The organism is Halosimplex rarum, assembly GCF_047715405.1.
Taxonomy (GTDB): Archaea; Halobacteriota; Halobacteria; order Halobacteriales; family Haloarculaceae; genus Halosimplex; species Halosimplex rarum.
Window position 1 is genome coordinate 3,964,699 of the sequence record NZ_CP180412.1, and the last position, 57,671, is coordinate 4,022,369.

Here is a 57,671-nt window from a genome sequence, read left to right on the forward strand (position 1 = left end):
CGAGAAGTGCCCGTGGACTTCGGGTTCGATACGGTCGATACGCGCTTCCGGATGGACAGCTATGCGAGCGTCTGGCATACGACTGTACCCTCCAGTGACGACCCAATAAAACAATCGGTGGGAGCGGATCTGATCCACCCGTCTCGTTCGCCCTGCCGGAGTACCCCGATGGCCTGCTATCGCGGTCTGGAGTGACTTCACTGCCCGTCGCGATGGTCCACGAAGTATCCGTCCACAGCGTGGCGCTCCAGCGTAGTTCCGAGATGGCCGGAACGCTGCTCGACTCGCTCAGGCGGCCATCTGCGTCTCTGCGAACAGAAATTACCAATCGAGTGCCTGGTCACACGTCTCTCCACCACCACTGTGGTACATCATGAACGAGCATTATAGACAACCTCGACTCGGTTCTCTGGAGTTGTGTTTCCCTTTGTCAATCACAAAAGATAGTGTTAGTTTTGGAGAATTACAATTATAATACTGTAATTGACGAGGCTGACAGCGAGTGGTCGATCCCGAATCGACGTTCCGACTATCTCGAAACGTCGTCGTCACACCGGGAACGGTGTCGACGCCACCGAGACGAAGTCACCGCACCAGGGGGTCGCGGATCCCGTCGATAGCCGGAAACCAGCGATACCGGTACGTACGGGTCGCCGCGCCGGTCATCCGCGATCTGGCGGGGTCGGGGCAATCTATTTATCTCGGACAGCGAATATCGGAACTGGACGAATGAGATACTTCCAGACTATCGACGGAGCGGACACGGCCGTTGTCGTCGAGCGCGGCGACGAGCTGTACGACCTGAGCGAGACCGACGCTCGGGTCGACTCGTTCAGAGAACTCGCGCGGTCGGCGGTCATCGCGGACCGACCGCTCGCGGACTTGACGGCCGCACTGTGCGACGATGCACCGACGATCGAGCGGTCCGAACTGCGAAGCGATCTGGGGATGCCGGTCCGGGCCGACGAGATATGGGGGGCGGGCGTGACCTACGCCATCAGCCAGGAGGACCGCCAGGAAGAGGGGGGACTCGGGGAGACGTACCTCGACGCCTACGAGGCCGAGCGCCCCGAAGTGTACTTCAAGGCCACCCCAACCCGAACGGTCGGGCCGGGGGAGGCGGTCGGTATCAGGGGCGACTCGGAGTGGAACGCGCCCGAGCCCGAGCTCTCGCTGGTGCTCCTGGACGGCGAAATCGTCGGATACACGGTCGGCAACGACATGTGCAGTCGGTCGATCGAGCGCGATAACCTGCTGTATCTCCCGCAGAGCAAGATCTACGACCGGAGCTGCGCTGTCGGACCGGCCGTCGCGCTGGTCGACGACCCGCACGACCTCGAGATGACGATGAGCATCGAGCGCGACGGCGAGTCGGTGTTCGAGGAGTCGACCTCGACGTCGGAGATGGTCCGCACCTGCGAGGAACTGGCCTCGTACTTCAGACGCCACAACTACGTCCCGGAACTGACCGTCCTGCTAACCGGCACCTCCATCATCCCACCGGCCGACGTGACCCTCCACGAGGGGGACACGGTGAAGATCACCATCGAGGACATCGGGACGCTCGAAAACGACGTCGTCGAGGTCTGACTCTCGGTCGAGACGAACAAATCTCGTTTTCACGGGATCGGCCTGTTCGGTCGCACCCGATTCCGAAATGGCCGGAACTATTAAACGTTGTCAATTCGACTGATCAGGTATGGATGTCCGCCGCGAACCCAAGATACGCGCCACCGCGGTGAGCTTCCGCATCTTCGATAGCATCAAAGATAACGACGGGCTGACGCTGACCGAACTCGTCGAGGAACTCGACAAACCGACCAGCACCGTCCACGACCACCTGCAGACGCTGACGAACCTGGGGTATCTGATTCGCGAGGGCGACGAGTACGTGCTCAGTATGAAGTTCCTCGAACTGGGCGGACACGCTCGCACGCGGTCGCAGCTCTGCCGGATCGCCGAGTCGGAGATTCAGGACCTCGCGCTCGACGTCGGCGACCACGCGAACCTCATGGTCGAGGAGAACGGGCTCGGGGTCTTCCTCCTCAAGCGCAAGGGCGACCAGGCGCTCTCGCTCGACACCTTCGAGGGCAAGCGCGTCCACCTCCACACCACCGCGCTGGGGAAGTCGATGCTGGCCTACATGGACGAGGACCGACTCGACGGCATCATCGAGGAACACGGGCTTCCCGGGGTGACGGAGAACACGATCACGGACGAAGCCGAACTGCGCGCGGAGCTCGAAGCGATCCGCGAGCGCGGGTACGCGACCGACGACGAGGAACGCCTGGCGGGGATCCGCTGTATCGCCGCCCCCATTCGGACGTCCGGGGACGAGGTCGTCGGCGCCGTCAGCGTCTCCGGTATCAAGAGCCGGATGCGAGGCGACCACTTCCACGAGCGGATTCCGCAGAAAGTTGAGAGCACCGTCAACGTCATCGAAGTCAACATGCGCCACCAGTGACACGGCGACAGCTCGCTGTGAGTCCCGGGGACCGAGAGGAACTCGCCGTCAGCGATTCCCGGTGCGGACGAAGGTGACGGGACAGGGCGCGTCGAGCATGACCGACTGGGCGGTCGATCCGAAGACGGCCTTCCCCGTCGGCGACCGCTTGCGCCCGCCGATAAGTATCCGGTCGGCGTCGATCTCCTCGGCGGTCGCGACGATGCGCTCGGCTGCGTCGCCGACCTCGCCCAGAACGTCGTACCGGACGTCGGCGTCCGCGAGTTGCGACGTCACTTCCCGGAGGGGAGCGAAGCGGTCGGCGACCACGTCCGGGGTAGCGGCCTCGCTGCCGCGTTCGATATCCAGTCTGTCGATGGCGTTTTCCAGTTCGGACTCGCTGAACACGTGCAGGACCGAGACGGTCGCGCCTGCCGGTTTCGCGACGGCGATCGCCTCCGCGACGAGTCGGTCGACGCGCTCGCTGTCGTCCAGTCCCACGGGTAACAGTACTGATTCGATCGGCATTCTGCCTCTATCGTTTCACCCGATCCATCATAAAATGAGGGTGTGATCGGGGACGTTAGGTGGATCCGGTCCCACTGGCCCGTATGTCCGAGACAGTGGCAGTCACGGGCGCCCTGGGTGGCGCCGGCAGCTGGATCGTCGACGAACTCCGCCACGAGTACGAGGTGGTCGCGATCGACCTGTCGCTCCCGGAGACGAGCGACATCGACGGCGTCGACTTCAGAGCCGTCGATCTGACCGACCAGGGGCCGACGTGGGAGACCATCGTCGACGCCGACCCCACGGCCGTCGTCCACTTCGGCAACATCCCGCACGAGGAGGACAACGCGGGCGGCGACGTGTACGAGAACAACGTCCTGAGCACCTACCACACGCTGGAGGCGGCCGGCCGCGCGGGCGCCGACGTCGTCTGGGCCTCCAGCGAGACGGTGTACGGGACCCACTGGGACGAGCCGGAACTCCCCGAATACCTCCCCGTCGACGTGGATCACCCGGTCAGACCCTGGAACGGCTACGAGACGTCGAAACTCGCGGGCGAGGCGGCGGCCGAGCGCGTCGTCAACCGGTTCGGCGTCTCGGTCGCCTCGATCCGCCCCTCGTGGATCCAGTACCCCGGGCGCTACCAGATCACGGCCATCCGCGAGGCGTTCGACTTCGACAGCGCGGGCCGGTTCGGCAACTACTGGTCGTACATCGACATCCGCGACGTGGTCTCGCTCGTCACGGCCGCGCTCGACGCCGACTTCGAGGGTCACGAGGTGTTCAACGCCTTCGCCGCGGACAACTTCCTCGGCGTCGACACCACCGACGCGATCGAGGCCGGCTTCGGCGACCTGCCGACCGACTGCGACCTCGACGGCGACGAGTCGGCGTTCTCGACCGAGAACGCGCGCGACCTGCTCGGGTGGGAGCCGAAACACTCCTGGAAGACCGCCGAGGACGAGTCCGTCGAGGGCCCGTCGTTCGTCTGACCGAGCGCGGACACTGACGACCGCGTCCCCGTCACACCGCCGAGCGGGACCGCTACTGCAACCCGCCGAGCGGGACCGCTACTGCAACCCGCCGAGCGGGACCGCTACTGCAACCCGCCGAGCGTTTCGATACCGTTCAGCCGTTCCATCTCGGCGTCGGTCAACGCCAGGTCCAGCGCCGCGAGGTTCTCGTCGAGCTGTTCGACCGAGCTACAGCCGATGACCGGGATCGTCGGCGGGTCCCGTTGGGTCAGCCACGCGAGGACGACCTGGTTGCCCGAGGCGTCCTTCCGCTCGGCAACGTCCTGCACCGCCTCCATCTTCAGGCGGTTCTCCGTCGTGACGTACCCCTCGGGGATCCGGCGGTCGTCGCGGCCGTAACAGCCCTGCAACAGCGGCGAGTACGGCAGCATCGTCAGGTCGTGGTCGTCGCAGTACGTGACGAGTTCGTCGGTGGCCGGCCGCTGCGGGGCGAAGTCCGCGTCGCGATGGGGTACGAGATACGAGAACCGCGGCTGGACGCAGCTGAACTGCGTCAGCCCGCGCTCCTCGGCGAGCGTGTTCGCACGGGCGAGCCGCCAGCCGTGATAGTTACTGGCGCCGATGTGGTCGACTTTTCCCGACTCGACCAGGCGATCGAAGGCCTCCATCGTCTCAGCGAGGGGCCTCTCCCTGTCGTCGACGTGGGCGTACAGCAGGTCGACGTAGTCGGTGCCGAGCCGGTCGAGGCTCTTCTCGACCTCTCGCTCTACCAGGTCGGGGTCCAGCGACTGGGGAACGTCGCCGTAGTCGAACCCGACCTTGGTCGCGACGAACATCTCGTCGCGGTTGCCCCGGTCGGCGAGCCACTCGCCGAGGAACGGTTCGCTCGCGGGCTCGTCGTGGCCGTCGACCCACGTCGCGTAGATGTTGGCCGTGTCGAGGAAGCGGCCGCCCGCCTCGTAGTAGCGGTCGAGGATCGCTCGCGAGGTCTCCGGGTCCGTCCGACTGCCGAAGTACATCGCGCCGAGACAGAGCGGGCTGACCGTCTCTCCGGTCGTTCCGAGTGGGAGTTCGTCCATACCCCATCTGTCGGCGCTGGGGGCAAAAGCACCCGTGGTCCGTCGGGAAGGAGTGGGGGTGCAGCGCAGTGTAGCGCAGAACAGGGCCGGGTCGCGGTGAAACAGTCGGCCCCGCCGACTCAGGGCAGGTCCGAGCGGTGCCAGACCTGCATGTCGCCGGCCTCGCGGTTGTCCCAGGCGTAGTACGGGACGAGCGTGAGGTCGGCGTCCTCGGATTCGACCTCGCTCGCCGATCGGTACAGCGACCCGTCCCAGCCGTCGAGGTCGGGCACCGTCGCGCCGATTTCGAGCGTCGTCACGCCCTCTAGCAACGAGGACTGGTGGGTCGCCTCGGCTTCGGCCTCGGTCGGCACGGCGTACTGGTGGAGCGGGCGGTCGTTGTCGACCGCCTCGGCGGCGTAGACGAGCGGCGCGCGCTCGACCGCGACGCGGCCGGCGTCGGCCTCGACGGCCGGGTGGGCGGCGACCAGTTCGGTCTCCCGGTCGAACGCGAGTTCGACCGTCTCGCCGTCCCACTCGCGGTCGAGGCGGACGAATCCCGCGCCGTCGTGGGTGACTTCCTCACCGTCGACGGCGACCGTCGCGCCGGTTGCCCACTCGGGGATCCGGACGTTGACCGGGACCTGTCCGTCCGAGTCGATTTCGAGCGTCGCCGCTGGCTCCCAGGGGAGCGAACTCGACTGCTCGACGGTCACGTTGACGCCGTCGACCGTCGTGTCGAGCCGACTGCCGACGAACTGGTCGACGTAGAGTTCGCCGTCGCGTTTCGAGTAGAGGTACTGCCCGAGCGAGGCGAACAGCCGCGCAGCGTTGGGCGGGCAGCAGGCGCAGGTGAACCAGCCTTTCCGGTGGTGGTCGCCCGAACTCGCCAGCGGGTTCACGTAGAAGAAGCGCTTGCCGTCGAGGCCGACGCCCGCGAGGAAGCCGTTGTACAGCGTTCGCTCGATGAGGTCGGCGTACTTCGCCTCGCCCGTTCGGTCGAGCAGCCGCTGGTTCCAGAAGATGCTCCCGATGGCCGCGCACGTCTCCGCGTAGGCCGTCTCGTTCGGCAGGTCGTAGTCTTCGGTGAACCCCTCGTGTTCGTGGGCCGGGCCGATGCCGCCGGTGACGTACATCCGCTTCGTGGTCATGTTCTCCCAGAGGCGCTCCATCGCGGCCCACAGCTCCTCGTCGCCGGTCTCCTCGACGAGGTCGGTGACCGCCGCGAAGAGGTACATCGCGCGGACCGAGTGGCCCTCGACGGTGTCCTGCTCGCGAACGGGCGCGTGGTCCTGGGCGTAGCTCCCGTCGTACTCGCCGTCGTCGTCGAGGAAGACCGCCCTCGCGCCCTCGGCGGCCCCGTCGCCGTCGTTGTACTCGTGGCCGGCGACCTCGTCGAGGTGCTCGAACTCCCAGGCGAGGCGGTCGTCGTGGCCGCGACGGTCGACGAAGTACTTCGCGCGGTCGAGGTAGCGCTCCTCGCCCGTCACCCGGTAGAGCTTGACGAGTGCGAGTTCGATCTCCTCGTGACCGGGGACGCCGTCGATCTCGTCGCCGAAGACGTCGTCGACGTGGTCGGCGAAGCCGATTCCCACGTCGAGCAGCGTCCGGTCGCCGGTGGCCCGATAGTGGGCGACCGCCGCCTCGATGAGGTGGCCGCCGCAGTAGAGTTCGTGCAGCATGTTGAGGTTCGTCCACTGCGTGTCGGGCTCGACGAGCTGGAAGTAGGTGTTGACGTAGCCGTCCTCGCGCTGGGCGCCGGCGACCAGGTCGATCACCTCGTCGACGCGCTCGCGTAAGTCGGAGTCGTCGGCCTTGGCGAGTTCGTAGCTCGCCGCCTCGATCCACTTGTACGCGTCGCTGTCCTGGAACCACATCCCGCTGAAGCCCCCCTCTTTCCCGTCGATGACCCGCCGGAAGTTCTCCAGCGACCCCGACTCCTCCAACTGCTCGTACTGGTACTCGATGGTCTCGGTCCGGTTGCGCCGGATCCACGGCGACCAGAACGCGTCGTCGATTTCGACCTCGTCGACGTCGACCGAATACTGCGGGACTGTCATGTATCGACTCCCACATCGCCCGACGGGGGAATAACGATACTGGTCGACGCCCGCGGAGACTCCGGAATCACCGGAGGCGTCGGCGTTTCCCTCGGCTCAGAGGGATCGGAGGAGTCGGTCGACCAGCGCCGTCGCGGTCGGATGCTCGCCGTAGCGGTCGGTGACGCGGAACGTGCAGCTACAGAGCCGGCCGTCGCCGCGGTCGCGGACCACGAGCGGGCTGCCCCAGTTGGCGATCCAGCCCTCGACGGACCCGACGTGGATCTCGTCGGCCGACGCGTCCAGGTCTTCGACCAGGTCGTGCGGGAAGAGATCCTCGAACGCCCAGCCGACGCGGGCGTCGGAACACAGGTCCCCGAGGAGGTCGCTGTCCTGATAGAGGAGCGACGAGACGAGGTTCCAGCTCTCGCCCGCGGGGAGGTTCCGGTAGTCGAAGGCGTCGGACTCGGCCATCCGCCCATCGACTTCGGGGACGACCAGCGCCGCGCCGCCCGCCTCGACGAACTCGGAGACGTCCGCGTCGACAGCGGTGACCGCCGCCACGTCCGCCTCGTCGAGGTCGTCGGTGACGGCGACGCCTTCGGTTTCCAGTGCAGCGGCCAGCGGCTCGTCGGCGTAGACCGTTCGATCGGGCGTCTCTCCGGCGACCACAAATACCGGTTCCTCGTTCGAGATCTCCCGGTCGCCGGCGTCGAGCGTCACGTCGAGCGTGTGGGCACCGGTCGCAGCGTCGGCCGACGGAGCGAGCGTGATAGCGTCCTCGATGGTCGTCGTCCCGAAGCCGTCGACGGACACCGACTGCTCGCCCTCGGCACCCGGGCCGCTCCACCGGAGCTCGCCGTCCAGCGACTCGGTCGTGTCGTTGACGACGTGGACGTCCGCGGTGACTTCGTCGCCGGGCGCGAGAGCGTGCCTCTCGGGGTCGATCGCGACCAGCACCTCGCTGTTGACGGTGGCGAACTCGTCGGCGAGGTGCTCTTTCGGATCGCGGAGGTAGTCGAGGATCCCGTTGAACTCCCACTCGATGTCGGAGAACTCCGTGACGACGTAGCCGGCGACGGCCTCGTGGGTCCGCATCTCCTCGACGACGCCGTGGAGCGAGACGGCCTCCCGGCGCTGCCACGCCTCCGCGAGGTCGTCGTAGTCGTCGAAGACCTCCGGGAGGTCGGTCGCCTCGTAGCGCTCGTCGACGCCCTCGGGTCGTTTGAGCGGGCTGTCGAGGAAGTCGTGGGAGAACCACGACGGGTCGCCGTCGTAGTGCTCGCGGAGCTTCGGCAAGTCGGGAAAACCCCACGTCCCGAACTCGGAGATCAGGATGGGCGCGTCTTCGGCCGGCGTGTTCTCCGTCGCGTAGTTGTCTCCGGGATTCGCCGCGATATCGTCGAGGGCGTCGGCCCACGGCTCCGCGCGGTCGGGGCTGACGTAGTATTCGTGATAGTCGTTGATCTCCGTGGCGACGTGGGCCCACCCGGAGTTGTCGCAGACGAGTCGCGTCGGGTCCCACTCCTTGGTCTCGTGGAAGAGTTCGGTCAGGTACTCCTGTTTCTCCTCGTCGTTCCAGAGGCGCCCGTCGTGCATGGAGTAGTCCTCCTGGTCGAGACCGATGCCCCACTCCTCGTTGTAGAGACTCCAGGCGACGACGCTCGGGCTGTTGTAGTCGCGGTCGATCATCCCCCGCAACTGCTCGCGGACCTCCCGCTTCGAGCGCTCGGTGTAGATGGTCGGGTTCGCCGGCTCCTCCCAGACGAGGATCCCGAGGCGGTCGGCGGCCTCGACGAAGTCGGGGTGGGCCGGCTTGATGTGCTTGCGGAGCATGTTGAACCCGAGTTCCTTCGCGGTCCGGACCTCGTACTCGAACAGGTCGTCGTCGAAGGGCCGATAGAGCGTGTCCGGGTAGTACGCCTGGTCGAGCGCGCCGCGGACGTAGAACGGCTCGCCGTTGAGATAGATGCGGTCGCCGTCTGTGCTGACGCTGCGCATCCCGAAGTACGTCTCCGTGGCGTCGATCGCGTCGTCGCCGTCCCGGAGTTCGACGGTCACGTCGTACAGCGCCGGATCGTCGGGCGTCCAGTAGTCGGCGTCGGGGATCGAGACCGTGCACGTCCCCTCGCCGTCTCCGATCTCGCAGGTCGCTGCGGCGACCTCGCCGCCGTCTCGGGAGACGGTGATTGCGGCGTCGAGGCCGCGTCCGTCCTCCCCTTGATCGCTGGCATCGTCGTCCACGGTCACCTCGACGGTCGCAGTGTCGTCGTCCAGATCCGGCGTGACCTTCACGTCCTCGACGAACCGCTCGGGTCGGGCTTCGAGCGTGACGGACTGCCAGATACCGCTGACCCGCGTGTACCACGGGGCGCCCTGCTTGCCGTGGGGGATCTCCGAGAGGTCCTCGGGGTCGGTCACTTCGACGACTACCACTGTCTCGCCCGGCGAGACGGCGTCGGTCACTTCCACCTCGAAGGGGAGATACCCCTCGCGGTTGGTCCCGACCTCCCGGCCGTCGACGTAGACCGTCGCCTCGTAGTCGACGGCCCCGAATCGCAGGAACACGCGGTCGCCGGCCCCGTCGTACTCGACCGTCGTCCGGTACCACGCCGTCCCGGTGTACTCCCGATAGGTCTCGTCTTCCTGCCAGGCGTGCGGGACGGTCACCCGCTCGGCGTCGACGTCCGACCAGTCCGTCTCTGGGTCGGCGAGCGCCCGTTGCTCCTCGTCTGGGTCCGTCACGAACAGCCACTCGCCGTCGAGCGATTCCGTTACGCGACCCTCGTCACTCGGTGACTCCATAGCGACCTGATTCCGGCCGACGGGTCAAAATACTACCGTCGACATCGGGGATGGTGGTCGATTTCGCGTGCGAATCGACAACCGAATATCCCGCAGATACCGACGAATCCATCTCGGATAGTCAGGGCAGCCGTCCGACTTCGGCAGAATCTCCCTACGCACTCGCCAGCGTCCAGCAGGTCTTCGAGAGGAGACTGTCGTCGATGTGGCTGCGTAACTCTCGGAGCATCCGTTCTTCGGTGAGTCGATACACCGCGTGGTGAGAATACGCATCGACCGGAAGCGGCGTCGGCGTTGCCCCGTCCGAGTCGGGCGTCGGCGTCGCCGGCACCGCGTCGAAGGAGAGACTGACAACGTATCGCTGGCCGACGTGCTCGACGGAGCGGATCTGGAGCGACTCGACGCCCCCGTACTCGTCGGTGGTCGCGACGGCGTACACGCGTTCGAAGTCCCCGACGAACGTCTCGACCGACGCTTCGGTCAGTTCCGACGGCGGTGTCGGCAGTCCGTCGATATCCGGCAGTTCCGCACACGTGTCGGGGAATGGTACCGGCGTCTCGACTGGTGTCTGCGGTGACGAGGTCGTCCCCGCCTCCGAAGGTGGGTCGTGCGTCGGCGTCGATCGAGGGTCGGTTTCGCCGTTTGCGCCCGATGGCTGGTCGCCCGTACACCCGCTCAGGCCGGTGACGCCGACCAGGCCAATTGCGGCTGTGAGGACATCTCGGCGATGCATACCGGGGGAGTAGCGCAGTGCGACAAAAATAGCCGACGGTCCCGAGGGACCGTTTCCATCGTCGGTGTCGACGGCCGCTCCGAGGTAGGGCGACGGCCAGAACACCCTTACCAGAGACTGCCGTAGACAGCCGCGTGGACGGCGATACCGCACAGCGGATCGTAGTCGCTGTCACCGGCACGCTTGCCGTGGCGCTCTCGGCGGCGACGCTCTCGTCGACAGTGTCGTCCAGCGGAAGCGACGGCCCGGGCGTCGCCGGGAGCGGTAGCGGGAGCGGCACGGGCGGGCCCGGCGTTGGCCTCGTCGGGGAGCTGGGTTCGGGCGGCGGCGTGTTCCCCGTGATACCGTATTTCCGAGAGGTCGTGCTCGCGTTGCTGTTCGTCACGCTCGTCGCCGTCCTCTGGTACGCGATCCGGAACTGGCGTGACACACTCCGATTCGTCGCGGCGGTCGCGGTCCTCGTGGTCGCGTCGATCGCGTTCCTGACGCTGCTCCCGCCGTGGCTGCTCGGCGGCTCCCAGCCCGTCGTCGAGGTCGTGATCCCCCCCGCTTCCGGTGGAGGCGGTGGCGACGCCGGCGCGACGACGCCCGTCCCACCCCTGCTCGTCGTCCTCGTGCTCGCCGGGGTCGGGCTGTTCGCCGGGGCGGTCGTGGCAACGCGACGCCGCTCGGAGTCGACCACGGCGGAGCCCGAGCCGGACGAACCGGCAGACGACTCGACCGACGCCGAGGTCATCGCGCAGGCGGCGGGTCGGGCGGCCGACCGCATCGAGTCCGCCGACTCGGCAGCGGCCGTCGACAACGAGATCTATCGGGCCTGGCGGGAGATGACGACCCGGGTCGACGTAACCGACCCCGAGACGACGACGCCCGGCGAGTTCGCCGACGTCGCGGTCGGCGCCGGACTGGCCCGCGAGGACGTTCGAGAGCTGACGACGCTGTTCGAGGAGGTCCGGTACGGCAGCCACGAGCCGACCGACGAAGACGAGCGCCGAAGCGCGGCGCTCCTCCGACGGATCGAGGGCGAACGAACGGCTGACTCCGGGGGTGACGAGTGAGATGGCCGACGTGAAACGGAGAGCGCTCCTCGTCGCGGGCGAGGGAGTGCTCGCGGTCGGACTCGCCCTTTCGGTCGCACCCGGCCTCGCCGGGTTCGGCGCGGGGGACGCCATCGTCACGGCGTTCGGTGTGGTCGCGCTCGTCCAGGCCGTCCGGATCGGCCGCGCCCGCAAGCGCGGGGAACTCACCTGGGCCGAGACGCCGGATCCGGAACTGGCCGGTGGCTCGCCACCGCCCGGCGAAGACGTCGACGACGTGCTCGAATCGGTCGCCGGCGACGCGGCCCACGGCCTCCGGATGCGGACGCGGCACGCGCTCGGAGCCGTCGCTGTGGCTGCACTGTCGGCCTACGGCGGCTGGGACCGCGAGGAAGCCCGCGACCGAGTCGAACGGGGGACGTGGACCGACGACCCCTACGCGGCCGCGTATCTCGCTGATGGGAGAGCGCCCGCGGCCTCGCTCCGCGAGCGACTCCGACGGCGCCTGGGCGGTCCTTCGGTGTTCGACCGCAACCTCGCCCACACGGTCGACGCTATCGCCGAGGTCGCACGGCGTTCGTCACCGTCTGCGGTCGTCGCCGGGGACATTTCGGACAGCGACCGACCGAGGACGGTCACGGACGTGAACCGGAGCGCCCGGGCCGGTGCGGGGAGCCGAGCCGATGGAGGAAGCAGGGTCGACAGAGAGAACCGGGACGAACACGAGACGGGTCACTGGCTCGGCGTCAGCGCGATCGCGCTCGTCTGTCTCGGGGCCGGCGCGCTCACCGGGACGCCCGCGGTGTTGCTGTGCGGCGTCGTCGGCCTGGGCTACGGCGCCTTCGCGCGCTCGGGACCTGGGCCGGAGCCGTCGCTGTCGGTCGAGCGCGAGGTGTCCGACGCGCGGCCGGACCCCGGCGACGAGGTCCGCGTGACGGTCACGGTCAGAAACGACGGCGCAGAGACGCTGCCCGACGTTCGACTGGTCGACGGCGTCCCGGAATCGCTGGCCGTGAGAGACGGCTCGCCGCGGTCGGGAACGTCGCTCCGGTCCGGGGAGGAAGCGACGTTCTCGTACGCGGTGGCCGCACGTCGCGGTGTGCACGAGTTCAGTCCATTGCTGGCGCTCACGCGGGACCTCGCCGGGACGGTCGAGCGGGAGACGCGGGTCGGCGACGAGACGACGATCACGTGCGTCCCTCGCCTCCGCCCGACGGAGACGGCGGTCCCGCTTCGCCGGCAGGTCACGGGGTACACCGGGCGGGTCGCGGCCCCGACGGGCGGCGACGGGGTGACGTTCCACGCCACCCGCGAGTACCGCACCGGCGACCCGCTGAGCCGGGTCGACTGGAACCGTCGAGCGCGGACGGGTGAGTTCGCGACGCTAGAGTTCCGCGAGGAGCGGTCGGCGACGGTCGCGCTCGTCGTCGACGCCACTGCGACGGCCGACGTCGCCCCGACTCCGGACGGACCCAACGCGATCGACCGGGGCGTCGAGGCCGCCGGCCGACTCTACGCCGGCCTGTCCGACGCCGGCAACCGCGTCGGCGTGGCCGCACTGGGCGACCGCGACTGCTGGCTCGCGCCCGGGTCCGGCGCCGACCACCGCGCTCGCGCCCGCGAACTGCTCGCCTGCCACCCAGCGCTGCAGTCGCGGCCTCGCGACGAGCGGGCGCAACTGGCGGGCTGGAAGCGTCAGTTCCGCCGCCGGCTGACGGGCGACGCGCAACTGATCGTCCTGTCGCCGCTCGTCGACGACGCCGTCGCGCGCGTCGCCCGGCACCTCCACGCCGACGGCTACCCGGTCACCGTCGTGAGCCCGGACCCGACGACTGACCGACGCCCGGGACATCGGCTGGCCGGCGTCGTCAGGAAACTCCGCATCACGGACCTGCGGCGGGCGGGCGTCCGCGTCGTCGACTGGGCCTGGGACGAACCGCTCGGCGTCGCGCTCTCGCGGTACGAGGGCGGGAGGGCGCCGTGACACGGATCGACCGCTCGCCCACGGCCGTCTCCGGGAGCGCCGCGGTCGCCATCGGCCTGCTCGCCCTCGCGCCCGGCGTCTACGATCTGACGGCGCTGCTGGCTGGCGTCGTCGGATTCGTCGCGCTCGCGGTCGGGGTGACCCGCGGCGTCACCGGCGCGGTGACGATCGGCGCGACGGCGCTGCTCCTCGCATCGGTCCTCGCGGGCATCGACGGCGCGCCGGTCGAAGCGCTCCTGGTCGGCGTCACCGCGACCGTGATCGCGTGGGACGCCGGCGGTACGGCGATCACCCTCGGCGACCAGCTCGGGAGCGACGCCGACACCGTCCGTCTCGAAGCCGTGCGGTTGGGTGCGAGCGCGCTCGTCGGGACGGTCACCGCTGTCGGTGGGTACGCCGTCTACCGGACGGCGGGCGGCGGTGTCCCGTCTCTCGCGCTCCTCTGTCTGCTGGTGGCGGCCGCGCTGCTGGCGTCGGCCCTCCGCTGAGCGCACCGGGCGAGGGATTGACGCGCTGTGCCTCCTCAGTCCGATATCGTTCCAATCCCAGCGCTGAACTCCCCGCTACCCGCTCGGGTCGCTGGACGGTGATCGGGATCGGACTTTCATCATACTAACTACATTCATGCGCTGCTGACTATACTGGCCAGGTATCGCAGCGTAGTCGCATGGCGCGCGGCGCCGTGAAAGAGCGACCGAACCGTACACGACGAGCCGAATTCGGGATACATCGCCACTCTATCGGCGATCGTTCCCCTGTTGACCGGTATTGTCTCCCCATTGACCGCTTTTCGAGTCGAGGGACGATCGTGGAGCCGTCATGGATCGAAAACTGGAGATAGATGCCGCATGGTTTCCGCTGATATCGCTCTGAGAATCGCACCCGCGTCTGATGGGACGGACTTCGATCGACTGTGAAACTTCCGTATCCGTGCCCCTCCAAAATATATCTCTAATCTGTGGGGACGTGTGAAATACGGAATATAGAACATACGTTCGTCGAGACAGCAACCGGGCAGTTAGGTGCTCACCAGCGAAGGGTGGAGACGGTCTACTCGCACTCGAGACTCGTTGCGCTACAACCAGTCACGAACGACCCGATCGACCGGGAGACCGATGACGGAGCGGAGCGAGCGGCGTCAGAAACCTCTTTGGGGGCGCTCGGAGACTACTGACCCGTGACAGAGATCGCGTTCATCGGCGCGGGAAGCATCGTCTTCGCGAAGAACCTGATGACGGACATTCTCTCGTTCGAGGAGCTACAGGACGCCACGATAACGCTGATGGACATCGACGAGCGACGGCTCGACCGGACGGCAGCGGTCGGCGAGGCGCTCGTCCGCGAACACGACCTCTCGGCCGAGATACGCGCGACGACCGACCGCCGGGAAGCCCTGGACGGTGCCGACTACGTGCTGAACATGGTCAATGTCGGCGGCGAGGAACCCTTCGAGAACGAGGTCCGCATCCCGCAGGAACACGGCGTCGAGCAGGCCGTCGGCGACACGCTCGGCCCGGGCGGCGTCTTCCGGGCGCTCCGGACGATGCCGATGCTGCTGGAGATGGCCCGCGAGATGGAGGAGCTCTGTCCCGACGCCGTCCTGCTGAACTACACGAACCCGATGGCGATCCTGTGCTGGGCCGTCGACGAGGCGACCGATATCGAGGTGGTCGGCCTCTGCCACAGCGTCCAGCACACGACCGCCGCTATCGGCCGCTATCTGGACGTCCCAGCGGACGAAATCGAACACCAGGTCGCCGGGATCAACCACATGGCGTGGTATCTCGACCTCACGCACGACGGCGAGGACCTCTACCCCGCGCTCCGCGATGCGGCCGATGACCCCGAGATCCGCGAGCAGGACCCCGTGCGCTTCGACGTCATGGAGCACTTCGGCGCGTTCATCACCGAGTCGAGTCACCACCTCAGCGAGTACCTCCCCTATTTCCGGACCGACCAGGGGATCATCGACGACTACACGCCCGACGAGGAGTTCGGCCACTACACGATCGAGTGGATGCCGACCGGTCGGTACTTCGAGCACTGGCAGTCCTACCAGCCCGACCTGGACGCTGAGTTCGACCCCACCGAGGAGGACCTCTCGCTGGAGCGCTCCTCCGAGTACGGGTCGCACATCATCCACTCGCGGGAGACGGACACGGTCCGGCGGATGAATCTCAACGTCCGCAACGACACCGGCGCGATCGCCAACCTCCCGGACGACGCCTGCGTCGAAGTCCCCTGTCTCGTCGACGGCACCGGCATCCATCCGACGACGGTCGGCGACCTCCCCGGCCAGCTAGCGTCGCTCAATCGGACGAACATCAACGTCCAGGAGCAGGCGGTCCGCGCCGGTCTCGACGACGACGAGGACGCGCTCCGGCGGGCTATCAAACTCGATCCCCTGACCGCCGCGGCGCTGGACCTGGACGCGATCGACGAGATGATCGACGACCTGCTGGACGCGAACGCTGACTACCTTCCCGACCTGCACTGATCGGCCCGGTGATCGGTGATTTCTAGTTGATGCCGAAACCGGGACACAGCTATCCGATACCGATAGTCGTGGAACTCCCGTCCTCGAACGTCAGCGTGACGACGAGGTCCGCGTCCGGACCGGACGGATCGACGAACTCGCTCACGCCGAGGTTGCCGCTCCCGCTGATGTCACGGAGGGCGACCGAGAACTCCCCGGAGACCGGGGATGGGGGCGCCGAACCGCCGACGGTGGTGTCCCTGTCCGTGTACTGCCGGTCGACGAGGTCGTTCCGCGTCGCGACCGATATCCCGGTGACCGTGACCGAGCGGTCGGCCCGGAGCGCGAACGTCACCTCGCGGCCGCGGCCCTGGCCGCCGACGTTGCTGCTCCCGACGGTCCCGTCGACCGTGCTGACCGCCGCGGCGCTCGTCGACTCGTCACCTCCGTCTCCGCCGGCGCCGGGGTCCGCCTCGCCTCCTCCCGGTTCGGCCGTCCCCCCGCCTCTGTCGACGAGTCGCAGGTCGAACGGCACGGTGCGCCGGGCGTCGCCGGCGCCGAACTGCGCGGTGACGGTGACCGGCTGCGTCTCCTCGACGTCGTCCATGCCCTCCGCCTCGACCGCCTCGCGGGACGCCGTCGCCCCGCCCGCGCCGCCGTCGAGCGTGTGGTCGATCGCTTCTTCGGTGACCGCCTCGTCGATGTCGTCGAGGACGAACGACTCCCTCGTGTCCGGGGAGTCCGTCGGCGCGGGTTCGTCGCTCATTCGATCGGCCCCACCTTTCTGACCGAGCGTGAAAAAGACAGTGCAGTTTCCGGTGACAGTTCCGCACGATTCCGGTACGTAGCTGGCAACGATATGTCGGACACGGAGACACTGCCGGCGGGGCCCTCTGTGTCACCGACGAAGCCTCGCTACGACGCCGACAGACCCTCGCTGCGACGCCGGCGAAGTCACGCTCCGGGCCCGACCGGCCGCCCGACTCCGTGCTCCAGCAGAGTCTCGTGGCCAACCGTTAACACCGTCGGACGCACTCGTCCAGACATGCCACAGATCGTCGACTACGAACTGTTCAAGGTTCCCCCGCGGTGGTTGTTCCTGAAGATCGAGACCGCCGACGGGACGGCCGGCTGGGGGGAGCCGATCCTCGAAGGCCGCGCCGACACGGTCAGGACGGCGGTCGAGGAACTGATGGACGGCTACCTGCTGGGCGAGGAGTCGAGCCGGATCGAGGACCACTGGCAGCGGATGTATCGCGGCGGCTTCTACCGCGGCGGCCCCGTGTTGATGAGCGCTATCGCCGGTATCGACCAGGCGCTGTGGGACATCAAGGGGAAGTACTCCGGGGAGCCGGTCTACGACCTCCTCGGCGGGCAGACTCGCGATCACGTCCCGGTGTACAAGAAGCTGGTTCCCGATGACGCCGAGAAGATCCCGGAACTGGCGACCGAGGCGGTCGACGACGGGTACACCACGCTGAAGCTGCTGACGACCTATCAGACGTCACCGCTGGAGTCGACGGCCGACATCGACGCGATCTGCGAGTCCCTCGACATCGCCAGAGCGGCGGTCGGCCGCGAGATCGACATCGGGATCGACCTCCACGGACACATCTCCGCGAGCATGGCGCCGCGCGTCCTCTCGCGGCTCAGGGAGTTCGACCCGATGTTCGTCGAGGAGCCGGTTCGACCGGAGCACCTCCGGATGCTGGAGCGCTCGTCGTACCACGACATCCCGATCGCGTTCGGCGAACGGCTGTATTCGCGGTGGGAGTTCCGGCCGCACCTCGAACAGCGATGCCTCGACATCGTCCAGCCCGATATCTCTCACGCCGGCGGCATCACGGAGATCACGAACATCGCCTCGATGGCCGAGACCTACGGCGCCAAGCTGATGATGAGCTGTTCGGTCGGCCCGATCGCCTACGCCGCCAGCACCCAGCTCAGCCACCACGTCACCAACGCCGTCCACCAGCCCGCCGTCGCGGAGCGGTACATCGACGCCTACGTCGACAACGTCGACGACCTCCGGAGCGAGAACGGCCGCGTCTCCCTCTCCGAGAAGCCGGGGCTGGGTATCGAGGTGAACGAGCAGGGGATCCGGGAACACGCCGGGCAGGGCAGCGACTGGCGAACGCCGATCCGCCGATACAACGACGGGAGCATCGTCGAGTGGTGACGACCCCGACGGACCAGCGGGTCGGCCCCCGTCGCGCTCCTCTCGGTCGTACACTCTGAGTACGGTTACCGGGCTGCTGACCGTGACCGCTAACCGGATCCGCGTCGGGATGCGCTGACCCGTCGACCCACCGATCCGCGATGGAAGTATCCGAATTCTGGTTGGTACAGAATAGTATAGAATTATGGTAAAATATCGCGCCGTCTCCAACAACCGTCTTCCTCGAAAGCGAACGAGGGGTCAGCGAGAGCGAAGGTCTACGCCAGACGCGACAGCATCGTGCGGGTTTGCTCACGGGCGCGAAGTGCCCGTTCGCACGGCCCGAGGGACGGAGGGTTCTTCGCTGTCTTCGTAAACGGAGTGAACGAAGGCTTGTCAGACCTTGCTCTGCTGGGGGACTGAACGGGCCAGGTGCGCGTGGCGGCAAAACCGATATCCGGGCTCGCGCTCATGTAGTCGTCTGAATCGGCACTATCCGACTCAGCGACCGCGAGAGCGAGGTCGACCGAAGGGGGGCCTCGCATGTGAACGGGGTCCTGTCGAACGACGCGAAACAGGGCTCGGAAGACGGACGCAGTGAGTCTTCCGGTGAGTGTAGCGAGCCGTAAGCGGGCGCGCGGAGGACTTTCAGCGCTTGTTGTCTTCTACGGTCGCTCTCGATCGCATTCTCTTCACATCGAAATTCACTGAAAGACCACTCAAGAAGCTCTATCGTTCGATCGGTTGCGACTCTGTGGTGTAGTCTCCGGGATCTCATAAAGAAGTTGGCGAAGAGCTGCATGAGGGGGGGGGTGAATTAATAATTAAGTCATCATGTATTGGAATTTGGTAGATATGCGAAGGGGGACTGTCGTCGACGGGTCGTTCACAGAAGTTTTTTCCAGGCTAGTGGAGAGGACTCACCATGAAAATCGTAGTGACGGGGGCCGCCGGGAACGTCGGTCGGGAGGCGCTCCAGGCGTTCGACGGTCACGACGTGACCGCGGTGACCCATCGCGACCACGAAGCGATCGACAGTCGCGTCGTCGACGTCGAGGACCGCCAGGCGGTGCGGGACGTGGTCGCCGGGCACGACGTGGTGGTCCACCTGGCGGCGAACCCTGATCCGGGCGCCGAGTGGGACGACATCGTCGGGCCGAACATCGAGGGAACCTACAACGTCTACGCCGCGGCCGCTGCATCGAGCGTCGACCGCGTCGTCTTCGCGTCGACGAATCACGTCCACCAGAGTCACGTCCTCGACGGCGAGTCGTTGCCGGACAGACCGCGGGCGATCTCGGTCGACGACCCCTTCCGTCCGGACTCGTACTACGGCGTCTCGAAGGTGACCGGCGAGGCGCTGGGGTCGTTCCACGCCGACCGGGACGGACTGGAGGTCGTCAACCTCCGGATCGGCTGGCTGCTCACGCGGGAGCAACTCCGGGAGCGAGAGGCCGCGAGCGAGAACGGCGCACGGTTCGCCCGCGCAATCTGGCTGTCGCCGCGGGACTGTCGACAGGGGCTGCGGAAGGCCGTGACCGAACCGCTCGCTGAGAACCCGCTGTCGGTAAACCTCGTCTCCGCCAACAGCGAGGGATACTTCTCGCTGGTCGAAGCTCGATGCGGCCTCAGATACCGTCCCGAGGACGACGCCAGCGAGGTCCTCCCTACCGACTCGATGTGACGCGCTGGTACCGAGGACACCTCGTGACCGATGCTGTCTCCCGGAGCGACTGACGTCGGGTGACTACCGCTGTCGTCGTTCTCTGTCGCCGAAGCAGATCGCTGAGTCGTCCTTTTTCACCAACAACTCCGCCACTTCTCGCATCGGACCCTGCCCCTGTGACTTTCGAGGATGATCGGTGCTGGTCGGTTGGATGTACACTAATAGTCCACTCATGAGTTGAAGGCGATTACAAGTATATGGGCGTAATGGATGTGAATCGTACACTATTAGTGTACTTCAGTCGCGGCTCGGTTCGGACGACGCCCTCGCTGACCCGATGACGAGTACATAGTCAGTGGGCACAGATCGACGGAGCACCGCGGAGTTTCGCGACGGCGGATTCGCGAGAGGGAATCGCTGGTCACGTGGAGACCGACGCCGGTCCCGACGAGTCCCCGTGGCTGTGCGGAACTATTATAATCGATCGATATGTACCTGGGATTGGAGTAGCAATAATGACAAACGATAGTGGAGAGAACGACCGCGGAGAGATATCGCTCCGCAGACGAACTGTCCTCTCGGCCACGTCGGGGATCGCGCTCGGGGCGGCGCTACCGACGAGTGTGGGGGCGAGCGAACAGGAATCAAACGACGTTCAGGACGAGGTCTCGTCGGTCCGACTCACGCCGCGACCGGCCGCGGCCGACGGCGGCGGGACGCGATCGCTGAACGGCACCTGGGACTTCGCGCTTTCGACGAGCGAGACGCCGCCGTCGTCGACGGGAGGGCGGGTGGCGCCGGATCTCTCGGGGACCGGCAACGAGGGGGCGTTGTCCAACGACCCGGCTGTCGTCGAGGACCCGTCCGAACGGGCGCTGGACCTCGCCGGAGCGAGCCACGTCGCGGTCGGTGACGCCGACGGCGTCGACTTCACCGAGCCCGGATTCACGCTCCAGATGACGTTCAGGTACGAGGGGGACGGCCCGCTCTGGTCGAAGGGCGGCGACCAGTACTCGCTGGGCGTGTGGGGCGGCCAGCTCTCGTTCTGGATGAAAGGCGAGGGGAACTGGCCGGGAGTCGACGCCGGCGACCTCAATCAGGGAGCGTGGTACACCACGACGGTGGTCGTCGACGAGAGCGAGATCCGTCTGTACGTCGACGCCGCGGAGGTCGGCGCCACCGAGCACGACTTCTCGTCGCTGGCTCGCGTCGACTCGCCGCTCCACCTTGGCTCCGACGGGGCACCGGTCGTCGACTCGTTCCGCGCGTTCGACGCGGCGCTCTCGCCCGACCAGATCGACCGGGAGTACGACGCGCCGCCGGACAGCGCCGTCGCGTGGCTCCCGATAAACGAAGTCTCCGACGGCATGGCGCCCGACGAATCCGGCAACGGCAACGACGGGACGCTCGTGAACGGCCCGGAGATCGTTCCCGGGCGGGACGGGCAGGGGCTGGACCTCGCCGGCGAGGGACACGTCTCGGTGGCCGACGCCGACAGCCTGGACTTCGCCGAGACCGGCTTCGCGCTCCGGGCGACACTGCGGTACGACAGCGGGAGCGGGCTCGTCCTCGATAGGGGCGCCAGCCCGCAGTCGAACGGGACCGAGCAGTTCGGGCTCGGCATCGACGAGGGCACGCTCTCCTTTTCCATGCAGACCGACGACGGCTCGTCCCCGGACTCGCTCCAGACCGACGTCGAGACGGGCGAGTGGTTCACCGTCACGGTCGTCGTCGACGAGAGCGACAGCCGACTGTTCGTCGACGGCGAGGAGGTCGGGTCGGTCGCCCACGGCGCGGACGGACTGGCGAGCAGCGACGCGCCGTTCGTCGTCGGGGGGACCGATCTAAACGTATCCGTCAAGTCGGTGGCGGCGTTCGGGGAGGCACTCTCGACCGACAGGATCGAACGCGGGTTCCGAGCGATGCCTGACAGCGCGATCCTCTTGCACAACTATCGCGTGATCGAGGACCTGAGCGTCGAGTGGCGCGACGAGGACGTCCCCGGTCAGTGGGCCTACGACGAGTACTACCTCCCCGGCGGCTCCGCGGACTGGTATCCGTCGGACGGGCAACTGGGCTGGTATCGCCGGTCGTTCGAGGTTCCGGACGGGTGGGACGAGGGGCGACTCGCGCTGCGGTTCGACGCCGTCTACAGCGAAGCGTGGGTGTTCGTCAACGGCGAGCGGGTCGGCCACCACGTCGGCGGCTACACGCCCTTCGAGATCGACGTCGGCGACGCGGTCGACCCCGACGGGGAGAATACGCTGGCCGTCGCCGTCTCTCAGCAGTCGGAGGCCGACGACATGGGCTGGCAGAACGTCACCGGCGGCATCACCCGCGGCGTGACGCTCTTCGCCGTCCCGGATGCCCACGTCGCGGATGTCGACGTCCGGACCGACCTCGTTGAGGGCGGCGCCGCCGCGACCGTCAGCGTCGAGACGGAGGTCGCGAACGCGGGACCGGATGCCGTCGAGGACGCGACGGTTGCCGTCTCGGTGGCCGGTCCCGACGGCGACTCAGTTGGGTCTGCCGAACGGGAAGTCGACTCGGTCCCAGCGGGGGAATCAGCGACCGTCGCTGTCGAGCTGTCGGTCGACGACCCCGCGACCTGGAACCCCGACCAGCCCCGACTGCACACCGTCGACGTGGAACTGGACGCCGGCGGGACGGCCGAGCGGGTCCGCGAACGGATCGGCATCCGCGATATCGCGATCGACGGGAACAAACTCCGGCTGAACGGCGAGGCCGTGAAACTCCGGGGCGTCAACTGGGAGGAGATCCACCTCGCCGAACACGGCCACGCCGTGCCGCCCGCGATCACGCGCGAGGACGCCCGCCGGCTGAAGGAGGCCAACGTCAACTACGTCCGGGCGGCCCACCACCCCACCTCGGAGGCGTTCCTCGATGCGTGCGACGAACTCGGCATCGTCGTCGGGATGGAGGCGCCGCTCATGTTCCTCGGTCGCGGTCGGGGTGATCCCTACCCCGACGTCGTGACAAGCCAGGTCTTGGAGATGGTCGAGCGCGACAAGAACCGCGCGTCGGTCTGCATCTGGTCGATCGCGAACGAGTCCGAGTGGTACGACGTCTTCGAGACGATCGGGAACGTGGTCGCCGAGGTCGACCCAACGCGGCCGACGATATTCAACCACGACAACTACCAGGCCGACGACCCGTGGCACGACGTCTACCCCCTGTTGGCGCACCACTACCCCGCCTTCCGCACCGGATCGACCGTGGAGGAACACGCGAACCTGGACGCGCCGGTCCTGTTCGACGAGGCCGCTCACACGTACTGTTACAACGACCGCGAACTGGTGACCGACCCAGGACTTCGCGACGAGTGGGGGCGCCCCTTCGAGCTGATCTGGGACCAGTGTCGCGCGGCCGACGCCGTCGCCGGCGCCGCCATCTGGGCGGGCGGCGACCACCTCGAACAGTGGGGCGAGTACCTCTGGGGGCTGCTCGACCGGAACCGCCGGCCCCGCCCCGAGTACTGGCACACGAAGAAGGTGTACTCTCCCGTCCGAGTCGTCGACGTCGAGTGGATCGGCAACGGCAACGTCGCCCGGCTGACCGTGGAGAACCGCCACACGTTCGTCGACCTGGCCGAGCGGGATGTCGAGTTCGAGGGCACGCCCGGCCGCGGAAAGGGTCGGGGCGACCTCGAAGTGCCACCGGGCGAGCGCGAGACGGTGACCCTCCCCGTCAAGGGGGACCAGCTGGAGATGACGGTCACACACCCCGAGGGACACACCATCGAACAGGCGGTCTTCACGCCTGACTCGCCGTCGACGGACGTCCCGTCGGAGCCCGCGGACGAGACGTTCTCCGAGAACGACGGGACGGTCTCGGTCGAGACGGACTCGTTCGCGATGGACGTCGAGCGGGCGAGCGGCGCCGTCGAGGTCCGGTCGTCCGAGGGTACTCCGGTCGTGGTCGACGGACCGGAACTGGCGCTGACGCCGACGCAGCAGGAGACGGGCCGCGGCTACGCGAGTGCGATCAGTCATCGCCCGTCCGGTCGCTCCGTCTCCGACGTCTCCCTCGTCGAGGACGACACGGCCGTCTCGATCACCGTCGACTACGACGACGCTGAGGGGACGTTCCTGCTCCGCCCGCTGGAGGACGGGATCGAGGTCGAGTACGAGTTCACGCTCCGGGAAGCGGTCGACGCCCGCGAAGTGGGCGTCACCGTCCCCCTCGCGCGCGACCTGACGACCCTCTCGTGGACGCGGGACGGCCAGTGGAGCGTCTACCCGGACACCCACATCGGCCGGCCGTCCGGGACGGCCGCGGCGTTCCCCGACGGCTCCCGTCCCGACCACGAGGAGATCCGCATCCAGCAGGGTCAGCCCTGGAAGGACGACGCCACGAAGTTCGGGTCCAACGACTTCCGCGGAACCAAGCGGAACGTCTACCAGGCGGATCTGACCGCCGAGGACGGGGCCGGACTGGGCCTCCGTTCGGAGGGCGATCAGCACGTCCGCGCGCAGGTCCGGTCGGAGACTGTCGACCTGCTCGCGCTCGATCGCTCCCTCTCGGGGACGAACGGCGACGGCTGGCTGAGTCGACACCCGGTCGTCGACGAGAACCCAACGCTCGACGTGGACGAGACGGTGGCGGGGAGCGCCACGCTGCAGGTCGTCGCCGCTGACGACGGGAGCGACTGAACTCGCTCCGGGCAGGCCTTCGGCCGCGACACCTGTTCGGAACTCGCACGCCTCGCCGACGACGAGTACCCGGCCGACTACGCCCCGAACATCGTCGAACTGTTCGACGACCATGCGAACGACGACGAACAGGGCGGGTCCGCTGGGGACGCAGGACCGACTACGACGTGTCGTCGGTGACCCGAATCACCGTCTCGTCCAGCGCTGTATTCCGACGGATCAGAGCATTTCGACGCGGATCTGGTGTGCCGTCTCGGTCAGCAGGCCGCGGATGTTATTCTTGACGTCGATGCCGGAGGCTCGCTCGGAGGAGACGACGATCTCGATCGCGGCGACCGGTCGGTCCGACGGGTCGAGGACGGGCGTCGAGATAGCGACCCACTCGGGGTCGTCGTCGTCGAGCGGTTCTTCGAGGAACTGGCGCTCTTTGAGCCCTTCGAGTTGGTCGGAGAGCGAGCGGTCGCGCCCATCGGTCAGTTCGTCGCGACGGTCCTCCGGGAGGTGGGCGAGGATCGCCTTGCCGGGCGGGCTCTCGGTGAGCGGAACGCTGTCGCCGCGGCGGCGGGGGTAGTCGCCGCGGCCGTCAGAACCGGTGGTGTAGACGCACCGGCAGTCGCTGTCCTCGGCGATCCAGAGGTTGATCGGCGCGTCGAGTGAGTGGGACAGCTGGTCTATCTTGTCGGACTGGTCGAGGACGAACCGCGACTCCGAATTCTCGAGCCCGTATTCGGTGAATTTCGGGCCGAGGGCGTACACGCCGTCGCGATTTTCGAGCGCGTCGACCGCGACGAGCGTCCGCAGGTGCTTGTACACGCCAGCGCGCGAGAGGTCGGTCGCCTCCGTGATCTCCTCCGCCGTCGCGCCCTGGTACCTGTGGACCACATCCAAGATTCCGAAGGCGGTCTCAGTCGCCGAGATCCGGTTTTCCCCTGGCATGGCCGGACACGATGTCGCCGCCCCCAATAAGTCCACTGATAGTACACACGAGTCGGCTGGTCCTGGCGGCACCGCTGGAAGGGGGATCACCACTCGACGGTACTACCGCCGCGTGTGGACAGGTCGAGTCCGCCGATCGATAGCCTCGCGGCGTGCTCGCGAATCCCCTCTTCGCCGATCTCGATGCCGATCTCGGGTTTTCCCGAGAGCGCCACGTCTTCGTCCGCTTGTCCGAGTTCCCCATCCGGTCCGGGTGACTCCGTTCAACTGACAGGTGCACTAACAGTATACATTAGTCTCGAATTACATACGTAGCACTGTAATCGACGACGTGATGTGCACCAGTAGTACACACACCTACGACGCCCACGCCGCGGCCGACCGAGTTGAGCGACGAATTCTCGAACGCAGCCGTCGTCGTGTCTGTGTCCCGATCCGGTTTCTATATACTTCCAGTGACTGTGGCCCGTGATCACGGCCCTGTCAGTGTGAACTGACTCGGATGTGGTCACCACTGTGTACGATTAGTGGACGCAACTCGTGACGACGCGGTCGCGGTAACCGGTCGACGGTACGGACTGACTGATCGGCGGACGACCGCAGTTGCGCGGCCGACCGGGAGAAATACGCGGAACGGACGGCGCTCAGTCCTGGTTTTCCGACGGGAATCGACCGGCGAGTGCCGCGGGATCGGCCGTCGTGGGGTCGAACGGTCGGAGGACGACGCTGTACGAGGTCGGTTCCGGGTCGATCCGGTGCTCTGAGAGGGGTTTGACCGGGGTACCCCCCACGCCGGCTACGTCGACGTCCAGGAACAGCCGGGCTCCGTCTCTCGGGGTAAGGTCATCGAGGCGCGACGCCCCGGCCAGGTTCTCGTACTGGTCGAAGCGGACGTTCAGCGGGCGGTCGCCGTACGCGAGCAGACCGACGTCGTCGCTCTCGACGCTCGCCCAGCGGACGTCGGTCTTGTTGCCGTTGTCCGAGGGGAGGCGATAGGGGACGAACTGTTCGTCGACCGTCCCGGCGTACCGCCCGACCTCGCTGCCGGTCTTGCGGTCCGGGTACGTCTCCTCGGGGCCGCGACCAAACCACTCGACGCGGGACAGCGACGCCGGGAGGTCGTACTGCACGCCGAGCCGAGGGAGCCAGGTCGTCAACGAGTCGCGGAGCGCGTCCGTCGGCGCGACGTCGACTGTGGTCGCCAGCGCGCCCGTGCCGAAGATGTCGTGGCGGTAGGTGACCGCGAACAGCGCGTCGCCCTCGGGATTCCGGGCGAGCGTCTCGACGGCGAGGCGGACCCACTCGGAGCCGCGCCGCTCGACGTCGTACTCGACGGCCTCGTGGGTGAGCGCGTCCAGCCCGAGCGCCTCCCACTCGCTGGCGTTGTCGTAGCCCCACTCTGTCTCGCTGTCGATGTCGTCCTCGTTGGCGATCGGTGCGCGATGCGCTCCGAACAGCGGACCGTCTGTCGCGACGGTCGCACCGTCGTAGCGCAACTCGTCGAACGTCCCGCGCTCGGCGTCGAAGCGATAGGCGAACCGCTCGCCGGTGAACTCGACGGAATCTGCGGTCTCCTCGACGGTGACCGGGGACTCGGCCGTCGCCGCGATCGACGGCGGTGTCTCGCTCTCGAACGGCAGCGCGAACTGCTCGAAGCCGACCTCGTGGCCGGCGGTCGCCCAGTCGGTGTCGCGGGCGAGACGAACACGGATCGTCAGGTGGCTCTCGGACCCGGGAGCGAGTTCAGGCCGGTCGAATGGGACGTAGACGCCGCGGGTGTGCGACGGCGGGACGTCGAGGTCGAGCGTGCCGGACTGGACCACCTCGCCGTCGACGGTCACCTCCCAGGTCGTCTCGTAGGCCGCGAGGTTCGTGCAGTCGTGGCGGTTCGTGACTGTGAGCGCGCCGGCCCGCAGCGCGACGGCGTCGACGCTGAACGGCTGGTGGGACTTCTTGAGCTGGCGGACCTCCGGCTGGAGCGTCAGATCCGAGAAGACGGTGCCGTCAAGCAGGAACGGGTCGTCGTCGAACCACCACTCGCCGTCGTCGGCGTCGGGGACGACTTCGCCCGCGAGCGTCTGGTTGGCCCACTCCCAGACGAACCCGCCCTGGAGCCCGTCGACCTCGCGGATCAGCTCCCAGAACGCGTCCTGGAGACCGAGGCTGTTACACAGCGCGTGGGCGTACTCGCCCATCACGAGCGGGCGGTCCTCGACGGCGCTGTGCTGGGCGAGTGTGTGCGGCACCGGGTAGCGCGGTCCGGAGACGTCCGTGAACGGGGCGGTCCCGGTCATGCTGTCGTGGAACTGTTCGTACGGGGCGTCTCCGGACCCCTGGTGGTAGACGAATCGGGTCCCGTCGCGCTCGCGGGCGTACTCGGCCATCTCTTCGTGGGCCGGCCCCTCGCCGGCCTCGTTGCTCGTGCTCCAGGCGACGATGGCGGGGACGTTCTTGTGGTGCTCGACCATCCGCTCGAACCGGCGCACGAACGCCCGGTGGAACGCCGGTCGCTCGTTGACGAAGTTCATGTTGAAGTGCGTCTCGACGTTAGCCTCGTCGACGACGTACAGCCCGAGCTCGCTCGCCAGTTCGTACACCGGCAGGTCGTTGGGATAGTGCGCCGTCCGGACGGCGTTGACGTTCTGCCGTTTCAGCGTGCGGAGGTCCTCCAGCGTGCGCTCGAACGACACCGACCGCCCCGTCTCGGGGTCGTGTTCGTGGCGGTTGACCCCGCGGACCGTCACCGGGTTGCCGTTGACGAGGATCTGCCCGTCTTCGACGGCGAACTCGCGGAACCCGACCCGCTCGGGAACGGCCTCGCGGACCGTTCCGTCCGGCCCCCGCAGTGTGAGCACGAGGTCGTAGAGGGCGGGGTGTTCCGCCGACCACTTGGCCGGCGACTCGACCTCAGTACGGAGGGTCGTCTCGGTCCCGTTCGCGGGAACGACGGTCGCGTCGAACGCCGTGACCTCGTCGCCTCCCTCGTCGTAGAGGCGGCCTTCGACTGTCCACTCCTCGGCGGCCTCCCCGTTGCTCGGCCGGTTACCGTCACGTTTGCCGGAGACGCCCAGTTCGGCGTCGACCGTGAGTGTCGCGTCGTCGTATGCGTCGTCGAAATCCGTGCGGACGAACCAGTCCCGGAGGTGGACGGCGGGCTTCGAGTAGCAGTAGGCGCTGCGGAAGATGCCGCTGAACCGCAGCATGTCCTGGGTCTCCAGGTAGCTCCCGTCGGAGAAGCGGAACACCTGAACGGTGAGGGCGTGTTCCTCGCCGGCCTCGACGTCGTCCGTGACGTCGAACTCGGAGGGGGTCATCGATCCCTGGTCGTAGCCGACGTACGCACCGTCGATCCAGACGAAGAAGGCGGACTTCACGCCCTCGAAGTGGAGGTAGGTACGACGGTCGCCGCTCCACGACGCCGGGACGTCGACGGTTCGGCGGTAGGTCCCGACGGGGTTGAACTCGTCGGGGACCGCGGGCGGCTCCGGCTCGTCGTCGACCTCGGGGAGCCGCTCCCAGGTCAGCGCGTGATTCCGGTAGATCGGTCGATCGTAGCCCTCGAGTTGCCACACGCTCGGGACGGACAGGTGCTCCCAGTCGACGTCCGGGCCGAGGCGCTCCGGGAGGTCGGCGGGTCGCTCGGCCCATCGAAAGGACCACTCGCCGTTCAGCGAGCGGAAGTACTCCGACTCCGCCCATCTGGCCTTCGGTTCGGTCAAGCGGCCGGTGGCGGCCCTGGCCGACGCTGTCGACTCGTACGGGACCGACGGGACGTGTGCCGGCTCGACGTTCTCGCCGAGCCGGTCCGGGTTCTCGATGTATTCCGAGAGTCCCGCCAGCTGTGCTGGCTCTCGCGACACGGGTACTCACTCTAAGTCCCCAGCGATGACATAAAAATGGCTGGGGTTACCTCTCGGTTTGGCGCCGGGTGACCGAGTGAAAGACCGGACGACCGCCCGTCAGTGGACCGTCGACAGGTACCTGGGCGGGTCGTCGTAGGGCTCGACACGGCCCGCGGCGACGTCGTAGAGCCGTTCGTGGCTTTTCCGTGCTGCCGTCGCGAGCGGGTCGTACGGGCGGTGACAGACGTCGAGGAAGCCGATGTTGTAGTTCTCGCCGTCGAACCGGCCGGCGACCGACTGGTCGTACAGGGTGAAATAGTGCGTCCCGACACACCAGGGTTTGGCGGCCGCGTCTTCGAGGTACGTCCGGTAGGCGTCACCCCTGTCCGACTGGTCGCCCACGCGGCAGATGCCCGACGCGGGAAGTCCGACGTCGAGCGCGCCGAAGTGCCACTCGCCGATCAGTACTGGGACGTTTAGCCGTTCGCTGATTTCGGCGAACCGATCGGCGTGCACGCGCTCTTCGTAGCAGTTGATCGAGAAGACGTCGACGTGTGACATCCCGGAAAGCGCCCAGTCGCCGGGGACGTACGCGTATCGAGTGCCGAGGTTCAGGTGGTTCGGGTCGACCGCGCGGCAGGCCTCGCTCAACACGCGGTAGAACTCGTCGACCATCACCTCGCTGAAATCTGCCAGGTCCGTCCTGGCCGCGTCGGTGAGGTGCTCGCGCCACCGTCCGGTCTCGAGGTCGGCGAAGGACACGTCCATGTCCCAGGCATCGGCCAGTCCGGCGTCGGAGTCGTAGCGCGCTTCCATGAACGACCGCAGTTCCGAGCGGGTCGCACACGTTTCCGTGGTGTAGAGCATCCCCGCCGCCGGCGTCTCGTCCGCGAACCCCCACGTCGGTTCGTTGCCGAGGAAATACCCGATCATGGCCGGGTCGTTCCGGGTCTCCGCGAGCGGCTCGGCGAAGGCCGCCGCGGCTTCCTCGAAGTCGTCAGCGAACACGTCCGGGAAGTCCCGGTACACGGTATCGTCGAAGTCCAGTCTGAGCGGTCGGACGTACGGATAGCCCGCGTCACGAGCGATCTCCCATTCGGACCAGTTACCGACGGTGTTGAATCCGAGACGGCGGAGCTGACCGAGCACGGTGTCGGTCCAGCGGTCGTGCCAGTCGTCGCCGAACGCGCGAACGAAGTTTGCCGTCAGGTAGTCGACCAGCGGTTGACCGTGTGTCGTCCCGAGTGCCGGAGCGAACGGACCGTCTTCGTCGGGGATCCAGGACAGTGCATCGGCGATCCCGCCGTAGACCGAATCGACGTTCGCGCGGACGCAGTCGAGACCGGCAGACCAGAACGGGTGTCCGTCGGGGTCGACGAGCCACCAGCGGTCGCCGTCGTGATGGGTCCGGAAGAAACCGGTCGCCTCCCACTGCCGGTCCGTCCACCCGCCCCACTGGGAGGTGTCGTCCGGGAGCGCGTGGTCGTTGGCCTCGCGGTGCTGTGTCTCGAGGCGCTCGACCAGTTCGCCCTCGTCCTCGGTGCGACCGTCCCACTCGTGGATCCGCGACTGGCCGAACTCGTCGACGAGCGGCCCCTCGGGGAGGGCCGGCGAATCCACGCGATCCGGTTCCTCCTCGGTGGCCACGAGCGGCGTCTGGCACCACCGGACCGGCTCGTCGCTCTTGCGGATGACCGCGATCGTGATGCGGTCCACTCGCTCCAGGTTGACTCTGTCGCCGCCGGCGAGCGGCTTGAGCCACGCGCCTTCGCGGTCGTACTTCCACCGGTTCTGGTTCGTCGCCGTCAGGGGGACCCGTACTCGCGCCTGACACTGGTTGAGCGCGCTGTATCGCAGTCCGAAGGTCGGCCCGTCCTCACCCTCGTGTAACCGGAGTTCCCACTTCGCGAGGTGGTCCCCGTCTAACAGCAGATCGCAGGTCAGGTATCTCGCGTCGGTGAGCGATCCGGGTTCGATCTCGTAGACGAGTCGGTCTTCGTGTGACTGTGCTGTATACCGGCTGCCGTCGTCGAGCGGGACGTTGCTGTCCGCGACGACGATGTCACCCGCGACTCTATCGGGTGAGTACGTGACGGGCATGCCATTCGTTACCAGCACTCATCGGATATACCTCCACCTTGCGGAAACGATTGCTGGCAGCGGCTCCGAACCCATGTTTGAAGAACCGCATCCACGGGGTACTGACGCCCGCCAGCCGTGTGAAGACAGATTGTCTCGGTGCTCGGGATCCAGAAAGGAGCGCGACGGCCGCTGACGCGTGCAGTATCGTTGCGAGACACCGCTAGAGGCGGTACCCCAAGCATTTTTTATCCGTGCGTGTCCGACGGAATGTATGGCAGATAGTTACACGGACGGACTGACCTTTCGTCGGAAAGCGACGCGCAACTGGCCGATCACGATCATCGCGTTCACCACAGTCCTGTTCAGCGGGTCGGCGGTTCTCGCAGACGTTCTCGGATACCCTTCGATCGCGGGAATCATCAGCGCGTACCTCATCGCGATTCTGCTACTGCTGGTGTTCTTTGCGATCATCCCTGTCTACGCGCTCGAACTGCTGGACTGAGGCGCTTCCCTGCAGGGTCACCGGGGACCGTGGTATTGACTACCGAATACCTTATGTGCGTAACCGTCCCACGAACGCAACACAGTCAATGAGCGAAAACGTTAGCCGCTCGATCTCGCAGACACATGTCAGCGACGAGGAATCCGCCGTCTTGAGCGTTCGTGACGCACGGGTCACGTTCGATATGTCGCGGGGCGTGTCCCGTGTCCTCGACGATATCAGCCTCGACGTCCAGCGCGACGAGATACTGGGAGTCGTCGGGGAGTCGGGGTCGGGAAAGTCGATGCTCGCGAACGCGATGATGAACTCGGTAGTCGACCCGGGTGAACTGTCGGGGGAAGTCATCTACAGGCCCGGCGACGGCGGGAATCCGGTCGACATCACGACCCTCGACGAAGACGACCTCCAGCGGCTCCGCTGGGAAGAGCTCTCGATGGTGTTTCAGGGCGCGATGTCGTCGTTCAACCCGACGATGCGGATCCGCGGTCACTTCGAGGAGACCCTGGAGAGTCACGGGCACGACCTCGACGAGGGAATGGCGCGCGCCGAACGGCTCCTGGACGACGTGTTCCTCGAAGCCGACCGCGTACTCGACTCGTATCCGCACGAGCTCTCCGGCGGGATGAAACAGCGGGCACTGATCGCGCTCTCGCTGATCCTCGAACCGGAGGTCCTCGTCATGGACGAGCCGACCGCCTCACTGGACCTGCTGATGCAGCGGTCGATCATCTCGCTCCTCGAATCCCTCAAAGAAGAGTACGACCTCACGCTGGTGTTCATCACGCACGACCTGCCGCTGGTGACACGCCTCTCGGACCGGATCGCGGTACTGTACGCCTTCGACCTCGCGGAGATCGGGACGACCGACCAGATCCTCCGAAGTCCGACGCATCCCTACACCCGGAAACTGCTGAAGACGACGCCGAACCTGGACACCGGTCTCGACAGCATCGAGACGATTGAGGGGTCGAGTCCGGATCCGGTGAACACGCCCAGCGGGTGTGCGTTTCATCCCCGATGTCCGCTGGCCGACGGCCACTGCGAGACGACTGACCCAGAACTGGAACCCGTCACCGAGGAGGGGAGTCACCGGACGGCGTGTCACCACTGGGACCAGGCGGCTGAGGCCATCCCGTTCGACATCACCGATGCCCACGAGAGCGGCATCGAGATCGGTTCCGTCTCGAAGACCGCGACGGCCGACGCGACGGGGACCGCCTCCGACGACCGCTCGGAGGAACCGCTACTGACTCTCGACGACCTCCACATCGAATTCGAGAAGGAAGGCGGGATTCTGGACATCTTCAGCGACAACGAGGTCGTCCAAGCAGTCAGTGGCGTCGACCTCTCGGTGTACGAGAACGACGTGGTGGCCATCGTCGGGGAATCGGGCTGCGGAAAGACGACGCTCGGGAAGGCGGCGATCGGACTCCATCGCCCCGCGGAGGGGTCGGTGACCTACCGCGGGCAGGACATCTGGGCGGCGCGAGAGGGCGGGAGTGACGTCGATATCCCCTTCGACGAGATCCGCACGGCGCTCCAGATCATCCACCAGGACCCCGGATCGGCCCTCAACAAGAACAAACGGGTGCTGTCGACGCTAGAGCGGCCGCTGAAGAAGTGGCATCCGGAGATGGACAGGGACGACCGCGAGTCACGGATCTACACCCTCCTCGAGGAAGTGGGCATGTCACCCCCGACCGACTACGCACAGCGGTATCCACACCAGCTCAGCGGCGGCGAGAAACAGCGGGTGGCTCTCATCAGGGCGCTCCTGATGAACCCCGACCTCATCCTGGGCGACGAGGCCATCTCGGCGCTGGACGTCTCGCTGCGCGTCGACATGATGGACCTGTTCCTCGAATTGCAGGAGCTGTTCAACACCTCGTACCTGTTTATCTCGCACGACCTCGCGAACGCCAACTACCTCGCACAGCGCGCCGACGGTCGTATCGCGGTCATGTACCTCGGCGAGATCGTCGAGGTCGGTCCCGTCGAACAGATCATCCACAACCCACAGCACCCGTACACGCAGATCCTCCGGTGGGCGACGCCGAATCTCGACCCCGACCAGGACGAGGCCGGAGACGTGCCGATCCGGAACATAGACATCCCGGACCCCGAGGACCCGCCTTCGGGGTGTCGATTCCACACTCGGTGTCCCGACGCTCGCGAGGCCTGCACCCGTGAGAATCCCGACGAGTACGCCCTCGGAAGCGGGCACGAGGTGTCCTGCTTCCGCGTCGTCGAGGACCACGACTACTGGGACTCCGAACCCCTCGCCAGCGAGGACGTTCGAGCGGCGGCGAGCGACGACTGACGGGGAGTTTCGGCTGATTCCATAGAGTCGCGGAGTTTCGGCTGATTCCATAGAGTCGCGGAGTTTCGGCTGATTCCATAGAGTCGCGGATCTGATACCTGCGGGTCGAGGATCTCTGGACCGCAGACTGGTCGAGAATTCCGACGATAACTCGCGAGAGAAATCGAGTTTTCGAGAACCGTTTCGGAGACGAGACGCGCCGTGACTGGGTTCGAAACGGCAGGCGAATCGCCTACTCGGCGACCGCCGTCGCTTCGCCGCCTTCGGACGTTTCGCTCTCCATGGCTCGCACGCGTGGGTTGAACACTCTGTCCATCCCCTGTGAGAAAATCGTGATCCCGTACGACAGGAGTGCGATCGTGAAGATCGGCAAGATTAGCCAGTGCCAGGAGTTCGACGAGAACATCGCACCCCCGCCGTAGGCGTTCTGGATCATGACTCCCCAGTTAAGCGACGTGTAGGGCAACACGCCGAGGAAGTAGAGCCCGACCGAGGCAGCGATGACCCTGATCGCATTCCCCATGAAGTTGATCATGATGAACGGCATGATGTTGGGGAGAATATCGTCCCGGAGAATGCTCACGGACCCGAGTCCGGCGACTCGCGAGGCCTCGACGTACGATTCCGACCGCAGTGCGAGCACCTGCGAATGGAGCGACCGAGAGAGTCCCGCCCATGCGTCGACCGAGAGGAGCAGGCCGACGACGAGCGGGTCGCGCGGTTCGATCGCGACCGCGAGGACGATCAGGAGTGGCAGGCCTGGGATCGCCATCTGGATGTCGGTCGCGGTCATCAGGACCCGTTCGATGCGGCCGCCCTTGTATCCGGCAGTCGTCCCGACGAGGACTCCGATGACGGTGGTCGCTATGCCGCCGGCGAACGCCATCTCTAGCATCGGCGGCGTCGCGTGGATCAGCAGTTCGAGGATGTCTCTGCCGTTCCCGTTGGTACCGAACACGTGCCCGAGCGTCGGCCACGGCAGCGTGAGACCGAGAATCGTCGCCTCACCCATGACGAGCCAGCTTCCCTCGACGAACGGCACGAGGCCACCGGGGAATGGCCCCATCAGCGGTTGGGCCTCGTTGAGCTCGGGTGCCTCCGTCAGATAGACGCCCACGGTCGCCATCAGCAGATAGAACGCGATGATCATGGCGCCGTACCGCGTTCGCCGGTCGGACCACATCACTCGGGCGGGAGCGACGATCCAGAGGTCGGCCCAGGCGGCCCACCGGTCTCGGGTCGTCATCGGTTCCCCGCTCTCGTTCTGTGCCTCGAGAGCCTGGAACACGTTCGAATCCTCAGATGCCATGGTACTCCTCCTGTCTGGTCAGAGTCGTCTGGTTCATACTCAGTATGCCTCCGAATTCCGTTTGACGCGCGGATCGATCCATCCGTAGGTCACATCGGCGAGGAACATCGCGAAGACGATCGTGACGCTGAGCAACAGGAATATCGCCATCATCAGCGGGTAATCGCGCGCCTGAATACCGCGGAACAGGTAGAACCCCAGGCCCTTGTACTGGAAGATGCTTTCAATCAGGATCGACCCCGAGAAGATGTAGCCGATCTGGATGAGCATCTGGGTGTACATCGGGAGGATGGCGTTTCGTGCCACGTACAGCGTCGTGATCCGTCTGCTGTTGACGCCACGGAGTTTCGCCACCCGGAGATAGTCCTTGCCGAGCTCCTGAATGCTGTTCGCCCGCATCGCGATGGCGCCGGCGCCGAACGACGCCATCGCCAGCGAGAACACGGGCAGGAAGGCGTGGTTCAGTACCCCTGCAACGTACGGCCAATTTATCCCCGGCGTCGCGTTCGGATTGACCCGTCCCGCTAACGGGAACCAGCCGAACTGGTACGCAGTGATATACAGCAGCGCGATGCCGATGAGAAAGTACGGGATCGACTGGACCCACAGCAGCGCCGTCGTCCCGCCGAAGTCGAGACGCGACCCCTCCCGGTAGGCCAGGACGGCGCCGATGACGACGCGCGTGACGAACGAGGTGATAATACCGACCGTTCCGAGAAACAACGTCCACGGGATAGCCGGGATCACGACCGCCTCGACCGGCTCGTTGAAATAGATGGACCGCCCGAAGTCGCCGGTCAACGTCGCGTGCATCCAGTTGAGATACTGTTCGTGCAGCGGTGCGCTCGGGACCACGTTGATGTACGTCTTGGCGAGTTCGTTGAACTGCTCGAGCTGCTCCGGGTTCCCCGTCACTTGGGCCTGGCCACCCGCCGCACCCAGGTTACCGGCGATCATCTGGGCCCTGATGAAATCGAGCGGTCCGCCCGGCATCCACCGCGTCAGTACGAACGATATTGTCAACACCGCCCACAGCGTAAAAACCGATTGGAACCCACGTTTGATATAGTAGTTCATGCTGAGCACTAGCATAGCGAAACACGAACAGTAATAATAGTTTGGTTCAATCCCACCGGATTTCGAAAGATTATAATAGTGAAGTTTCCGCAACGAGCGGGGATTCGAAGGAGACTGTCGTCCCGGAACGTTTAGCAAATGGCAAGAAGGATCAGTCGGACGTCGCGACCGCAGTTGCGTGAACGGGCATCGCCGGTCAGTGAGAGGGCGCGACGGTAGAAACGCCCTGGTCTCCTGTGCAGTTGCGAATGCAGACGAACCGTCACCCGTCGAGACGGTCGATGGCATTCGCCGCTGTCGACCTGACTGTCTCCTCCGGGTCCGAGCGTTCGAGTTCGCGCAACGGGGGAACGACGCTGTCGTCGTCGCTGTATCCGAGGGCGAGGGCTGCTGCGGCTCGTACCTGGGCGGCGTCGTCGTCGAGTCGTTCGATCAGCGCGTCGGTGACTCGCTCGGCGGCAGCGAGGCGATGTTCACACACGTACGTCAACACCCCAATGCTCGTCGCCCGTGCACGGGCGTCACCCGCCAGCAGTTCGAGGAGCGAGTCGAGATGGTCGACTGCAACGTCGGCGACTCGCTCGTCGTGGAACTCGGCGAAGACGCTGAGTGCCCACGCAGCGTTGACAGCTACGCCCTGGTCGTCGCTCTCTAAACAGTTGCCGAGGGGTTCGATCATCGAAGCGGGCCCGCCGGACTCAGCCTCGACAGCATGGCCGAGGGCTTCCACTAGCGGCGCCCGGACCGCGCCGGCTTCGACCTCCCGGAGTACTGAGAAAATGGCGTCGGAACAGTCCCAGATCAACTCGGGACAGGTAGCGAGGATTTGGGCCGCTGCCGACGCGAGTCGGTTTCGATGAAATTGGACATCCCGGGCGTACATCTCGAACCGGTCGTGGGGAGTACCAGCGGCGCCACCGCCGGTCCCGTCGGTCGGTACCACGCCGGTTTCGATCTCCGGGATCTCATGAATCGTTCCGAGGAGCGGCTCGAACAGCTCCTCAGCCGTATCCGGGTCGGACTTGACGGCGATGGCGACGAGGTCGATCCCGAGTTCCAATCGGTCCGGATTGTCGGGATCCAGGAGGTGATGCAGGTTGTCGACGACCGACGGTGTGACTTCCTGGGTCTGGGTCGCGGCCGCGCGGAGCGCTCTCCCTGCACGCGTCCGTGCGACACCGTACTCGTCTCCGAGCAGGTCGGCTAATGCCGCGACAACATCGGTGGCGACGTCCGGGTCCTCCTCGATACGGGTCTGCAGTGCTGACACTGCCCCGACCCGCACGGTTTCGTCTCTGTGGTCGAGCCGATCGGCGACGGCCCGCGTGACTTTCTGGTCCCGTCTCGCGTCGACGAGTGTCACGAGCACGTCACCAATCGCGTCGGCCTCCCCAGGGTTCGTCTCCAGCGCCCGACCTATCGATTCTGGGTCAACGGATGCCGGGTCGCGTTCTGCCCGTTCCCGGAGCTGTGCAGGGGTGACAGCCATGTGCTCGCGTTTGGCTGCTCGTATATAAATTCAGTCGTTTCAGCGGCGGCTACCCGTGAGCCGCTTGGGCCCGCCTCAATAGTTGCAGACCGCAGAATGCCCTATTCCGTCGCCAGATCCCTGGTTCTGTCTGAACTAGAAGGGGACGTTCACACCCGCTGTCTGTCAGCCGAAGAGACGCGCGGCCGTAACCATTGGAAAATATAAATAAAATACTAGCATAAATATTTATATGGTGGGAAATACCAGCATTCCCCATGCCAAACGATGGCAACTCTGGAGCGGAGGGACTCTCACGTCGACGACTCATCAAACGGTTAGGCGCGGCTGGTTCTGCAGCCGCGGTAGCCGGCTGTGGCAGCAACGGTGACGGCGACGGTGGCGCACAGACCCAGCCACAAGACACGGCTCTCGACGTCGTTACCGGCACTCCGACCGACACGCCGGGCGAAACCACTGGAGAGACCGCTACGGACGCGCAGGGCGGGGCAGACGAACAGACACCCTATCCGAAAGTCGATACGACGTACCGGCACGGGTGGGCCCCGGACACCTCGCTTCCGGACGCGAACATAAACATGCACGCGCCGAACAACTCGGGCGAACTCGCGTGGCCGGTGTACGCTCGCTTCGGCAAACCCATGGTGGCAACGGGTGAGTGGGTCCACGTGGACGCCGACGGGTGGGAGTTCGACTTGGATAACAACGAACTCCGCGTCACGTTCAAGGACGGCGTGAAGTGGCACCAGGGCGGGGAGGTGATCGACGATTACCTCGGCAAGGACTACGCGATGCAGAGCCATTTCAGCCGTCTCATGACCAAAGCGAACCCCGAAGCCAGCACTGCCAGTAATCCGACGTTCACTGGGTTCGACCACGATGGCGGCAAGACGTTCATCGCCCACCTCAATTCGGGCGGCGTCAACAAGGAACTCATCATCGAGAACAACTTCCCACGCGCGCGGATGTGGAGTTATCGGGACCAGTGGCGTGATCGCTACGAAGCGCTCAAAGACGCCTCCACGCAGGAGAAGATGAACGAAATCCGCACCGAGGTACAGCAGACCACGATATCGCTCGCCGACGACCCGCCCCTGTCCGGAAACATGATGCTAGAGGACGTCAGCACGCAGCAGGCTACGTTCAAGCGCTTCCCTGAACACTGGTCGTACGACGGTCTCAACTGGGAGACCTGTGTCTTCAAGAACCTCTCAGGCAGCTCCGGGGCAGAATACCAGGCGGCTGTCACGGACAACATCGACATGAAGTTCACCATCCCCGGGACGGTGGACGACCCGCCGGAGCACATCCACCAGCTGTTCAGTCAGGCGGGAACCGGCACCAGTGAGGGGCTGCTGATCAACTACGGTGGCGGTGTCGACTCAGCATTCGGGTTCGAGTCGTCCGAACCCTCGGCGGACCAAACGGCCGGCAAGAGCATCGCGAAAGCGCGCCAGGGGCTGGCTTGGGCGATCAACGGTCCACAGGTCGCTAACAACAGGCTGGGGAAGTACGGCGGCCAGTTCACTTCGCCGCTGCCGAAGCCAGTTCCGGGTAACGAGAACATGTTCAACGAGGCCTTCCCGGAGGTGTGGGATTCGGTCCCGCCAATGCTCAAAGAGGCCGACGCCGCGAAAGCCGAGGAGTCGTTCCGTGCGGCCGGACTGAGCAAGGAGAACGGGACGTGGGTCAAGCCCAACGGGGAAGAGGTCGCCGTCGAGCTCGAGTCGTTCCCCTGGTCGCGAGACCTCATCGAGACGATCGTCACGAACCTGAACGCCGTCGACCTGAACGCCGAACACATCGTCCAGGAGCAGTCCGTCCTGTTCGGGAACCTCGGCAGTGGCGACTACGGCATGGCACAGTCGTGGCAGGGGATCAGCGGACTCCTCGCGGCGAACACGCCGGGCTTCCTGACGCGCACCGGAAGCTGGGAAACTCGATACACTCCACAGGAGTTCGAGGTCCCGCCGGTCGGAGAGTGGGACGCCGAACCGACGGAGACGGTTAACCCCGCGGAACTGTCGGCGAACCTCAGCCAGACGACGTTCGAGGAGCACAAGGAACAACTCCGCAAGCTCACCTGGACGTGGATGTACCACGTCCCGGCGATTCCGATCGTAGTGATCCCCAGCAGCCTCGGCTGGAACGACAAGCGATTCCGCTTCCCGCCGCATCCGTCGCGGTCGTCCGGGAAGAACGGGCGGTACGCCGTCCCGGGTGACGGGAGCGCCGCCGCGCGCATCTACGGCGTCGCGGAACCCTTCCGGATGATGCGACGCGGGCTCCCCTGGCCTAACGGGCCACTGGCCCGGACGGAGTAGTACCGGCTGCCGCTTCCGGTCGTCTTCCTCCGCTCTCGACCGGTCCAGCGCAAAGACTGATCGGAGAACACGGTTCGGCGCGTGAGACAGGAACCCGGACCGAGCGCCACCTCAGATCGATTTACCTCTGCATTCGGTCGAGATACCGGTCGCGATCGCAGACGAGCCAGTCATTTTCGACGTCGAGCTCGACGACCTGGAGTACCGTCTGTCGTGCCCGCCCGTCCTCGACCGTGTATCGCCGGTTCTCGCCGGCCTGGTGGACGTGGTAGAGGAGATACGCCTGGTCGTCGACGACGAAGGCGTCGGGGTGGCCGCCCTGGTAGTCGTCGCCCGGGCGCGTGCCTGCTCCGGTGAGGAGATTCTCCGACTGGGCGGCCCACTTGCGGCCGTCGGGCGAGCGGTAGACGCTCAGCCCGTCCCACGAATCCGTCAGTAGCCAGTAGTAGCCCCGCCACTCGAAGACGATCGGGGCCTCCTGGGCCTGGTCGTCGAGGACGGGCGACTCCCGTGCGGTCCAGCTGTAGAGATCGTCGCTGTCGGCGGCGTAGATGTAGGAGTTGTCGGCCTCGTCTTTATACCACATACGCCAGGTGCCGTCGTCGAGGCGATGCACGTCGGCGTCGATGACGTACTCCGAGGTGAGCGAGAGTCGCCCTTCGACGGTCCAGTCCCGACAGTCGTCGCTCGTACAGTGAACGATGTACCGCGGTCCCTCCCACGCCTGCGGGACGCCGGGCAGATAGCTAACGTACAGGTGGTACGTGCCGTCGTGGTAGAGGATCTCGGGTGCCCAGTGCGTGTTGTGCCCGGGTTCGATATCCACATCGAGCGTCCCCCGGTAACAGAAGCGACTGCTATCGCTGGCAGTGGCGACGCCGATCTCCGAGCCGTGGATCCACGCCTTCCCCGGCACGTCGATGTTCGACCGGCGCTGCGTGTAGAACAGCCACCACTCCTCGTTCTCGCGGTGCCACATGATGGACGGGTCGGCGGCGCCGTCGAACACGGGATCGCGGAACAGCGGCGCGGGTGCGTCTTCGATCGCGAACGGCTCCGTGTCGGGTGCCAGCGGATTCCATACCATGTTTTCGTCATTCGCAGAGGATCACATATAAGAATCGTTGTCGTCCGAATCGCCCGTTCTCGGCAAGTTCACCCGCCGAGACAATTCTCGCTCTCTCCCAGGAACCGCTCGATGGGACGAGATGAACAGCTTTCGGGACGGTAGGGAAGGCGTGTTCCACCGGCGTTCCGGACGGATTCATTAGTTTGCCGACCGAGGCCGAGAAACCGTGCCGCTCGGACGGAACCATTATTGTCCGCGTCCATCGACGTTCTGGTGATGCGACGTCCGAAACTGCTCCAACTCGGAACTGTAAACTTCATTATTATCACACTACTGCTGGGGACGTTTGGCTACAGCGAGTTCGCGGGGATATCGATGGGTCCTGGGACGTACGTCATCATGCAGCTGACCGCGTTGCTTAACGTGGCGACGATCGTCGGTGTTGCCGCGTACGTGTACTACGACGAGCACGTGACTACTCGGCCGTGGGAAGAGGGCTGAAAGCGATCACAGCGGGCCTGTCCGAACGGACCCAGGCCACCGAAACGGCTACTGTTGGCGGACTGTGAGCGACACCGTCACCTGGAGCAAAGCACCACCGACGCTGGCGGGAGCGTGAGCTCGACGGGATCGGTTCCGTCGCCGGTCGCTTCGACCGTCTCGACCTCGTGGCCGTCGTCATCCGGACCGTCACCCTGCGCGAACGGATCGTCGTCGGTCCCGCTGAACAGCGACACGTGAACTGCGCCGACCTCATCGCCGTATTCGACTGCCACGTCGACCGGCTGGGAGAGCGACCCGTTCACGAGAATAGTCTGCAAGCGTCCGCCGGATTCTGCCCCGACTGTGACCGCGTCGACCAGTTCGATCTGCCCTTCTGGGATCGAGACGCCGGTCGCCGGTCGGTCGCGGACCGGACTGTCGTCGACCGTCGTCTCCACCAGGCGCCACTCGTCGTCCGTCGCCAGGATCGGTTCGGCCACGTCCCGGAAGATCTCCGCGCCGAGGTGTTGCCCGGTTCGGCCGCGAGGACTGGGACGGACGTACTGCGAGAAGTCCGTCCAGTGGGCGAGTTCGACGTCGCGTCCGTTGCGCAACAACGCCTGGAGGGCACGAGCGGCAAATGTCGCGTGGGCCATCGTCCCGCGACTCGGCCGCGGCCACCCCTCGTCGACCTCCCAGGCGCGTAATCCCCACTCGCCGAAGGTTATCCGGAGGTCGTCTACGCCGCACTCGGCAGCGACCGAGCGGACCTCGTCGAACATCGCATCCCACGATCCGGGATCGTTGACCAGGACCTCGACGTATCCGAGCGGCGTCTCGTCGTTCGCGTCGAGCCACGCCTCGCGGGCGCCGTCCTCGCCGGTGTGGCCGCTGATACCCTCCGTGTATCGGTGGATGTCGACGCCCTCTATTGCCGACTCGGCGCCTTCGAAGAGCCGCTCATTCCAGACGGGCGGATCGCCACCATCCGCAGGGACAGTGACGTCCTCGCGTGTGCCATCGTGGACCTGCGTAAACCAGGGGTCGAGACCGCAGGCGTCGATCTCGATGCCGGGGTCGACCGCGCGCATCGCCGCGTGGTAGTCCGCGTACCGCTCGGCGTACTCGCTCGCTCCGGTCCGTCCGATCTGCCAGCTCCCCCACACCTCGTTGCCGACGCCCCAGTAGGTGACGTCCCACGGCTCCTCGTACCCGTGTTCGGCCCGAAGCGCGCCCAGTTCCGTCTCGTCGGGGTCGCCGTTGCAGTACTCGACCCAGGCAGCGGCTTCGTCGGGGCCGGCCGCAGACCAGAACGGGACGGTGACGTAGGGCTCGGCGTCGACGAGTTCGCAGAAGCGGAGCCACTCGTTCGTCCCGAGGTAGTTCGGGTCGAGGCCGCCCCAGTTGGCTACCGGAACGACCGGGCGCTCGGCGACGGGCCCGACCCCGTCACGCCACCGGTACTGGCTGGCGTAGTTGCCGCCCGGCCACCGGAGGCTCGTCACGTTGGCTTCCCGCAGTCGCTCGATCGTCTCTGGATTGAACATGCCGTCGACGGCGTCGTCTGGGATCAGCGTCACCCAGTCGACGTCGAGGACGCCCGTTCCCCCGGTTTTGATTGTCAGGAAACACTCCCCGTACTGGGGAGCGTCGTAGCGCTCGGGACGCTCGCTGTCGAGCAAAAGCGAGATCTCGTGGCGGTCCCACTCGCCGGTGACTTCGAGAGCGTTGTGGGCGAGTACCTTACCGTCTGTCGTTTCGAGTGCCACGACGCACGTCGAGCAGTCGCCTCTCACGGAGATGCCGACGTCGAACGAGCCGGTTCGTCGGTCCGGGAGGGCGAGGCGTTGCCCGACGCCCGCCTCGCCGTCACTATCGTTCTCGATCCGTTGGTATCGCGGTTCCGTCACTTCGGGCGGATCCGGGCGCTTGTCGTCGGGCACTTCGACGCCGTCGACGAGAGCCCCAGGGTCGTCGCGCCCGCGTACGCCGCTGACGCGCTGTTCGAAGACTGCGTCCTCCGCTGATCCGACCGGCTCCCACGGAGCGGCGATGCCCTCGTGGGTGTCGACGTTCGGATAGGCAGTCCACGGATCGCTCGACGTGTTCCACACGTCGAACGTACCGTTGAGAACGTAGTTTTCGAACACACCGGGATAGATGGCGCCGCCGAGGTGTTCGGCAAATCGCCCGAACACGTTGGCATCGATCGCCCACTCGCTCGTCTGACCTGGTTCGATGTTGATACGAACCGGTCCTGCAGCGTTGTCCGTCATGTGTGACTAGCCTTGCTCGGCAATCTCATAGGTCCCACAGTAGAGGCGGAACACTCCGGTTCGAGCGTGAACAATCTCGCCGTATTTTCGCCGAAGCACGAAAGACGTGGGTTCGGCCCTCGAGCGGTGATGATAGACCGTCTCATCCTGCGAGAGATTGTTGGCGATGCCGTGCAAACCGAATTCGCGGTGCTTGATCTCGGGTTTGGCGCCTTCGGAACACAATATCCGCCGAAGCAACCACCAGTCATAGTCTTTGTCGGCTGTGAGTACGTTTGGTTTGTCGAGGTTGCGTGTGACCATTCGCCAACTCATCTTGGAATTGTGCGGTTGTTTCACCGATCAATGTATGTCGAGAATAGGTAAGTTTCGATATGGGCGTACATTGTGGTTTTCACCGCCTCGGGCGTAGAGTTCGTCCGTTTTGCGTAGTGTTGGCTGGCAGCTATCCGATCCATGCCGGTTGCGTCAATGGCCTGAATATCGCCGAGATCGTGCAACTCCGCCGACAACCGCAGCAGACCGCAGCAGACCGCGCCAGGTCCGTATTTCCACGTCCTGATTGCGCGCCCATCCTGTCGAGAAATCAGTCACCGTTGAGTTGAGTGAAGCGACGGTCCCGTGCATCTCGTGAAGCACGTCCAGCGGGCGCCGATACGTGTGATCTGGACACTCGCGGAGACCGCGGATCGCCCTGATATCCCAGTCTGCGTAGCCGCCATCACCGTCTTCGAACGCTGAATCGGATCGCTGACAACGGATTTTAGAGCGAGACAACCCGATCAGTGAAGCTGGCGGGTTTGTTGGACACAAACCCGTCTTCCCGCTCCACTTCCTAATAACTTTGACATTTAAACGCTCTTACTAGCGTCAAAACACGTCCCGCGGGAAGTGTCTGGTTTGACCGGTGTGATATAGCCCTGTCGCTAGTAGAATTGCGTAGTGATTGCCAGGCGGCAGAATTTATTGGACTATCTGAGCGTGGGTACATCGACGTCGATGCCAACCTGATCGAGACGATCGAAGAATCCAGAGTTCCGGAGTTCAGATCGTCACCGCTCAGGCTCAGGTATCATCCCCCTTCCTCGGCGACCCCCTCGTCACAAGCTGCGACTCCGCTCTCGCTACGGAGAGGTTTCTGCCTCGATTCAGCGAAGTGCGCCGCTCATGGCCGCGAGACCGGCGTCGACATCCACGTCGGCGCCCTGGGAGTCTAGCGCGTCGCCCAGCGCGGCGAGCAGGTAGCTCACGTTCTTCGGTCGCGCGGAGTAGCCCATGCAGCCGATTCGCCAGATGTCGCCCGAAAGGGCGCCCAGCCCGCCGGCGATTTCGAGGTCGTACTGTTCCAGCAGGTAGGAGATGACCGCCTCGTCCTCGACGCCGTCGGGGACGCGCACGGCGTTGAGGCTCGGCAACCAGTACTCGTCGGGGGCGTTCATCTCCAGGCCCATCGCCTCGACGCCGGCCTTGAGCGCGCCCGCGACGTCGCGGTGGCGCTGCCAACGGGCCTCGATGCCCTCCTCGGCGACGAGGCGGAGCGCCTCGCGCATTGCATAGACGTTCGTGATCGGAGCGGTGTGGTGGTACGCCCGTTCCTCGCCCCAGTACCCTTCGAGCAGGGAGATGTCGAGGTACCACGACCGTGCCTCTTCTTCGCGAGACAGCACCTTCTCCATCGCGCGGTCGTTCAGCGTGAGCGGGCTCGCACCCGGCGGACAGGAGAGGCACTTCTGGGGGCCCGCGTAGGCAACGTCGATGTCCCACTCGTCGACGCGGAGCTCCACGCCGCCGAGGGAAGTGACACAGTCGGCGATCACGTAGGCGCCGTGCTCGTGAGCGACCTCCGTCAGCTCCGGGACGTCGGGCTGGCGGACACCGGTGCTCGTCTCGGCGTGGACGAAGCCGAACACGTCTGGCTCGTGTTCGCGGACGGCGGCCTCGACATCGTCGACAGCCAGAGGCTCGCCCCACGGGGCGTCGACCTTGACGACCTCGCCGCCGGCGCGCTCGGCCATGCTGGCCATGCGGCCGCCGAAGTAGCCGTTCGTGGGGACCAACATCGTGTCGCCCGGCTCGACCACGTTACCGATCGCGGCCTCCATCGCCGCCGATCCCGTCCCGGAGACGGGGATAGTCCACTGGTTGTCGGTCCGGAACGTGTACCGCAGCAGCTCCTGGACCTCGTTCATGATCTCGATAAACGAGGGATCGAGGTGGCCCACGAGGGGCGTGCTCATCGCTCGGAGCACGCGCGGGTGGACGTCGCTGGGTCCCGGTCCCATGAGCGTTCGATCCGGCGGCGTCAGTTCCCCGACCGCTGGTGCATCGGACATGCTCCCCATAACGGGCAGGTATCGTGTTAACTTTGGCATCGGTCGGATCTGTGGCCGAAGGCCCGGCGTCACGGTCCGGTCGTCGCCGTCACCCGTCGGTGTATCGCCTTCTCGGCCTCGAATTCCGGTGTTGCGAGTTCTCCCGGGTCGATTCCGGAGACAGCGGCCGCGGTGAAAGGGTTCGACGGATCCGCCCCGACTGGCGATCACGAACTCGGAATATGATATAGCGAAATATGATATACTGGATTCTTCCTCCCTCACGATCGCTCTGACCGCTCTCGCCGCGCGAAGAAGCAGGTTGTTTCGATCGATTCGTAAATTCACTATCTCAGAACTGCGTAGACGGTCCGCGCAGGCTCCGTACCTCGCGGTCTCCCCTCACAGTAGTCCACGCCGTAAGGTAGGGAATTGACAGCATACGACGAAACGGAGGCCTGAGGGGTCCAGTGAGACGGAGATGGCCGGGGCATCGATGTTCTCAACTCGTGAACAACAATAAGATACACTTACAGAGATATGGTTGTAATCGAACTGGCCGCCCCAACGGATTCCGTTCCGGCCTCCGAAGGCATGGATCGTGCAGTCGCTCGAAGCGGACGGTCGAGGGCCGCTCTCCCCCGGACGCGGTGAAATCGCGTGGGGATAGTGCCATCGTCTCTGCGATCGTTTTCTATCGGAGAATGCAAGTTCGGATCGAAACGGAGGGATGGGTCCGCGGGAAAGCGGAGTTGGAAGCTGACACGGATGCACCGTGCCCGTATCGGACGATCTATGGTGTGTCCGTTACTATTCGCCGAGGACTCACCGTTGCGGAGCCGCATTTGCCCCGTCCGCCTTTCACTCATACAGAATGACGACACTCTCCGAGTAGTCGCGTCGTATCGGCGGGGTCTGTCGAACGGATACGGGTGGGGCGATTCGGCGGAGATCAACGTGGAGCGGCTGCCGATCGCCCTCTCTGTGCATGAGGTCGCCGTCCTACGGGCCCGGGATCTATATTCACACCAACATTTATTACACGGGGACTGAGCTATTCACCTGGCAGAAGATGACCACCCAGAGACAGTATCAGCGACAGTTCGTGAGAACGTTCTTTACCTCGCCGACGGCTGTGGAAGGCGAAGACGACTCGGCGAAGATGTTGCGGAGCGCGGCGAAACTCCGCGGAATGCAGGCCCCAGACACCTGGATTCCGGACAACGAGGATGCCACCGCGCCGTCGATGCGCGACGAGGGCGTCGAGAACATCGTCGAAGTCGTCGCCGAGCACGGCGCAGACTTCCCGGGTGAGATCCATCCCCGCGTCGTCTGGCACCGCGACAGCCCGTCGACCCGCTACGAGGGGTTCCAGCAGATGCTTCGCATCGCGGATCCCGAGGGCGGTGCCGTCGAGTACATCGACGGGTTCGTCATCCCGGAAGTCGGCGACCTCGATGACTGGAAGAAGGCCGACGAGTTCCTCACTATCGTCGAAACCGAGCATGGCCTCAAAGAGGGCAGCCTCTCTATGTCCGTCATCATTGAGAGCGGGGAGGCGGAACTCGCCATGAGCGACCTCCGAGCCGAAATGGGGAAGCCGTCGAACAACCTGGAACGGCTGTTCCTCCTCGTCGACGGCGAAGTGGACTACACGAAGGACATGCGAGCCATGACGCCGACGGGCGAGTTACCGCCCTGGCCGGAACTCCGTCACAACACCTCCCGCGGTGCCAGTGCCGCCGGCCTCATCGCGGTCGACGGCCCGTACGACGACATCCGCGACGTAGAGGGATACCGCGACCGGATGCGGGAGAACCGCGCCAAGGGCATGACCGGTATCTGGGCGCTGACCCCGGGACAGGTCGTCGAAGCGAACACGGCACCGCTGCCGCCGGAGTCCGGTAGCTGGAACCTGGAGATCGACGGAACAGCGGTAGAGCTCAGCGAGGAGGACGGCCTCCAGGTCTACCGGGGCGACGACCTCTCGCTCACGGAGACGAGCGACGGCGAGTATCACCTGACCGTCGACGGCGAAGCACACGACCTCGACGAGGACGAACTACGGGAGAAACTGCTCGATCTCGCCGCCTACGTACCGAGCATGACTGATATCGTCGACTCGATGGCCGAGTTCGAAGCCGCGAAGGACGCCGGCCGAGGCGCGATCGCGATGACGCAGTCGACGACGCTGTCGATCGACGGTGTCGAGGTCGACATCGAGCGCGACCGGATGTGGGACGAAGCGACCTATCAGGCCGCACAGACCCCGATCGCGCTCTTCCAGGACGTCTACGAACACCGGCCGGACCAGCACGAGGAACTCGAAGAGATGTACGACACGGACGTCGTCGAGCGGGCGATGGCCCTTGGCGACTGATCGCCGCCAGCCTGGGTGCCGACGTGACAACCAGGGGATCAGTACCCCCGACGCTTAGGAGAATCGCCTACCTCCTCTCAACCATGGATCTCGACGATTACGACGTCCTCAACTCGGTACTGGACGACGATGTCGCCCGGTTCGTCCGTGCGATGGTACCCGAGACGGACGCGGTCTACGAGGAACTGGCCGCCGATAACGTCGCCGACGACGTCCCGGTCGTCGGCCCCGAGGTTGGGGCGACGCTTCGACTCCTCGCCCGGCTGTCGGGGCCGCGTCGCGCCTTCGAGTTCGGTTCCGGCCGGGGCTACTCGGCCTACTGGATCGCACCAGCGATTCCGGAGGACGGCGAACTCGTCCTGACGGATTTCGACGCCGCAAACCTCGAAGCGGCGCGGTCGTACTTCGAGCGCCGCGGCTACGCCGACCGAAGCCGGTTCGAGGCCGGCGACGCCCGAGAGATCTACCGGGCGTCGGAGGGGCCGTGGGACTTCGTGCTGCTCGACAATCTCGAAGAGGAGTACCCGGAGACGTGGGATCTCGTCCGCGAGGACGTCTCGTCCGGCGGGATCGTCTGTGCAGACAACGTGATGGCGGGCCCGGCAGTCCAAGAAGACCTCGCGCTGGCGGCCGTCGAGGGCGACCCCGACTGGGACGCGATGGACGACACTACCCGCGGCGTCGTCGAGTACCTGCTCGCGGTTCGCGACGACCCGGACTTCGAGACGACGCTGTTGCCGGTCGGTGAGGGGCTCGCAATCAGTGTGAAACTCTAGATTGTAGCGGCGAGAGTCGCTGTCTCACCGTAACTGGGGAACAGAGATCGACGGCTCTGCTTCGAGTTCTCTCTGGGACCGGTCTCGGTGATGCCGTCGTTCGCCATCATCCCGATTACAGCGAACATTGATAGTGATCGCCACACAAAGTACGTGACACTCATCGAAGAAATCAAAACAAATGGCTCAGGATACACAGACGAGCGGTCGACAGCGGGATCGGGAGGTGTCGTTGCGGGAGACTTCTGCGGAGTACGCGGCGCTCGCTGCGGATCTGCGGGCGGCCGTCGACGGCTCCGTCAGGTTCGACGAGTACGCACAGGTCCTCTACGCGACCGACGGGAGCATCTATCAGGCGCAACCGGCGGGTGCCGTCGAACCTCGACACACGGAGGACGTGCAGGCTGCCGTCCGGGTGGCGGCCGACCACGACGTTCCGGTCATCGCGCGCGGCGCTGGCTCCTCGCTCGCCGGACAGGCGGTCGGCCCGGGCTGTGTCGTCCTCGACCTGTCGACGCACATGGACGACATCGTCGACATCCGACCCGAGGACCGGCGTGCCGTCGTTCAGCCCGGGGTCGTGCAGGACGAACTGGACGCGGCGCTGGCCGAGTACGGCCTGAAGTTCGCGCCCGACCCGGCGTCGTCGAACCGGGCGACGGTCGGTGGCGGGATCGGTAATAACTCCACTGGCGCCCACTCGGTCCGCTACGGCATCACCGACGCCTACACCGAACGGTTGTCGGTCGTTCTCGCGGACGGGACGCGCATCGAAACCCGGGAGGTCGTCCTCGACAGTCCGGAGTGGGAAGCCATAGTCGAGAGTGACTCGCGCGAGGCCGAACTGTATCGCACCGTTCGCCGCCTCGTCGAGGATAACGCCGCAGAGATCGACGCGCGCTATCCCGACCTGAAACGCAACGTCTCGGGGTACAACCTCCAGAAGGTCATATACGAGAACGAGGCCGGCGAGGATGTGATCAACCTCTCGAAGCTGTTCGTCGGCGCCGAGTCGACGCTCGGCGTCGTCGTCGAGGCCGAGGTCTCGCTCGTGACGAAACCCGCGGAGACTGCCCTCGCCCTCTACTGCTTCGAGGACCTGATCGACGCTCTCGAGGCCGTTCCGCAGGCCCTCGAATACGACGTTAGCGCGGTGGAGCTGATGGACGATGAAGTGTTCCGTCTCGCCGGCGAGTCCGAGCAGTACGCCGCCTACGAGGAACCGATCCCGGACGGGACGGCCGCGTCGCTGATGGTGGAGTTCGACTCCGAACTGGTCGATGACTTCGAAGCCGCCATCGGCCGGACGAACGAACGGTTCCTCGCGGAGGGCGACGCCTTCGACGTGATCGAGGCCTACACGCCCGAGGACCAGGCGGACCTCTGGAAACTCCGGAAGGCCGCCATCCCGCTGCTGATGAGCCTCAAGGGCGACCCGAAGCCCTACCCCTTCATCGAGGACGCGACGGTCCCCCCGGCCGAATTAGCCGAGTACACCCGGAAGTTCATGGACGTCCTCGACGACCACGACACGACGGCCGCGTACTTCGCCCACGCTGGGAGCGGGACGCTCCACATCCGGCCCATCCTCAATCTGAAGCGAGACGAGGGCGTCCAGACCATGCGGTCGATCAGCGACGACGTGACTGATATCGTCGTCGGCCACCACGGCGCCTTCTCCGGCGAGCACGGCGACGGCCTGGCCCGTTCCGAGTTCAATCCGAAGATGTACGGCGAGGACCTCTGGGGAGCCTTCCAGGAACTCAAGACGGCGTTCGACCCCGACTGGCGGATGAACCCGGGGAAGGTCGTCTATCGCGACGACGACCCGACGGACATGCGCGAGCACCTCCGGTACGGTCCCGAGTACTCGTCGATCGAACCGCAGACGGAACTGGACTTCTCCGAAGAGGGCGGATTCTCTCACCTCGTCGAACTGTGCAACGGCTGCGGGACGTGTCGCCAGGAAGACACGGACGTGATGTGTCCGACCTACCGGGCGACCGACGACGAGCTGGCGACCACCCGCGGGCGGGCGAATATGCTTCGAGCAGCTATCAGCGGCGAAATCGCGCCTGAGCGACTGTTCGACGAAGCGTTCCAGCGGGACGTCCTCGACCTCTGTGTGGGATGCAAGGGCTGCAAGTCGGATTGTCCGACCGGCGTCGACATGGCGAAGCTCAAGACGGAGGTCAAACATCAGTACCACGAGCAGGAAGGGGCGAGCCTACGGACGAAACTGTTCGGCCACATCGATCGGCTCTCCGGGCTGGGGTCGCGCCTGTCGCCGCTGTCGAACTGGGCGACGGCGATCCCCGGCTCACGGACCGTGCTGGAGTCAGTGTTCGGGATCGCCGCCGAGCGGTCGCTCCCGCCCTTCGCCGACGAGTCGCTCCAGCAGTGGGCGAACGACAGGGACCCGGGCGTCTCGGTGGCCGAGGCCGAGCGCAAGGTCCTGCTCTTCCCCGACACCTACACGAACTACAACTACCCCGAACCGGGGAAGGCGGCGGTCCGCATCCTAGAGGCCGCAGGCGTCCACGTCCGGATTCCGACAGAGGTCGCCGCCAGCGGTCGCGCTGCGTACTCCGTCGGACTGCTCGACGAGGCCAGAGAGCGCGCACAGACGAACGTCGACGTCTTCGCCGAGTACCTCGAGGAGGGCTGGGAGGTCGTGTCCGTCGAGCCGAGCGACGCGGTCCTCTTCCAGGACGAGTACACGGACCTCCTCCCCGGTTCCGACGTCGAACGGGTCGCGGCGCACGCCTACGGCGTCTGCGAATACCTCGACGTCCACCGGCTGATCGAGGACGTCGACACGAGCGGCGCGAACATCCCGCTGTCCTATCACGGTCACTGCCATCAGCACGCGGCGGGAAAGGACCACCACGCGGTCGGCGTCCTCCGGCGCGCCGGCTACGAGGTCGACCCGCTGGACTCGGGGTGTTGCGGTATGGCGGGCAGTTTCGGCTACGAGGCCGAACACTACGAAATCTCGACGGCCATCGGTGAGCTGCTCTTCGAGAAGGTCCGGGCCAGCGACGCGCCCCTGGTCGTCGCGCCGGGTGGTTCCTGCCGGAGCCAGATCGGTGACAGCGACGTCTCGGCCGGGAACCCGCCCCATCCCGTCGAGATGCTCGATCGGGTCGTCGAGTGACCCGCTCAGGGCGATTCGTTCCGAACGCCGAACGGTCCGCCGCGTGAATCGAGGGAGCGAGGAAGTGAAGAAACGAAGGAGCGAGCGTCTCTCTTCGCCGAGTGCTACGAGTAGGCCATGCCGAGTTCGACGAGGTTGGCGGTATTTTTCACCGCGTCGGCGTACTCCTGTTTGTCGGCGTCGCTGGCCATCCGGCTCTTCGGCGTCGAGACGCTGATCGCGCCCTTGACGACGCCGTCCTCGGTTCGGACGGGCGCGGCGACACAGCGGAGGCCGCGCCAGCGCTCCTCGTCGTCGTACGCGTAGCCGTCCGCAGCGACGTCTTCCAGTTCCGCGAGCATCGTCTCCTCGTCGGTGATCGTGTTCGGCGTCTCGGCGGGCAGCCCCTTCTCGTCGAGGATGGCCCTGGCGCGTTCACGCGGGAGGTGGCCCAGGATGGCCTTGCCGAGCGCCGAGTTGTGGAGCGTCAGCTGCGTCCCGATGTGCGTGTCGAGTTCTACTGCGTCCTCCCCTTTGGCCCGGTAGAGGACGACACCGAGTCCACGCTCGTGGGTCGCGAGGGTGACGAGTTCGCCGCTGTCGGCCGCGAGGTCGTCGACCTTCGGCTTGGCCGCCTCGAAGAGGTCGACGTCGTCGCGCAGCGTGCCGCCGATGGTGAGGAACTGCAGGCTCAACTCGTATGCGTCCCCGTCCTTGACGACGTACTCGTGCTCGCGGAGCGTGCTGAGATGGTTGTGTACCGTGCTCTTGTTCATGTCGAGCTCCGCCGCGATCTCGCGGAGGTGCGCCGACCGCTGCTCCGTGAGGATCTCGATGACCCCGACGGTCTTCTCGAGGGCTTTCACCGGATGGCGCGCGCGTTCGGTCATAGCGAGACTACGTGTCGGCCAATAATTAATTTATTCATTAATGAAGAATACGGATCCGACCCTGGGAGACCCCGAATTGGGCCGATAGAGTGGCCCAAGGGGGCGGTACTGTTCGTGTCATCCCTCCGTTTCGTGTTTCCCAATGGATAACGGGACTACGCCAGACGCGGGCCGATCCGGTGGCGCACTGTCGATACGGACTTCACGAGGCTCGCGCTCGGGGTAAGACACTCTATGTGTGTCGCGTGAACGCAGACCGTGACGCCCTGTCCCAAACACTTATGAAAAATAGCCGTGTCGTCACTACTGTCATGGCTGACGAGCAGCGGTTCGTTCGACCGGAGGAGATAGAGACTCTGCAGCTGGACTGGGGGACGATCAAGTGGCTGAGCACGCCGGAGACGACGGGCGCGGAGACGTTCAGCGCCGGCGTCGTCATACTGGAACCGGGCAAGGGACACGAACGGCACACACACCCCGACAGCGAGGAGGTGCTCTTCGTGCTCAGCGGGGAGGGGACCCAGACGATCGGTGACGAGGAACGGGAGGTCACAGCCGGCGACATGCTGTACATCCCCGCCGGCGTCGAGCACAGCACCATGAACACGTCCTGGGAGCCCCTCCGCTTCCTGGCGATGTACGGCCCGCCGGGGCCGGAAGCCGAGATTCGCCACACGGCCGATTCGACGGTCGTCCCACCGGGGGAGGGGTCGTGGGAGTGACATCCCTCGGATACCCTGACGGTGAGTGGACGAATACCGACGATCCGCCCCGTGAGGCTCCGACCGACGCCCCCCTTGGGTAGTCCGACCTCAGGGAGCCGTCCGGGCTGCCCGGGGCCGGCAGCGGCCGCAGTCGACCCCAATCTTGAATACCGACTCGGGTGTCTTTCGACGTGTCAATGAAATTCCCTCGGAGTGAATCACTCGAACGGTTGGAATCGACCGTCGACGCGGGCGAACCGATCATCGGCGCGGGTGCGGGCACCGGTATCTCGGCGAAGTTCGCCGAACGGGGCGGCGTCGACCTGCTGATCATCTATAACTCGGGGCGCTACCGGATGAACGGCCGCGGCTCCCTCGCGGGTCTCTTGCCCTACGGCGACGCGAACGAGATCGTGGTCGAGATGGGCCACGAGGTGATCCCGGTCGTCGAGGACACCCCCGTTCTCGCCGGCGTCAACGGGACCGACCCGTTCCGCGAGATGGAGGTGTTCATCGAGGATCTACGCCGCCGGGGGTTCTCCGGCGTCCAGAACTTCCCGACGGTCGGCCTGATCGACGAGGACAGCAGTTTCAGACAGAACCTCGAGGAGACCGGCATGGGCTACGACAAGGAGATCGAGATGATCCGGGAGGCCAGCGACCAGGGGATGTTGACCTGCCCGTACGTGTTCAACGAGGAGCAAGCCCGCGCGATGACCGAGGCGGGCGCCGACGTGATCGTCTCGCACATGGGGCTGACGACCTCCGGGGACATCGGCGCGGAGACGGCGCTCGATCTCGAGACGGCGGCCGAGCGGGTGCAGGCCCACCACGACGCCGCAAAGGAAGTCGACGAAGACGTCATGGTCATCTGTCACGGCGGCCCGATCGCCTGGCCGGACGACGCCGAGTACGTCCTGAACAACACGGAGGGCGTCGTCGGCTTCTTCGGCGCCTCCAGCATCGAGCGCCTCCCGACCGAGGAGGCCATCGAGAACCAGGCCCAGGAGTTCAAGGAGATCGAGTTCTGATGGCGTCCGCGGATCAGAGGGACCGGACTGCGACTGTGGTCGTCGTCGGGACCCTCGACACCAAGGGCGAGGAGATCGGCTTCGCCCGGGACGTCCTCGCGGCGCAGGGCGTCGACGTTCACCTCGTCGACGTCGGTGTCATGGGAGACCCCGAGATCGAACCGGACACGCCGGCCTCGGCCGTCGCCGAAGCGGGCGGCACCACTTTGGCGTCGCTCAGGGAGGCCGGTGACCGTGGCGAGGCAGTGGAAGCGATGGGCGAGGGCGCCGCGGCCATCGCCGAGCGGCTCCATGACGGGGGCGACCTCGACGGTATCCTCGGCCTCGGCGGCTCCGGCAACACCTCTATCGCGACGGCGGCGATGCGAGCGCTGCCGGTCGGGGTGCCGAAGTTCATGGTCTCGACGGTCGCCTCCGGCGATACCGAACCCTACGTCGGCACGCGCGACATCGCGATGCTGTACTCGGTGGCCGACATCGAGGGGCTCAACCAGCTCTCGCGGACGGTAATCGCCAACGCCGCCCTCGCCATGGTCGGGATGGTAACCAACGACCCGGACGTCGAAGTACCCGACCGCCCGACCGTCGGGATCACGATGTTCGGCGTCACGACGCCCTGTGTCCAGACGGCCCGGGAGTGGCTCGAAGCGCAGGGATACGAGACGATCGTCTTCCACGCGACCGGGACCGGCGGCCGCGCGATGGAGAACCTGATCGAGGAGGGCGTCATCGACGGCGTCCTCGACGTCACGACGACCGAGTGGGCCGACGAACACGTCGGAGGCGTCCTCGCCGCGGGCCCGGACCGACTCGACGCCGCGGGCGAGGCGGGGATCCCGCAGGTCGTCTCCGTCGGCGCGCTCGACATGGTCAACTTCGGCCCCCGGGACACGGTGCCCGAGAAGTTCGAGGGGCGACAGTTCCATATCCACAACCCGCAGGTCACGCTGATGCGGACGACCCCCGACGAGAACGCCGCGATCGGGGAGATCATCGCGGGAAAGCTCAACGCCGCGACCGGCCCGGTCTCGCTCGCCCTGCCGCTCGAGGGCGTGTCGATGCTCGACGCCGATGGCGAGGACTTCCACGACCCGGAGGCCGACGAGGCGCTGTTCGAGGCGCTCCGTGACCATCTGGACGAGGATGTCCACCTGTTGGAACTGGACGCGAACGTTAACGACGAGGAGTTCGCCCTAGCGATCGCGGAACAGTTGGACGAGTACATGCAGGATCGGCGCTGAACTGGCCAGTACCTGGATTCGAGGGGGGTCACGGTGGATCGGTCTCGGATCTCAACTGGGTTCGATGGCGTGTTCAGAACGGCCAACTGCCGATTCTACCGAAGATCCGCAGCCGATACGAATGGGATCGATACGTTCACTCGACCTGTTTCGCGTACTGAATGTGGGGGGTGTTACCAAAGAACTTAAGTTCTGGATACACGATATAACCATGAGTTGCTTAAATAATCATGACGGACAAGAGTGAGCCAGCAGACGAATCCAGACGTCGCTATCTGAAAGGCATCGCGACGGGCGCCATCGCCGCCGGCGTCGCTGGATGCCAGGGTGACGGGAACGGCGACGGTGGGAACGGAAACGGAACTGGGGACGGAGATGGAGGCGGGAACGGCCAGGACTACGAGCCGATCGGGAACTTCCCGCCCGAGGGCGACACGGTCGCCATCGGGTTCAACGGGCCGCTGTCGGGCGCGCTCGGTCCCGACGGACAGGACCAGGAACTCGGATTCGACCTCGCCGTCCAGCACCTGAACAACGGCGGCGGGCTGGTCGACTCCTGGGACGCTCTGAGTGGCGACGGAATTCTCGGGCACCAGATCGAACCCACGAAGGCCGACACCGCCGGCGACCCCGACACCGCGAACCAGAACATCAACGGGATGATCCAGCAGGACAACATCCAGTTCTGGACCGGCGGCATGTCGAGCACCGTGACGATGGCGATGCAGGACGTCGCCCAGCGAGAGAAGGTGCCCTTCATGGGCGGGAACTCGACCTCGGCGGGGATCAGCGGGGAGAACTGCTCGCGGTACTACTTCCACCCGACGTTTCACGCAGAGATCATCGGGATGGCCGCGGGCGAGGCGCTGCCGCAGGTCCTCGGCGAGGACCGGTCGCTGTTCCACATCTACATGGACTACTCCTACGGCCAGTCCAACC

Annotated in this window: 39 protein-coding genes and 1 pseudogene (2 of these 40 only partly in view); 21 read left to right on the forward strand and 19 right to left on the reverse strand. The window is 65.7% G+C overall.

From position 1 onward, the window contains the following. Positions 1 to 78, reverse strand: partial view of an alpha-N-arabinofuranosidase gene (locus ACMGFH_RS19005; RefSeq protein ID WP_415380121.1) — the beginning only. The gene continues 1,410 nt to the left of window position 1, outside the view; only the first 78 of its 1,488 coding nucleotides appear in the window; its start codon is at positions 76 to 78; its stop codon lies off the left edge, out of view. 651 nt (positions 79 to 729) lie between these two features. Between ACMGFH_RS19005 and ACMGFH_RS19010 the strand changes: the two genes are divergently transcribed. Together ACMGFH_RS19010 and ACMGFH_RS19015 are read left to right on the forward strand one after the other, a co-directional pair. Then, positions 730 to 1,590 (forward strand): fumarylacetoacetate hydrolase family protein, encoded by an 861-nt coding sequence (locus ACMGFH_RS19010; protein WP_415380122.1) that lies wholly within the window; start codon positions 730 to 732, stop codon positions 1,588 to 1,590. Between the two features lie 109 nt (positions 1,591 to 1,699). Beyond that, on the forward strand, positions 1,700 to 2,464 hold the full coding sequence (locus ACMGFH_RS19015; protein WP_415380124.1) for an IclR family transcriptional regulator: 765 nt from the start codon (positions 1,700 to 1,702) through the stop codon (positions 2,462 to 2,464). 48 nt (positions 2,465 to 2,512) lie between these two features. Here the strand turns inward: ACMGFH_RS19015 and ACMGFH_RS19020 are convergent, their stop codons facing one another. Further along, positions 2,513 to 2,971: a universal stress protein gene (locus ACMGFH_RS19020; protein WP_415380125.1), complete on the reverse strand. Its 459-nt coding sequence runs from the start codon at positions 2,969 to 2,971 to the stop codon at positions 2,513 to 2,515. A gap of 83 nt (positions 2,972 to 3,054) precedes the next feature. Here ACMGFH_RS19020 and ACMGFH_RS19025 point away from each other — a divergent pair, with 83 nt between their 5' ends. Continuing rightward, positions 3,055 to 3,942, forward strand: coding sequence for an NAD-dependent epimerase/dehydratase family protein (locus ACMGFH_RS19025; protein ID WP_415380127.1), 888 nt, complete (start codon positions 3,055 to 3,057; stop codon positions 3,940 to 3,942). Positions 3,943 to 4,046: 104 nt separating this feature from the next. Here ACMGFH_RS19025 and ACMGFH_RS19030 read toward each other — a convergent pair whose 3' ends face one another. The 4 genes from ACMGFH_RS19030 to ACMGFH_RS19045 form a co-directional block, all read right to left on the reverse strand. Further along, positions 4,047 to 5,003 (reverse strand): aldo/keto reductase, encoded by a 957-nt coding sequence (locus ACMGFH_RS19030; RefSeq protein ID WP_415380128.1) that lies wholly within the window; start codon positions 5,001 to 5,003, stop codon positions 4,047 to 4,049. A gap of 119 nt (positions 5,004 to 5,122) precedes the next feature. Continuing rightward, the gene (locus ACMGFH_RS19035) at positions 5,123 to 7,042 is read right to left on the reverse strand and encodes a glycoside hydrolase family 127 protein (RefSeq protein WP_415380129.1); all 1,920 of its coding nucleotides are present in this window, start codon (positions 7,040 to 7,042) and stop codon (positions 5,123 to 5,125) included. 96 nt (positions 7,043 to 7,138) lie between these two features. Then, entirely contained in the window at positions 7,139 to 9,826 is a 2,688-nt protein-coding gene (locus ACMGFH_RS19040; RefSeq protein ID WP_415380130.1) for a sugar-binding domain-containing protein, read from the reverse strand. Between the two features lie 154 nt (positions 9,827 to 9,980). After that, positions 9,981 to 10,559, reverse strand: a complete 579-nt coding sequence (locus ACMGFH_RS19045; protein ID WP_415380131.1) for a hypothetical protein — start codon at positions 10,557 to 10,559, stop codon at positions 9,981 to 9,983. Positions 10,560 to 10,693: 134 nt separating this feature from the next. On the opposite strand from ACMGFH_RS19045, the gene ACMGFH_RS19050 reads away from it, so the two are divergent. From ACMGFH_RS19050 to melA, 4 genes are all read left to right on the forward strand, one after another. Then, the gene (locus tag ACMGFH_RS19050) at positions 10,694 to 11,617 is read left to right on the forward strand and encodes a DUF4129 domain-containing protein (RefSeq protein ID WP_415380132.1); all 924 of its coding nucleotides are present in this window, start codon (positions 10,694 to 10,696) and stop codon (positions 11,615 to 11,617) included. Between the two features lies 1 nt (position 11,618). Next, positions 11,619 to 13,580, forward strand: a complete 1,962-nt coding sequence (locus ACMGFH_RS19055) for a DUF58 domain-containing protein (protein WP_415380133.1) — start codon at positions 11,619 to 11,621, stop codon at positions 13,578 to 13,580. After that, a complete protein-coding gene (locus ACMGFH_RS19060) occupies positions 13,577 to 14,068 on the forward strand; it encodes a hypothetical protein (protein WP_415380134.1) in 492 nt (163 codons plus the stop codon). Before ACMGFH_RS19055 ends, ACMGFH_RS19060 begins: the two co-directional genes overlap by 4 nt. A 689-nt stretch (positions 14,069 to 14,757) precedes the next feature. Then, positions 14,758 to 16,077, forward strand: coding sequence for an alpha-galactosidase (gene melA / locus ACMGFH_RS19065; protein ID WP_415380135.1), 1,320 nt, complete (start codon positions 14,758 to 14,760; stop codon positions 16,075 to 16,077). Positions 16,078 to 16,126: 49 nt separating this feature from the next. Here melA and ACMGFH_RS19070 read toward each other — a convergent pair whose 3' ends face one another. Beyond that, entirely contained in the window at positions 16,127 to 16,822 is a 696-nt protein-coding gene (locus ACMGFH_RS19070; protein WP_415380136.1) for a hypothetical protein, read from the reverse strand. Positions 16,823 to 17,101: 279 nt separating this feature from the next. Here ACMGFH_RS19070 and dgoD point away from each other — a divergent pair, with 279 nt between their 5' ends. The 3 genes from dgoD (at position 17,102) to ACMGFH_RS19085 (ending at position 24,553) form a co-directional block, all read left to right on the forward strand. Next, positions 17,102 to 18,235 (forward strand): galactonate dehydratase, encoded by a 1,134-nt coding sequence (gene dgoD / locus ACMGFH_RS19075; protein WP_415380137.1) that lies wholly within the window; start codon positions 17,102 to 17,104, stop codon positions 18,233 to 18,235. A 904-nt stretch (positions 18,236 to 19,139) separates the two neighbouring features. Then, positions 19,140 to 19,898, forward strand: coding sequence for an NAD-dependent epimerase/dehydratase family protein (locus ACMGFH_RS19080; protein WP_415380138.1), 759 nt, complete (start codon positions 19,140 to 19,142; stop codon positions 19,896 to 19,898). A 497-nt stretch (positions 19,899 to 20,395) separates the two neighbouring features. Beyond that, positions 20,396 to 24,553: a glycoside hydrolase family 2 TIM barrel-domain containing protein gene (locus ACMGFH_RS19085; RefSeq protein WP_415380139.1), complete on the forward strand. Its 4,158-nt coding sequence runs from the start codon at positions 20,396 to 20,398 to the stop codon at positions 24,551 to 24,553. A gap of 219 nt (positions 24,554 to 24,772) precedes the next feature. On the opposite strand, the gene ACMGFH_RS19090 is transcribed toward ACMGFH_RS19085, so the two are convergent. The 4 genes from ACMGFH_RS19090 to ACMGFH_RS19105 form a co-directional block, all read right to left on the reverse strand. Continuing rightward, positions 24,773 to 25,489 carry an IclR family transcriptional regulator gene (locus tag ACMGFH_RS19090; RefSeq protein ID WP_415380140.1) on the reverse strand — a complete coding sequence of 239 codons (717 nt, stop codon included), beginning with the start codon at positions 25,487 to 25,489 and terminating at the stop codon, positions 24,773 to 24,775. An 86-nt stretch (positions 25,490 to 25,575) separates the two neighbouring features. Then, positions 25,576 to 25,704 (reverse strand): hypothetical protein, encoded by a 129-nt coding sequence (locus ACMGFH_RS19095; protein WP_415380141.1) that lies wholly within the window; start codon positions 25,702 to 25,704, stop codon positions 25,576 to 25,578. Positions 25,705 to 26,133: 429 nt separating this feature from the next. Further along, the gene (locus ACMGFH_RS19100; RefSeq protein WP_415380142.1) at positions 26,134 to 29,349 is read right to left on the reverse strand and encodes a glycoside hydrolase family 2 TIM barrel-domain containing protein; all 3,216 of its coding nucleotides are present in this window, start codon (positions 29,347 to 29,349) and stop codon (positions 26,134 to 26,136) included. A gap of 99 nt (positions 29,350 to 29,448) precedes the next feature. After that, positions 29,449 to 31,431 (reverse strand): hypothetical protein, encoded by a 1,983-nt coding sequence (locus tag ACMGFH_RS19105; protein ID WP_415380143.1) that lies wholly within the window; start codon positions 31,429 to 31,431, stop codon positions 29,449 to 29,451. Positions 31,432 to 31,684: 253 nt separating this feature from the next. On the opposite strand from ACMGFH_RS19105, the gene ACMGFH_RS19110 reads away from it, so the two are divergent. Continuing rightward, on the forward strand, positions 31,685 to 31,915 hold the full coding sequence (locus ACMGFH_RS19110; RefSeq protein ID WP_415380144.1) for a hypothetical protein: 231 nt from the start codon (positions 31,685 to 31,687) through the stop codon (positions 31,913 to 31,915). A gap of 88 nt (positions 31,916 to 32,003) precedes the next feature. Continuing rightward, positions 32,004 to 34,235, forward strand: coding sequence for an ABC transporter ATP-binding protein (locus ACMGFH_RS19115; RefSeq protein WP_415380145.1), 2,232 nt, complete (start codon positions 32,004 to 32,006; stop codon positions 34,233 to 34,235). A gap of 232 nt (positions 34,236 to 34,467) precedes the next feature. On the opposite strand, the gene ACMGFH_RS19120 is transcribed toward ACMGFH_RS19115, so the two are convergent. The 3 genes from ACMGFH_RS19120 to ACMGFH_RS19130 all read right to left on the reverse strand — a co-directional run bounded on the left by ACMGFH_RS19120 (position 34,468) and on the right by ACMGFH_RS19130 (position 38,110). Next, positions 34,468 to 35,544 carry an ABC transporter permease gene (locus ACMGFH_RS19120; RefSeq protein WP_415380146.1) on the reverse strand — a complete coding sequence of 359 codons (1,077 nt, stop codon included), beginning with the start codon at positions 35,542 to 35,544 and terminating at the stop codon, positions 34,468 to 34,470. Between the two features lie 39 nt (positions 35,545 to 35,583). Next, entirely contained in the window at positions 35,584 to 36,621 is a 1,038-nt protein-coding gene (locus tag ACMGFH_RS19125) for an ABC transporter permease (protein ID WP_415383282.1), read from the reverse strand. A 262-nt stretch (positions 36,622 to 36,883) separates the two neighbouring features. Further along, on the reverse strand, positions 36,884 to 38,110 hold the full coding sequence (locus ACMGFH_RS19130) for a HEAT repeat domain-containing protein (RefSeq protein ID WP_415380147.1): 1,227 nt from the start codon (positions 38,108 to 38,110) through the stop codon (positions 36,884 to 36,886). Between the two features lie 257 nt (positions 38,111 to 38,367). Between ACMGFH_RS19130 and ACMGFH_RS19135 the strand changes: the two genes are divergently transcribed. Next, entirely contained in the window at positions 38,368 to 40,434 is a 2,067-nt protein-coding gene (locus ACMGFH_RS19135) for an ABC transporter substrate-binding protein (RefSeq protein WP_415380148.1), read from the forward strand. Between the two features lie 121 nt (positions 40,435 to 40,555). Here ACMGFH_RS19135 and ACMGFH_RS19140 read toward each other — a convergent pair whose 3' ends face one another. Then, complete coding sequence (locus ACMGFH_RS19140) at positions 40,556 to 41,521, reverse strand: family 43 glycosylhydrolase (protein WP_415380149.1); 966 nt, start codon at positions 41,519 to 41,521, stop codon at positions 40,556 to 40,558. Between the two features lie 258 nt (positions 41,522 to 41,779). Here ACMGFH_RS19140 and ACMGFH_RS19145 point away from each other — a divergent pair, with 258 nt between their 5' ends. Beyond that, on the forward strand, positions 41,780 to 42,004 hold the full coding sequence (locus ACMGFH_RS19145) for a hypothetical protein (protein WP_415380150.1): 225 nt from the start codon (positions 41,780 to 41,782) through the stop codon (positions 42,002 to 42,004). Positions 42,005 to 42,081: 77 nt separating this feature from the next. On the opposite strand, the gene ACMGFH_RS19150 is transcribed toward ACMGFH_RS19145, so the two are convergent. The 3 genes and pseudogenes from ACMGFH_RS19150 to ACMGFH_RS19160 form a co-directional block, all read right to left on the reverse strand. After that, positions 42,082 to 44,262, reverse strand: coding sequence for a hypothetical protein (locus tag ACMGFH_RS19150; RefSeq protein ID WP_415380151.1), 2,181 nt, complete (start codon positions 44,260 to 44,262; stop codon positions 42,082 to 42,084). Positions 44,263 to 44,268: 6 nt separating this feature from the next. Beyond that, positions 44,269 to 45,094 (reverse strand): annotated as a pseudogene (locus ACMGFH_RS19155) (IS5/IS1182 family transposase). A 316-nt stretch (positions 45,095 to 45,410) separates the two neighbouring features. Continuing rightward, a complete protein-coding gene (locus tag ACMGFH_RS19160; RefSeq protein WP_415380152.1) occupies positions 45,411 to 46,595 on the reverse strand; it encodes a pyridoxal-phosphate-dependent aminotransferase family protein in 1,185 nt (394 codons plus the stop codon). 1,051 nt (positions 46,596 to 47,646) lie between these two features. Here ACMGFH_RS19160 and aceB point away from each other — a divergent pair. The 3 genes from aceB to ACMGFH_RS19175 all read left to right on the forward strand — a co-directional run bounded on the left by aceB (position 47,647) and on the right by ACMGFH_RS19175 (position 52,887). After that, positions 47,647 to 48,954, forward strand: a complete 1,308-nt coding sequence (gene aceB / locus ACMGFH_RS19165) for a malate synthase AceB (RefSeq protein WP_415380153.1) — start codon at positions 47,647 to 47,649, stop codon at positions 48,952 to 48,954. A gap of 83 nt (positions 48,955 to 49,037) precedes the next feature. Then, the gene (locus ACMGFH_RS19170; protein WP_415380154.1) at positions 49,038 to 49,730 is read left to right on the forward strand and encodes an O-methyltransferase; all 693 of its coding nucleotides are present in this window, start codon (positions 49,038 to 49,040) and stop codon (positions 49,728 to 49,730) included. Positions 49,731 to 49,911: 181 nt separating this feature from the next. Beyond that, on the forward strand, positions 49,912 to 52,887 hold the full coding sequence (locus ACMGFH_RS19175) for an FAD-binding and (Fe-S)-binding domain-containing protein (protein ID WP_415380155.1): 2,976 nt from the start codon (positions 49,912 to 49,914) through the stop codon (positions 52,885 to 52,887). 104 nt (positions 52,888 to 52,991) lie between these two features. On the opposite strand, the gene ACMGFH_RS19180 is transcribed toward ACMGFH_RS19175, so the two are convergent. Continuing rightward, positions 52,992 to 53,756 carry an IclR family transcriptional regulator gene (locus ACMGFH_RS19180; RefSeq protein ID WP_415380156.1) on the reverse strand — a complete coding sequence of 255 codons (765 nt, stop codon included), beginning with the start codon at positions 53,754 to 53,756 and terminating at the stop codon, positions 52,992 to 52,994. 311 nt (positions 53,757 to 54,067) lie between these two features. Here ACMGFH_RS19180 and ACMGFH_RS19185 point away from each other — a divergent pair, with 311 nt between their 5' ends. The 4 genes from ACMGFH_RS19185 to ACMGFH_RS19200 form a co-directional block, all read left to right on the forward strand. Beyond that, positions 54,068 to 54,478, forward strand: coding sequence for a cupin domain-containing protein (locus tag ACMGFH_RS19185; protein ID WP_415380157.1), 411 nt, complete (start codon positions 54,068 to 54,070; stop codon positions 54,476 to 54,478). A gap of 179 nt (positions 54,479 to 54,657) precedes the next feature. After that, on the forward strand, positions 54,658 to 55,491 hold the full coding sequence (locus ACMGFH_RS19190) for a phosphoenolpyruvate hydrolase family protein (RefSeq protein ID WP_415380158.1): 834 nt from the start codon (positions 54,658 to 54,660) through the stop codon (positions 55,489 to 55,491). Next, entirely contained in the window at positions 55,491 to 56,732 is a 1,242-nt protein-coding gene (locus ACMGFH_RS19195) for a Tm-1-like ATP-binding domain-containing protein (protein WP_415380159.1), read from the forward strand. The genes ACMGFH_RS19190 and ACMGFH_RS19195 overlap by 1 nt, the downstream gene beginning before the upstream one ends. 230 nt (positions 56,733 to 56,962) lie before the next feature. Next, positions 56,963 to 57,671, forward strand: partial view of a substrate-binding protein gene (locus tag ACMGFH_RS19200; RefSeq protein WP_415380160.1) — the 5' portion only. 686 nt of this gene lie beyond the right edge of the window; 709 of the gene's 1,395 nt are visible here — the first part of the coding sequence; its start codon is at positions 56,963 to 56,965; its stop codon lies beyond the right edge, outside the window.

Excerpts from the sequence above, each read along its gene's own strand:
- ACMGFH_RS19010 (WP_415380122.1), top strand. The coding sequence starts at position 730 with ATGAGATACTTCCAGACTATCGACGGAGCGGACACGGCCGTTGTCGTC.
- ACMGFH_RS19015 (WP_415380124.1), top strand. The coding sequence starts at position 1,700 with ATGGATGTCCGCCGCGAACCCAAGATACGCGCCACCGCGGTGAGCTTC.
- ACMGFH_RS19020 (WP_415380125.1), bottom strand. The coding sequence starts at position 2,971 with ATGCCGATCGAATCAGTACTGTTACCCGTGGGACTGGACGACAGCGAG.
- ACMGFH_RS19025 (WP_415380127.1), top strand. The coding sequence starts at position 3,055 with ATGTCCGAGACAGTGGCAGTCACGGGCGCCCTGGGTGGCGCCGGCAGC.
- ACMGFH_RS19030 (WP_415380128.1), bottom strand. The coding sequence starts at position 5,003 with ATGGACGAACTCCCACTCGGAACGACCGGAGAGACGGTCAGCCCGCTC.
- ACMGFH_RS19035 (WP_415380129.1), bottom strand. The coding sequence starts at position 7,042 with ATGACAGTCCCGCAGTATTCGGTCGACGTCGACGAGGTCGAAATCGAC.
- ACMGFH_RS19040 (WP_415380130.1), bottom strand. The coding sequence starts at position 9,826 with ATGGAGTCACCGAGTGACGAGGGTCGCGTAACGGAATCGCTCGACGGC.
- ACMGFH_RS19045 (WP_415380131.1), bottom strand. The coding sequence starts at position 10,559 with ATGCATCGCCGAGATGTCCTCACAGCCGCAATTGGCCTGGTCGGCGTC.
- ACMGFH_RS19055 (WP_415380133.1), top strand. The coding sequence starts at position 11,619 with ATGGCCGACGTGAAACGGAGAGCGCTCCTCGTCGCGGGCGAGGGAGTG.
- ACMGFH_RS19070 (WP_415380136.1), bottom strand. The coding sequence starts at position 16,822 with ATGAGCGACGAACCCGCGCCGACGGACTCCCCGGACACGAGGGAGTCG.
- dgoD (WP_415380137.1), top strand. The coding sequence starts at position 17,102 with ATGCCACAGATCGTCGACTACGAACTGTTCAAGGTTCCCCCGCGGTGG.
- ACMGFH_RS19080 (WP_415380138.1), top strand. The coding sequence starts at position 19,140 with ATGAAAATCGTAGTGACGGGGGCCGCCGGGAACGTCGGTCGGGAGGCG.
- ACMGFH_RS19085 (WP_415380139.1), top strand. The coding sequence starts at position 20,396 with ATGACAAACGATAGTGGAGAGAACGACCGCGGAGAGATATCGCTCCGC.
- ACMGFH_RS19090 (WP_415380140.1), bottom strand. The coding sequence starts at position 25,489 with ATGCCAGGGGAAAACCGGATCTCGGCGACTGAGACCGCCTTCGGAATC.
- ACMGFH_RS19105 (WP_415380143.1), bottom strand. The coding sequence starts at position 31,431 with ATGCCCGTCACGTACTCACCCGATAGAGTCGCGGGTGACATCGTCGTC.
- ACMGFH_RS19110 (WP_415380144.1), top strand. The coding sequence starts at position 31,685 with ATGGCAGATAGTTACACGGACGGACTGACCTTTCGTCGGAAAGCGACG.
- ACMGFH_RS19115 (WP_415380145.1), top strand. The coding sequence starts at position 32,004 with ATGAGCGAAAACGTTAGCCGCTCGATCTCGCAGACACATGTCAGCGAC.
- ACMGFH_RS19120 (WP_415380146.1), bottom strand. The coding sequence starts at position 35,544 with ATGGCATCTGAGGATTCGAACGTGTTCCAGGCTCTCGAGGCACAGAAC.
- ACMGFH_RS19125 (WP_415383282.1), bottom strand. The coding sequence starts at position 36,621 with ATGAACTACTATATCAAACGTGGGTTCCAATCGGTTTTTACGCTGTGG.
- ACMGFH_RS19130 (WP_415380147.1), bottom strand. The coding sequence starts at position 38,110 with ATGGCTGTCACCCCTGCACAGCTCCGGGAACGGGCAGAACGCGACCCG.
- ACMGFH_RS19135 (WP_415380148.1), top strand. The coding sequence starts at position 38,368 with ATGCCAAACGATGGCAACTCTGGAGCGGAGGGACTCTCACGTCGACGA.
- ACMGFH_RS19140 (WP_415380149.1), bottom strand. The coding sequence starts at position 41,521 with ATGGTATGGAATCCGCTGGCACCCGACACGGAGCCGTTCGCGATCGAA.
- ACMGFH_RS19145 (WP_415380150.1), top strand. The coding sequence starts at position 41,780 with ATGCGACGTCCGAAACTGCTCCAACTCGGAACTGTAAACTTCATTATT.
- ACMGFH_RS19150 (WP_415380151.1), bottom strand. The coding sequence starts at position 44,262 with ATGACGGACAACGCTGCAGGACCGGTTCGTATCAACATCGAACCAGGT.
- ACMGFH_RS19160 (WP_415380152.1), bottom strand. The coding sequence starts at position 46,595 with ATGTCCGATGCACCAGCGGTCGGGGAACTGACGCCGCCGGATCGAACG.
- aceB (WP_415380153.1), top strand. The coding sequence starts at position 47,647 with ATGACCACCCAGAGACAGTATCAGCGACAGTTCGTGAGAACGTTCTTT.
- ACMGFH_RS19170 (WP_415380154.1), top strand. The coding sequence starts at position 49,038 with ATGGATCTCGACGATTACGACGTCCTCAACTCGGTACTGGACGACGAT.
- ACMGFH_RS19175 (WP_415380155.1), top strand. The coding sequence starts at position 49,912 with ATGGCTCAGGATACACAGACGAGCGGTCGACAGCGGGATCGGGAGGTG.
- ACMGFH_RS19180 (WP_415380156.1), bottom strand. The coding sequence starts at position 53,756 with ATGACCGAACGCGCGCGCCATCCGGTGAAAGCCCTCGAGAAGACCGTC.
- ACMGFH_RS19185 (WP_415380157.1), top strand. The coding sequence starts at position 54,068 with ATGGCTGACGAGCAGCGGTTCGTTCGACCGGAGGAGATAGAGACTCTG.
- ACMGFH_RS19190 (WP_415380158.1), top strand. The coding sequence starts at position 54,658 with ATGAAATTCCCTCGGAGTGAATCACTCGAACGGTTGGAATCGACCGTC.
- ACMGFH_RS19195 (WP_415380159.1), top strand. The coding sequence starts at position 55,491 with ATGGCGTCCGCGGATCAGAGGGACCGGACTGCGACTGTGGTCGTCGTC.